A 56,503-nucleotide genomic window follows, 5' to 3' on the forward strand; every position below is an offset into this window, starting at 1 on the left:
TGATATCTCCGTGAGAATGGGAGTCAATATATTTTAAAGGAAGGATCTCCAGCTTATTAAATGCCTGGGTCCTGATATCCTTTACCACCCGGTAGGTAATCAGATTGTTAATATGGCTCATAAGCCACTGGGCTGCCGCTGTTATTGCTATGATGACTCCGATTTGCTTTAAAATCAGCCACATGCCGGCAAAATCAACAGCGCCTGGTCCCACAATGCAGTCAATGGCCCGGCCTGTGAGGATGGGAATGTACAAGGTCAGCAGGACCGTGACAAAGGCACAGGCCAGAGAGGCGGCAACTCCCCATTTATAACGGCCAATGCATCCAAGGATCCGTTTGACAGTGAATCTGTATCTTTTTATGTCCATGTTATTGCACCTCCTCTTTCGACAGCTGGGATAAGCAGATTTCCCGGTAAACCTGGCAGGAAGTTAACAACTCCTTATGGGTTCCCCAGCCTGCCATTTTCCCGTCATCAAGAACCAGGATCCTGTCTGCATTTTTAATGGTGGAAGCTCTCTGGGACACCAGGAATACGGTCATATTCCCGGTACTTTCCTTAATTGCCTTTCTAAGCCTTGCATCGGTAGCAAAGTCCAGGGCTGAAGCGCTGTCATCCATAATGAGGATCTGAGGTTCCTTTACCAAAGCCCTTGCAATGGCAAGTCTCTGCCGCTGCCCGCCGGAAAGGTTCTTTCCTCCCGCCTGGATCATGAGCTCCAGCCCTTGTCCTTTTTCCTCTACAAAATCCTTTGCCTGGGCAATGGAAAGAGCCTCATAAATCTCACTGTCCGTTGCCTTCTTTTTCCCCCACTTCATGTTTTCCCGAAGGCTTCCTTTAAAAAGCACTGCCTTTTGGGGGACAATTCCAACCAGTTCCCGAAGCTGGCCCAAAGGATATTGTCTCACATCAACTCCTCCTACTTTTACGGAACCTTCTGTAACCTCATAAAACCGGGGAATCAGATTTACCAGAGTGGTCTTGCCGGAGCCTGTTCCACCGATGATTCCGATGGTCTCTCCTTCCATGACCTGAAAAGACAAGCCGCTTAATGCCGCATCCTTGGCTCCTGCATAGGTAAAGGTCATATGGTCAAATTCCACTTTAGGCACGCCCTGTTTCTCTTCCACAGCCTTATGAGAGGTTTCTGTAATGGCAGGCTCCTGTTCAAATACAGCGCTTATCCGGCTTGCGCAGGCTAAGGACTTTGAAATCGTAATGATTAAATTTGCCAGTTTTACAAGCTCCACCAGAATCTGGGACATGTAATTTACCAAAGCAATCACTTCACCCTGGGTGATGATGCCGCTCTGGACCTGCCCGGCGCCGGCATTGATAAGAACAATGATCCCTAAGTTGATCATCACATAGGTCAGAGGATTCATTAAAGCTGAAATTTTACCTACAAAAACCTGGAAACGTACTAAAAGGCCATTTTCCTCATCAAACCGGCGTATTTCATCATCCTGTCGGTCAAAGGCACGGATAACACGGACTCCTTCGAGATTCTCCCTGACAGCCAAAAGCACCTGGTCCAATTGCTTCTGCACCTTTTTATACAATGGGATGCTGATCAGCATAATGCCAAATACCACAAAGGAAAGAATGGGGATAAGCACCGCAAAAATAACAGCTGTCCTGATATTGATGGTAAATGCCATGATCATGGCTCCGCATACCACAAACGGAGAACGAAGGAACAGACGGAGGAATAAATTCACCCCTGACTGAACCTGATTGGCATCACTGGTTATACGGGTAATCAGGGTGGCGGTCCCAATGGAATCAATTTCCTGGTACGAGAACTTGTTAATATGGCTAAACAAATCATTTCGCAGAGAAGTTCCAAAGCCTGCCGCTGCTTTTGCCGCAAAATACTGGGCCGTAATAGAACAGGCAAGGCCTATGATGCCAAGCAGCACCAATAATCCGCCCATCTTAAGTATATAAGGCATATTCTGGGACTTGATCCCCACGTCGATCACCTTTGCCATTACAAGAGGCACCAATAATTCAAAGCAGGCTTCCAGAAGCTTAAATAACGGCCCCATGACGCTTTCCAGCTTATAGTCCTTTAAATATCTCAGGAGCTTTTTCATCCTAATATTCCTCCGCTTTTGAAAATTTAATATATTTTTGGAATAATGCATTGTAACATTATACCATTTTGGTATAATAATACAATACTAAATATGAAATAGAGGATATCCCAATGAATCCAATTAATTCAAGGCAGCTTTACTATTTTACTATAATTGCAGAAACCGGAGGCTTTACAGCCGCAGCAAAAAAGCTGGGATTATCCCAGCCGCCTTTAAGCAAGCAGATTTTTCTGCTGGAAGAAGAGCTTGGGGTAAAGCTTTTTGAACGCGGCTCCAGAAAGACTGAGCTGACGGAAGCAGGTGCTTTTTTATATTCCCGGGCCAAAGACATTCTGTCCATGATGGACTCCATTGCGGAAGAACTCCATCATTTCCAGGCTGCTTCCAATGGAATTTTAAAGCTGGGAACCATCTCTTCTTCCGGTAATATGCTCCACGACTTTTTAAAGGCATACTGCGCCACCCATCCAAAGGTACGGTTTGAGGTCACAGAAGGAAATACCTATGAGCTTTTGGAAAAGATGAAAAACGGGATTGTGGAATGCTCCATTATCCGGACTCCATTTAATGCGGAGGGTTTTGAATGCGAATACGGAAAAGAAGAACCTTTAATAGCGGTTGGAACCCCTTCCTTTTTTTCAGGCGTTCCCATGAATAAAATCAGGCTGACAGACCTTTCAGGCAAGCCTTTGATCTATTACCGCCGGTTTGATTCCATCATCTCCCTTGCCTTCCAAAACAGCGGCATAGTGCCCAATGTTTTTTGCCGCAATGATGATGCCAGGACCTGTCTCCAATGGGCAGCCACCGGCCTTGGGATCGCCCTGGTGCCTGAATCCATCAGCAAAGCAGGGGAACATACCGGTCTTGTTTTCAGGGAGATCGACTCTAAGGATACTGTTACCAGAATGGCAGCCGTATATAAAAAAATGGCTATGTTTCAAACATAGCCAAAGAATTTGTTTCGTATTTTGGTGAACTGATGTCCCTTTCCTAATCAAAAAGGCTTAACTGGGTTACCTGGTAATTCTTTTTGTACCCATGAATGATATCTTTCATCCGGTATAATATCCCATACCGCTCACACTCTCTGGAAAATATCTGCCACAGCTTTCTTGCACCTGGCTTGTACATTCATAACTGTTTCCATAACGCCTGATATATTCGGAAACCAGATCCTGCTGGGGAAACTGTTCCCGGAGGCGGTCAAAATACCATTCTCTCTGATTATTCCGCAAAGTTACCCCAAAAGCGGGATAAATAAAGCTGGCTCCGGTATCATGGGCGGCTTTTACAATTGAAAGGATATTTTCCTCGCTATCCTCCAGAAACGGAAGAACCGGCATCAATAATATTCCCGCAAATATCCCGTTCTTCCTTAATGCCTCAATCAAAGCCAGCCGCTCGGAAGGGCGGGATACATTGGGTTCGATCTTCTTCGCCAGATCATCGTCTGTGGTAGTAACCGTCACTTTGCACAGGACAGGGGAATGCTCCATGATTCCTTTAAGAACATCCACATCCCGCTTAAGAAGGGCGCTTTTCGTAGCCACTGCTGCTCCAAAGCCATATGCATCAATAAGCTCAAGGGCATGTCTTGTTAATTCAAGCTCTTTTTCAAAGGGATTGTAGGGATCACTCATGGCTCCTGTCCCTACAATACCGGTTCTCACCTTACGCCTTAAATCGTCCCGGATGATGCGAAGGGCATCCTCCTTGGCCCTCACCGAATCAAAATCCGCAATCCGGTAACAGTCTGAGCGGCTGTCACAATAAATGCAGCCATGGCTGCACCCTTTATAGATATTCATATTATAATCAATACCAAACCACTGGGAGCCTTTTGTTCTGGTCACTATGGTCTTTGCAGGAATATTTTCCATCTGTTTTTCGTTCCTTTCCTCACTTCCATTTTCATACTCACTGGCTTCATTCTAAGATTTATGAACGGATCTGTCAATTATGTACGTGTTTTTACCTATATCTTGATATTTTTTTTGTTCCATGATAATATTCTAATATTAGCGGGGAAAATCATGACAGGAAAAGGAGATATTATGATTCGATTCTTATTGCGCTGCAAACAAATCTATGACAAATACAGCAGGGATGAGATGACCGTATATGCAGCCCAGGCCTCCTTCTTCTCCATCATTGCGGCATTTCCCTTTATGATGCTTTTACTGGCATTGATACAGCTTATCCCATCCATTACGAAAGCCAATCTGCTCCAGCTTATGATCACAATCATCCCAAGCACACTGGAATTGAACAGTTTAATCGTATCTGTTATCGATGACCTTTATACGAATTCTCCGGTAGCAGTCCTATCTGTGACTGCAGTGGCTGCCATATGGTCTGCTTCCAAGGGGATGCTCAGCATTGAGCGGGGCTTGAACCGGGTATTTGGCCAGGAGAAAAAGCGAAACTATATCGTGACCCGGATCATTTGCGCCGGCTATACCATCATTTTTATGGTCATCTGTCTCCTGACCCTTGTTCTGCTGGTCCTTGGAGGCTCCATTCAGAGTTTTATGAACCGCCACTTTCCGCTGCTGGCCGAGATCACCCAGTATGTTCTTACGTTTCGTACCATGCTCGTTTTCATGCTGACGATCTGCTTTGCTGTCCTTTATACCTATGTTCCGGAAAAAAAGCAGCACTTTTTCAGTCAGCTTCCAGGAGCCGCCTTTTGCACATTGGGATGGATCGGTTCTTCCTTTGCGTTTTCTATTTATTTTAATAATTTCGGAAATTACTCTGTCATGTACGGAAGCCTTACCGCCATTGTGCTGTTGATGCTATGGATTTATGCCTGTATCTGCATTCTGTTTTTCGGAGCTGAAATTAATTATTATTATTCCATAAGTTGGAAAGAGCATACCCGCTATTAATCAAAAACCAGGGCTTGCATAATAGCAGCTGCCCTGGTTTTAATATTTGCAGTGTTTATAATTTAGGTAAACAAAGGAGTCGATAAGTATCTGTCCCCGGTATCAGGAAGAACTACAACAATCCTTTTTCCGGCATATTCCGGACGCTTTGCCACTTCCCTGGCAGCCCATACGGCTGCAGAGGAGGAAATCCCCACTAAAATCCCTTCTGTTTGTGCCAGTTCTTTTCCTGTCTCGTAAGCATCTCCATTTTCCACCGGTATAATTTCATCGTAAACATCCGTATTTAGGATTGATGGGACAAACCCTGCTCCGATTCCCTGAATTCCATGTGGCCCCGGCTTTCCTCCCGAAAGAACCGGTGAAGCGGCAGGTTCCACTGCAATTACCTTTATGTCAGGATTTTTACTTTTTTAAGTATTCTCCTGCTCCGGTAATGGTACCTCCGGTTCCCACGCCGGCTATAAAAACATCGATCTTTCCATCAGTATCCTCCCATATCTCAGGGCCGGTGGTTTCATAATGGGCTTTGGAATTGGACGGATTGTCAAACTGTCCCAGAATAACGGAACCGGCTATTTCATCTTGCAGCTCTTTCGCCTTTGCAATGGCGCCTGACATCCCTTTTGCTCCTTCTGTCAATACAATTTCCGCTCCATAGGCCTTTAAAAGATTGCGCCGTTCCACGCTCATGGTCTCCGGCATAGTAAGAATGGCCTTATATCCCCTCATGGCAGCTATGCTTGCGATGCCGATTCCAGTGTTGCCGGAAGTCGGTTCTATGATCGTGGCACCTGGCTTTAAGGCGCCGGACTTTTCCCCAGCCTGAATCATATAAAGGGCCGCCCGGTCCTTTACGCTTCCTGCAGGATTAAAATATTCCAGCTTCCCTATAATGGCAGCTGCCACATGGTGCCGTTTCCCATAATTGGACAATTCCACAAGGGGTGTATGGCCGATCAGTTCAGATGCGCTTTTTTTAATATTTTCCATATTCATCCTCTTTTCAACCGAAAAATATTCTTAAACAGGTTCCCTTTTTATTTAAACCTCACCAGAATCAAGCGGATATTCGCAAACTGGTCCGGCTGAGGCATTATGACAACTCATAAAGGCTGCGATACTTCTCCTTTAAGTACTGAATGAAATAATCCGGAGTAAAATCCTCACCCGTAACATCCTTTAAGATTTCACGGCTGGTTTTCAGCTTTCCAAACTTGTGGACATGTTCCCTTAAATACTCTCTTATAACGTCAAGCTTTCCATTTTTAAGAAGTTCGTCAAAATCCATCTCTTTTCTCATATGGTAATAAAGCTGAGCCCCAAAAGCATTCCCCAGTGCATAAGACGAAAATAACCGATCAGTCCCTGGGACCAGTGAATATCCTGAAGGATCCCCTCTGATGGATTTTCCGGACGCACCCCAAGATATTCCTCATATTTATCCGCCCAGATTTCCGGAAGCTTCTTTAAGTCCACATCTTCTTCTATAATCATTTTCTCTAATTCATAGCGGATCATAATATGAAGATTGTAGGTGAGTTCGTCTGCCTCTGTCCGGATAAAGCTTGGCTCCACCTTATTAATTGCATCCATATACTGTTCTATGGAAATTTCCTTTAATTGTTCAGGATAAAGCTCCTGAAGCTTTTTATAAATAGGAACCCAGAAGGCCTGGCTGCGCCGATGATGTTCTCAAAAAAGCGGGACTGGGATTCGTGCATTCCCATGGATGTCCCCTGCCCCACCGGAGTCTGGGTGATCTCATCACTGATTCCAAGCTCATAAAGTCCATGACCCGCTTCATGAATCACGGAGAACATGGAGTTATCTACCTTCTCCCGATAGCTGGTAGTGATCCTGACATCATGGTTATGGAGATTTGTCGTAAACGGATGGGCGCTTTCTGAAAGAACACCCTTTGTAAAGTCAAAGCCAACATATTCCGCAAGATAATGTGCCATCTCCCTTTGTTTTTCTTCAGAATAACCGCCTGATAAAAAGGAATCATCAATGGTCTTACCATTTTCCTTAATCTCTTTTAAAAGAGGTACAATCTCTTCTTTAAGCCGGCTAAAGAATTCATCCAGGAGCTCCATATTGAACCCTTTTTCAAACTCATCCAATATGATATCATAAAGCTTCTGGCCTTCCTTTTTCCGGTAAGAAGCAAATTTCTTTTTAAAACCGATTACTTTTTCAAGAGTCGGCGCAAAGGAATCAAAATCTTCCTCTTTTTTTGGCCTTTGACCAGATTCTGGCTGCCTCTGCTATAAGCTGGGCATTCTCCCGGTACTCGTTTGACGGAATGCACACCAGTTCTTCTCTGGCTTCCTTCGCTCCCTTGACAATGGCCCGCTTCACATCGGACAGGCTGTTATCTTCCTCGCAGCCGGCAATGGCTTTCCCCATCTCTTCTCCTGTCATAACCTTGTAATATTCCTCAGAGAGCACACCGATCACCCTTGAAGTATAGGAACCGGCACCTTCCGGAGCAAGAGTTTCATTATCCCATTCAAAAAGGACAAGAGAGGTTTGGAGTGCCATCGTCTTTTCCAGTAAAGAGGATAAAATTTCATAAAATTTGCTCATAATCTGTTTCTCCTTTATTTCTGCAAATAATAATCCAGACTTGGGAATGCAAGCATTCTTTCATCTGGCAAATGCTTAAAGATTCAAATACTGCCTGGTATTTATACCGGGTATTCCGCTTAAAATCAGGGACGCTCTGTATGAGTGTCCCCAGGCGGAATAAAAAAATACTTTTATAACTATCACTTACTGGAGCCAAAAATGGAAGCTTCTTTTATATCAAGGGTTTTAAGCCAATTTTTGACTTTTTCCTCCTGATATGCGTTTGCTGAAAAAGCTTCAAGCTCCATGTCAATGGGAATATCCGTTTTCATGGTAGCCAGGGTTTTGGAAAGCAGGGCTGCTTTTTCCCCGCATAATTCCTCATCACTGGTCTTTGTCAATGCCTTATATGGAGAACGGGTGATTCCAAGTTCATTTTTCCAGAAATCCTGAAGCGCTTTTAAGCTCTTTTTATCAGACTCGGCCTCATGAATGGAACGGTATATCTCTTCCACAGTACCATATTCCCTAAGAAGCGGAGGAACCGCGCTGCTTACTCCCTTTACTCCCGGAATATTATCAGAAGGATCTCCCTGGATCCCCTTTAAATCCGTAATCTGCTCCGGCCTTACTCCCTCTTCATATAACACCGTATCAGAGGTATATTCAAAAACCTTTTCAGGAAGGTTGACCTCTTCTTTTTTTACACCGTAAAAAGAATAATATTTTTTATACAGCTCGTCCGCTTTTTCCTGCCGTGACTGAACCATCCACGCCCGGACATTATATTCATCATTTACTAGCTGGAGATAATCGTGATCCTTTGTGAGGAGGATCATGGAAATCTCGTCTCTGAATTTCATGACCAGGCTTCCGGCATAATCATCAGCTTCATACTGTTCACTCAAAAGCACCTGAAAGCCCACGTCTTTTAAGATTTCTTCCATCAGGATAAACTGGCTTTTTAAGGGCTCCGGTGTGGCTCCCCTGGTTCCCTTATAATCCGGGTACAATTCTCTTCGAAATGTATCCCTGGTTCTGTCAAACACAAAGGCAATGTGATCCGGCTGCTGTTTTTTCATCAGAGAGACCACCATCTTAAGCATTCCAAAAATTGCGTTGGTATAAGTGCCGTCCTTTGCATGGAGGATCTTATCATAATGCTTCTGCTTTTCCTCCTCTGACTTTGCAAACATAATCTCCCTTGGTAAAACCGCATAATAGCATGTCGACAGCATAGAGGAACCGTCAACGACTACAAATTTTCTTTCAGACATGTATTTCTCCATTTCTTCAAATATCTTTGCAGAATCAGGTAAAATAATTCTGCAATTCTGTTTCATTTCTCGCACCCAGCGTTTCATAACCTCTTTCCGCTCCTGGGCAGATAATCCCTTCCATAGCTTTTGGACGCGAGGGTCCCCAAAACCGACATATGGTACTCCATTCCGCTCGCATTCATAGGATGACAAGTAGTGATTGAGAGCACTCCATTCCACATAAAATGCATTGATGCTGCGGCTTAAAGAGCTTACTTTTACCATATTCCTTCCTCCCTGATAAATATGTGCTATCCCGATCAGATATTCCATTCCATTATACTCTGATTTTCCATTTATTCATAGTCTAATATTTCGTTTTAAAATATAATTTTCCTCAAAAGACGTTGAACTATGTAGCAAGAGGCTATATAATACAGATATCAAGAATAAAAAGGGAAGGTACTATCAAAAAAATGGAAAAAGAGATCAAATATCCGTATATTTTATTTAAAATTGCCGGTTCCCTCTATTGCATTAACAGTAAATACATATCAACCATTGTGCAGCTGCCCCAATATAGCACAATACCGGCCGCCCCAGCTAATGTGACCGGAATGTTCAAATACCGGAATGAGGTCATACAAATGCTTGATTTACGGGTAACCTTTGGACTAAAACCTATTTCAGATGAGTGCAGGGATTTTGAAGAGATGATTGATGCCAGAAAGCAGGATCACATCAATTGGGTAAAGGAACTGGAGCGTTTCATCAATGAGGGCGGAACCTTCGGCCTGGCAAAGGATCCCCATCAGTGCGCTTTAGGAAAGTGGTATGATGAATTTAAAACTGACAACGTTACCATTACCCGTCATCTCAGTAAAATAGAGGAGCCGCATGCAAGGCTTCATCTGGCTGCCGACGAAGCGGAACGCTGTAAAAAAAGACTGTGAAGGCTGCCAGAGGGAAGAATGCCTCTTTAAGATTTTAAAACAGGTAAAGGAAGAATCCATGCCAACGATCTTAAATCTTCTGGACCAGACAAAGGATTTATTCCGTTCAACGATTTACAAGGAAATGGTTCTTATCCTGGATGGAATGGGATGGGGAATCGTAGTTGACGAGATCGTTGCAGTAGAAGACTTAGATGTCATAGCAGGCAGGGACCAGGATCCCATGGTAAACCATTGCTCCTATATCAGTCAGGTAATGGAAAGTCCAAAAATCGAAGGTCTTATCTTTGAGCTTAACACAAAGTCCTTATTCGCCAGATTAAAAGAACTGGAAACCGCTTTTTAAGCTGTCTTTCCATATTGATCCCTGTGAAAAGAGCCGGAAAAGTTCAACCGCAACTTTTCCGGCTCTCCCAGTGAAAGCCCAGGCACTTCCCTGAACTCACCTTTCAGAAATACTTCTTATTGCCCCACAAATTACTCTTCTTTAAATCCAGATATTCATTGTAGGCCTTTTCCAATATTTGCTTTTCATTTGAAAACTTCAGAAGATGATACGCTTCATGGAACTTGTAATATCCTGAATCAATAAAATATTCTTCCCGCTGTGGTTTACTGTAATAGCTGTCGGCCATCATTAGATACCAGTGCACATCTTTTTCCACCATATCCTGAGGCGTGTTAAAGGAGTACTGGCTCTTACCAATGTATTTGATTATGGACGCACTTACGCCTGTCTCTTCCTTTACTTCCCGGAGAGCCGTCTCTTTATACTCTTCACCCGCTTCTACTGTTCCCTTTGGCAAAACCCAACCTTCATACTTATTTTTGTAATTCTTATATAAAACCAGAATTTTACCTCGAAAAATAACCACACCGCCACAACTCGTTGCTTCAATCATTGCAATTCCTCCAGAGTGAAACCGTAACTTCCTTTGGAAGTCCGGTTTTGGTGTGTCACACAGACTGGCTCTAGTATACCTCTTTTTGGACTCATATGCAAGTGTGTAATCATGGAAAGCAAATATCATTCTTTTTATTGTTTGGAAAAATATAAATCAAAAAGCGCTCTGGCAATGGGTGCTGCCGCCTGTCCGCCGGAGCCGCTTTCTTCTGCAATCACGCTTATAACTACTCTTGGATGCTCTGCCGGAGCAAATCCCACAAACCAGGCATGGGTTTCCTTGCCTTTTTCAAATTCCGCAGATCCGGTCTTTCCGGCTACTGTATAGGCATCGGTCCTAAGGGCAGAGCCGGTTCCCTCTGTTACAACAGAACGCATAAACTCGGTCAATTCAGAGGCCTCCACGGCAGTCATAAGATTCGTGTAGGACTGAGGCATAAACTTCTTAATGACATCTCCCCCTACGTTTTCCACCCTATCAATGAAGTATGGCTTCATAAGGGTACCCCCATTGGCAATGGCCGCCACGATCATTGCATTATGAATGGGCGTTATCTGAGTCTGGCCCTGGCCGATGGAGGTCTGAAGGATCTGCCACGTATCAGCACCGTTTTCCATGGAATAGGAACTTTTACTGCTGGCAATGGGCAGGGCCAGGTCCGAATTAAACAGAAGCTGATCCGCAGTATTCTTTAATCCATTTAAGTCCAGTTGTAAACCAAGATTGGAAAAAGCCCCGTTGCAGGAGTTTGCAAATGCCTGTTCCAGATTTTGATGTCCATGGGCTGTCCCATGGTAACAGCGGATGGTATAATCCCCATTTTTATAAATCCCGTTGCAGTCAAAGGTGTAATCATTATAATTGGACGGATTTTCCCTTATATACTCCAAAGCCGTCACCAGCTTAAAGGTGGAACCAGGAGGATAAAGTCCCTGGGTTGCACGGTTTAATAGCTGTCCTGACGTATTTTCCTCCGCAACCAGATGATTCCAGTCCGCAGCCAGGGTGTTGGGATTGTAATCCGGCTTGGATACCATGGCAAGGATCTTGCCGGTATCCGGCTCCATCACTACCACCGCTCCTTTTCGCTTGCCCAAGGCATCATAAGCTGCTTTCTGTAAGTCCACATCAAGCGTAGAGACAACACTGTCCCCCTGATTCTTTACGGATGACAGTTCATTTACCACCTGCTCCACAAGATTTACGTGGCTGGTCAAGAGATAGAAATTGGCCAGGGCCTCCAGACCGGTCTTTCCATTGGTGGAATATCCCACCACATGGGCAAACAGCGAATCATAGGGATAAACCCTTGTTTCCTTTCCCTCTCCATCCACCTCTGTCCTGGCAAGGACCCTGCCGTCATTGCTGTAGATTTCCCCACGTACCACCCGGTCTGCAAAGCTGTCAAGTCTGGCATTATAGGAATTATTGATCACACTGTCACTCTTCACAAGCAGAAAATAGCCGAAATAAACCGCAAGCCCTACAAAAAGTAGTACGACCCCATAGGTAAGTATCAGGATATGGTGATTTGCTTTTGGATTCGGGTTAGCCTTCATATTTTTCTTCTTCCTCTTCATTGCGTTTGAGTATATAAAGTCCCTGGATGATTCCAAAGATGATAAAGGTGCTTAAAATGGAGCTTCCTCCATAACTGACCAGGGGGAGCGTCACTCCTGTGGAAGGAATGAATTTCGTCACTCCTCCAACGGTTAAAAATACCTGAATAATATAAATAGTTCCAAGGCCAAATGCAATCAGCTTATAGAACACTGCCTGCATCCGGCTGGCAATCATCATGAACTGTAAAAAGCATCCCAGACAGATAAGAAGGACACACAGGGCAAAAATGCCTCCCAGCTCCTCCGAAATCGCTGAAAATATAAAATCCTTTTCTACCACCGGGATCCTTCCTGGCATCCCCCGGTATAGTCCCATGCCAAACAAACCTCCGGTTCCAATGGCAAACAAAGACTGGGTGATCTGGTATCCCTTTCCCGCAATATCTGACCAGGGGTTTAACCACGCCGATACTCTGGTCCTTACATGGCCGAACAGCTCATAGGCCAGCATAGCCGCAAAAGTCCCGCCTCCTGCCCCCGCCAGAAGATAGAGCCATTTTCCTGTTGCCACAAAGAGCATGAAAATATAAGTAACAAAGAAAATGAGGGCGCTTCCAAGATCTCTGGAGGCCACCAGAATAAGAACATGAAGGGCTGCCGCTGCAGTTACAATAAGGATGGTCTTTAACTGGTAGACCGGTAAAACATGGTGGCTATAAAAAAAGACATAGCTGATCTTCACAAATTCCGTGGGCTGGAAAGAATAGCCGCCGATCCCCAGGGAAAGCTGCGCCGTAGCTGCTGGTTCCGGCAATGCATACGATGCCAAGGAGGAGAAGTCCACCGATCCCATAGATCCATGGAATCCGGCTCAGCTGCCATACCCTGTCAATGACAAAGGGGATGATAAAGGTCACCAGGGCCGCAGAGGCCACGATGACAAACTGTTTTATGGCCCGGTCAAAAGAAAGCCTGGTCAGCATAATAAATCCTATGGTAAGGAGCATGCACATATTGTTGACCAGAAGCCTGGATACATTGCGGTAAATAAGCCGGTACAGAAAAAGGTAACAGAAAAAGAATATTACCTGTGCCACGTAAAACACCAGCATCTTTTCATCCTCCGTCTCCAGCCAGATGATCAGATAGGCAAGCAGGTGAATGAGAAACATGGCAAAATTCTGGCGCCCGCAAATTTTCCTTTTCCTGATTTCATCCGGAAAAGAAAAAAAACGAAAATTAAAATATGTGTATAATGTAATCAACAGTATCATCAGATATCTGGAGACATCAATAATCAGATTAATCATATGCCACCTACTCTACGCCGCGTTTGAAATGACCTCTTGTAAATTCTTCAAAGGTCAGCTTTGCTTCTCTCCCATAAAGAAATCCGTCAGAAAAGCTTTGTATCACCGCTTTTGTCTGTGCTTTGTTCTCTGTGGTGAACTGCAGCCGCAGCCTAAGGGGGATAATGCCTTTACCGCATCCTCTAACCCAAGAAGGGACAAGGCCGCCGAATTATAAATGGAATTGTAGCAGAAAGCACAATGGTTTTTTACGGGAAATGATTTTCCCTTCCGGTCCTTTAATGTCAAAACAACCGGTGTCTTATCACACCCCTCCATTCCCTGATGAAGGCACTGGGCAGTCACCATCATGGGAAGACAGCCGTATACTAAAAGCTCTCCAGGAACTCTTAGTTTTCCCAATTCCCGGCTGTTTAATTCTACCGGCCAGGTCAGCTCATCTGCCCCCAGTTCCATCAGCATCTCCTGGGCTGGATTATTCATTCCATACATTCCAAAATCAAAGATCAGGCTTCCCTTGATTCCCTTCTCTTTTAAATAGCCGGTTTCCTCCAGAGAACGGATCAGGAATCCGTCAAATGCAGCAGTTTTCAGTTCCGTTAAATGTTTATCAAAAAACTGTTCCGCCCTGGTTCTGAAAATATGGGGCATGGTAAGCATACATTCCTTGCCGGCCCTGTGGCAGCTTTCTACAGACGCTTTCCACTGTTCCGGCTTAAATTCTGCAGAATCGATATAAATTCTTTTTACATCAGGACTGTTCACCGCTTCTTCAAAGCAATCCGGCCGCTCCAGAGAAACCGTAAGCATTGGACCTTCTGAAGCCGGCTTCCGTCTGCAGGCAGCCTCCCCGGCGGCTTTTGCCGGCTCTGCCTGCCTGTTCTCTTTGTAACCCTTAAGGATCTCATATTCCAAGGCTTCCAGCCCCCGCCTGCGCAGATCATTAAGGGCCTGAACCGGCAAAAATATGTTTCCTTTTATACTAATATCAAGATTTTCAAAATAAAAGGGAGTATTTCCCGTCTTGTCCAGCTGCTTTCTCACCTTTTCCTCTGTTATAGGCTGATTTTGGGCTGTCTGCACGATCTCCCCGATGACGGCAGCATTATGACCGCAGGCACTTAGCAGCAAAGAAGCCTTTTGTCCCTCTTCCAGAAACGCGGTTCCAACCACCGGCTCCCTTACCTGCTTTTCTACAAAATTTTTATCAAGGTAATCGAACAAGGCTGATTGCCCTCCCGAAAAGCCGGTTTCTCTTTCCAGACCACCATATCCCGCCCGTTTTGGCGCGTATAGTATCCATCGGTCTGTCCGCCCCGGTCAAATAAGTCCAGAAGCATTTTCTTATCCTGCCCTTCGACCTGGTAGCCCTTTCTTCCTTTAGCCAGATAAAGGTCCACATACTTTCGGTAAATGCTCACGACTCCTGCTGTGTATCTGGGGCTCTTCATCCTTCCTTCAATTTTCATGGAATAGACTCCGGCTTCTATCAGGTCCGGTATGATATCCAGAGTGCTCAAATCCTTGAGGCTTAAGCAGTAACGGTCATCTCCTCCTGAAAGAACCTGTCCTTCCCGTTTTACCTCGTAGGGCAGGCGGCAGGTTTGGGCACATCTTCCCCTGTTTCCGCTTCGCCCTCCTATGAGGCTGCTGAATAAGCATTGGCCGGAATAGCAGTAGCACAATGCGCCGTGTACAAAGCTTTCGATCTCCACATCCACCTGATCATGGATCTTTGCAATTTCCTTTAAGGACAACTCCCTGGCAGTAACAACCCGGTCCGCCCCCAGATCATTTAAAATCCCGGCTCCATAAGCGCCGGTAATGGTCATCTGCGTGCTGGCATGAATGGGAAGTCCCGGAAAATTCTCCCGGATGAATCGGAAGGTTCCCATGTCCTGTACAATCACCGCATCCAGGCCCTGCCTGTAATATGGAAGAAGATAATCGTAAAGCTCATGCAGCTCCTGCTCCTTCATCAGCGTATTAACAGTCATGTACAGCTTTCGCCCATGAAGATGGACGTAATCAATGGCTTCAAGCAGCTTGTCCTCTTCGGGATTTTCCGCATAAGCCCTTGCTCCAAACCGGCTGCCGCCCATATAGACCGCATCGGCGCCTGCCGCCACCGCTGCCCTCATACTTTCAAACGATCCTGCCGGAGCAAGAATTTCAACTGCTTTCTTCACAAGTTCCTCCTCTTACCCTTTATTGATGAAAGAGAGGATGTCACGGCCCTGCCGCCCAACATCCCCTCCTGACTTATTCTTTCTTATCGGAATCCGCAGATTTCCTGCTTCCGCCAGTTCCAGCTTTGCCGACTCAAGCTTCATCTGAGTGGCCACAAGTTCATGTTTTAAGCTATATATCTCCTTTTCCATCTCCGCCTTCTGCTGCTCCAGTCTGGCAGACTGTTCTCTGGCCTTGAAGTAATCATCCGCCATATTCAGCTGGATCATAATATTCTGATATTCTGCGCTCTGCTTCGTGAACCCTTCCTGATGCTTCAGCGTTATAATCATCTCATTGATGTAGCTGGCCAGGCGGTGAATATAACTTTCCTCTTCTCTTCCGCCCAATGCGTAAATCTTACCATCTATTAAAACTTCTGTACTGCGTTTGGAATCCATGCTGTTTTCTCCCTGTTTCATTTGCTCTTTTTTTTACTATAACATATTTTCCGCAGATAGAAAAGCCCTGCCTGCATACCTTTATGTCCAAAAAGCAGGTCTGAATAATAGGAAATTTCTAAAATTCAGTCAGGTCATGATCCCATGGAGATACCAAGATGTTCATATGCCCGTTCCGTGGCAACGCGCCCTCTGGAGGTTCGGTTTATAAAACCGTTCATCAAAAGATAAGGCTCATAAACATCTTCCAGCGTTCCGGCATCCTCTCCTAAAGAAGCAGCCAGGGTATCCAGTCCTACCGGACCGCCGGAAAATTTCTCAATCATTGTGGTCAGGATCGCCCGGTCATTATAGTCCAGGCCAAACTTATCCACATCCAAAATGTCCAGGGCAAAATCCGCCACTTCTTTTGTAATGATACCGTTGTATTTTACCTGGGCGAAATCCCGCACTCTCTTTAATAAGCGGTTTGCCAGCCTTGGAGTTCCTCTGGAGCGCTTGGCAATCTCTGCCGCCCCTTCTTCCTCGATTTCCACCTGTAAGACCCTGGCGGAACGGCAAACAATGATCTTAAGCTCCTGAGGCGTATAAAATTCCAGCTTCTGCACCACACCGAACCTGTCCCTTAATGGAGCGGTTAAAAGCCCCGCTCTGGTAGTCGCTCCCACCAGAGTGAATTTAGGAAGATCCAGTCTTATGGATCTGGCAGAAGAATCCTTCCCCAGCATGATATCTATGGCAAAATCCTCCATGGCCGGATACAGAACCTCTTCTACCTGACGGTTTAAGCGGTGGATCTCATCCACAAACAGCACATCACCCTCCTGGAGATTGTTCAGTATAGCGGCCATCTCTCCCGGTTTTTCAATTGCAGGTCCTGATGTGACCTTCATATTGACTCCCATTTCATTGGCAATGATCCCTGAAAGAGTAGTCTTTCCCAGACCGGGAGGCCCGTAAAACAAAACATGATCCAGGGATTCCCCCCTGGCTTTGGCGGCATCAATGTATACTTTTAAATTAGTACGTATCTTTTCCTGTCCGATATACTCCTCAAGACACATGGGTCTTAAGTTCGGCTCTATCCTTTTATCTTCTTCCGTTACCTCTGTGGTTATGATTCTACGTTCCATCTCTGTCTTTACCCGTCATTCTATATAAATGCCAAATGCTTTAAGGATGCCTTAAGCACATCTTCCACTGTCATGGACTCCGTCACCTCCACCTGGCGGACTGCCCTGCCCGCCTCGGCTGCGGAATATCCCAGAGCCGCCAGCGCATCCATTGCTTCTCCTGCTATCCCGCCGGATAAAGCAGGTCCATTCACCGGTTCTGCAAACCCGGAAGGGAGAATTTCAGCCATATCAATTTTATCCTTTAAGTCCAATATAATCCTCTGAGCCGTCTTTGCTCCGACCCCCGGCGCTTTGGATATGGACTTGGCATCCCCTGAAACAATGGCCCTTCTTAAATCCTCCGGATCCAGGGCAGAAAGAATTCCCAAAGCTCCTTTGGGACCAATCCCATTCACGCTTATGAGCTGCTTAAACATCTGCAGATCCTGACGGTTTAAGAAACCGTAGAGGCACATGGCATCATCCCTTACCTGAAAATATGTATACAACTTTGTCTCTACGCCGATTCCCGGCAGTTTTTGAAGCACGGATACAGGAACATGTATCTCAAATCCCACGTTCCCGCTTTCTATCACAACGGTATCTTCAAATACTTCAACCAATGGCCCTTTTACGAAAGAAATCACGACCTCTGTCTCCTTTTGACTATTATGCAGGAAATCCCACCTTTGCTATTTATCATAGCATACAGCCTGTTGTTATGCAAGCGGATAGTCGAACAAATATTCTGTTTCCGTTGACGGACCGGCGTCTTTCCGCTATAATGTTGAGGAAGGCAACACCCTGCGGGCATACATTTACACCCGGTAAAGCGGAGTGGGGCCCTGCCCAAAAACATGGACAGTACGAAAGAAAGGGCGGAAGCATTTGTGATCACTTTACAGAAAACCATTGCATTTCATGAGACATATCCCTTTGACCGGATCGGCAGGAAAGAGGATCTGCTGTTCTTTGATATAGAAACCACAGGTTTTTCCGGGACGTATTCTACCCTTTATTTGATCGGATGCGTTTATTACAAAAACGGCTGCTGGAACCTGGTTCAGTGGTTCGCAGACACCCTGGACTCAGAAAAAGAGCTGCTGGAAACCTTTTTTTAAATTTTTAAAAAAAATTTCACTACAGTCATACACTTTAACGGAGACGGTTTTGATATCCCCTATCTTTTGAAGCGCTGCCTTGCCCACGGGATGCCTTATGATTTTTCCGGTGTGAAAAGCCTGGATATTTACAAAAAAATACGCCCTTACCGGGGGCTTCTCGGGCTTCCCTCAATGAAGCAAAAAGCCATTGAGGAATTTTTAAAAGTAGAGCGGAAGGATCTTTATTCCGGCGGACAGCTGATTGAAGTTTACAAGGATTATTTGATCTCTCATGACAAATTTTTATTTGATCTTTTAATATTACATAATGAAGACGATTTAAAGGGAATGCCCCTGATCCTCCCTATATTAAATTACCCGGATTTTTTTTAGAACACAGCTTTCTCCTTGAACATCAGGAAATTTTATGCCAAAAAGATATTTTCGGCCGGGATTTCCGCTCCTTAAGGCTTATCTGCAAAAATGGCTTTGCCATTCCCGTTGGATTTTCCAAATCCAACTCCCTGATTTCCATGGAGGCAGAAGGAGAACACCTGACCGCAACCATTGACCTCTATGAGGGCGAATTAAAATTCTTTTATCCTGATTATAAAAATTACTATTATCTGATTTATGAAGACAAGGCCATTCACAAAAGCGTGGCTGAATACGTGGATAAGGAAGCCCGGACAAAAGCTACGGCCAAGACATGTTACACCCGCAGGCCGGCTGTTATCTTCCCCAGTTTTCCCCCTTGTGGACGCCATGCCTGCAAATGGAATTCAAGGATAAAATCACTTATGTTCCCTATGAACCGGACTTCTTTGAGGAGGGCGAAAAGCTTCACCTTTACATCCGTCACTTGTTTGATACCATGTGCAGATAATTTAGAAGCGTTTTCCACGGTTTCCGACACTTTCCGGAATGCTTTCGGGGCACGTCTTTTATTTGAGCTATATTTTAAATAATGCCGGGAATATGGATGTTTTTAAGGGAAGCCAAATGGCTTCCCTTAATTCGCCTTTTACGGATAATCCCCTCTTTTTAACAAATACCTGATGTAGGCAAATGTCCTTTCTTCCCCTTGGTTTTTTAACATCACAAGAAGCTCCTCTAACAAGCTTCTCGTCTCAGGATCAATGACCATGTAGCGTTTCGCGTGCATGTAATATTCCCAGGGCGATGCGTCGGTGTATTCCTTCCCCTTATACGTCTTCGATGCGGCGATCCGGTCCATCATCATTTCAATGACATATTTTAAGGGCATCTTATGGCCCACCAGTCCCTCCGACATATCAGTGGTAAAGTCGATCCAGTATTCGTAGTGATGCTTGTTGCGGCCTTTATGGTGGAGCCAGGCTCTTGAAAAGCCCTTGTCCTCCCTTTCCGCAGCGTTGGGGCTTCTGGTCCCCTGATAATAAAGAACGCCTGGTATGAATTCTTCCAGACTGTATTTTGATAAATCGTGAAGCAGCCCCTGTTTTATAAGGCCCACACGAAAACAGTTTTTCATGACCCTGATCTTATGTATATTGATCGTGCAAAAATGACCCCATAAATTCATAAATTTCATTGCTTTCACCTTTTTATCCTTGCAAAAGAATCTTTTCTCATTTTACCACAAATTTCTCCGATTTTACCACTTATTTCCCTTTAAATTTATTCTAAAGATTTCTTGATTTTTAAGACGGAAAATGTTTGACACCTTTCCCTTTTTATGCTATTCTTAGGGAGGTTACAGATATCCTGTAACAGTACAACTTTTTATTCATTTTGGAGGTATCATAATGAAAGGTACAGTTAAGTGGTTTAACAACCAAAAGGGTTACGGATTTATTTCCGACGAACAGGGTAACGATGTGTTTGTTCACTACTCAGGTCTTAGCATGGACGGCTTCAAATCCTTAGACGAAGGCGCTGCAGTAGAGTTCGATGTTGTAGACGGAGCTAAGGGGCCACAGGCTACAAACGTTACCAAATTATAATCATTGACTTATCAGTGTACCTTTTTTCAATATATAGGAAGAAGTTATATTGTTTCACATGATTACGATCAGAGCCATCCAATGTCCAATGGATGGCTCTTTTTGATGCCTCTTGTCTTACGATTTCTCGTACATCCTTTTTAAATCTTCTATTGTAAATTCATAATTTTTATTGCAGAAATGACAGTTTACTTCAATGCTCTTTCCTTCGTCGATCATTTCCTGAAGCTCTTTCTTCCCGATGCTGATCAAGGCCTTTTCCACCCTGGCTTTATCACAATTGCAATAAAAGCGGGCAGGAACCTGTTCCATCATCTCCACGCCAAAGTCTCCAAGAATGTGTTCGAGAATCATTTCCGGCGTATCTCCATGATCCAGAAGATCCGTGATGGAGGTGATTTCTCCCAGCTTTTTCTCCAGGCTTCCGATGACCTCCTCAGAGGCTCCCGGCAGGAGCTGGATGATAAAGCCGCCGGCCTGCTTTACGGTGTTGTCCTTATTCATTAAAACGCCCAGTGCCACTGATGACGGCGTCTGCTCTGAAGCAGCATAGTAATAAGTCAGATCCTCAGCAATCTCACCGCCTACCAGTATGGTCTGTCCAACATAAGGCTCCTTTAAGCCGATATCCATAATTACGCTTAATACTCCCTCTCCTACCGCACCGCCTACATCCAGCTTTCCGGCCTGATTAGGAGGAAGCATGACGCCGGGATTATAAACATAGCCTTTTACATTTCCCTTTGAATCTGCAGTTACAGTAAGGCCTTCCATTGGGCCGCTTCCCTGAATCTTTAAAGTCAGTAAATCATCTTCCCCCTTCATCATGACGCCCATCATGCTCCCTGCAGTCAAAAGCCTGCCTAAAGCAGCCGTAGCTACAGGGCTTGTATTATGAGCCTGTCTTGCCTGTTCTACCATTTCTCTGGTAGTTGCCGCGAAGGCGCGGATCTGATGATCCCCTGCTGTGGCTCTGACAATATAATCAGCCATATTATAATTCCTTTCCGCGTTCTCTTGCTATGATATAAATTCTTTCACTGGTATCCTTTGCGGGAGCTTTGGTAAAAGCATCAAAAGCAGCTACAAAATCCATGCCAGCCTCTTTTATCGCCATTTTTACTTCGTCAAGTGAATATGCTCTCTGATAATGATTCTCCGTATATTTCCGGTACAGGTTTTCCTCCTGCCGGATAAACAGAGAAAGATCATATTCATTGATCCTGGTTTCCTTATCATAATAATTATCCCAGATAAAGCTGCATTCCTCGGTCCTCGGCAATGGTGGAATCGCCCATAAGGGTCTCATATTTATATATGGTGTTCAGATCAAATATAAAAATTCCTCCCGGATCCAGATAATTGTTGACCAGGCGGAAAACCTCCGTCATATCCTCATATTCCAGAATATAATTCATGCAGTCACAGATGCTTAAAACGGCCTGCACCGTGCCGTAAAGTTCAAATTCCCTCATATCCTGCATAAGATAAAGAATGTCTTTTCCTGACTTTTCCCGCTTTTCCATGGCTATCTGCAGCATATCTTCGGAGTTGTCCACTCCGATCATATCATATCCCCGGTCCGCAAGAAGCTCTGTAAGGCTTCCCGTTCCGCAGCCCAGGTCAAGAAGCAGGCCATCCTTTATCCCATATTCATTCAGCAGACCGGTTACGTATTCACACCAGTCCTTATATGGAATATTGTCCATAAACCGGTCATAGACCTCTGCAAAGCTAGTGTAGGCTTCCATTCACAATTTCCTCTTTCTTGCCCATGCCCTATGGGCATTTAGGTACACCCGCAGTGTTTCCTCTTATTCTTCAAAAACAAAGCAGGTAACTCATAAAGAGGTACCTGCCTTCCTGTCTCTTTATCCTGCTGCCAGGGCAGCATTTGATTACAGGTTGGATCCGCAGCACTTTTTATACTTCTTGCCGCTGCCGCATGGACATGGATCATTTCTTCCGACCTTTGCTCCCTTAACAATGGTTCCAGAAGCCTTCTGCTTTTTATAAAGCTCTTTTCTCTTCTCTTCCGGCAGTATGGTATCCCACTCCGGAAGATTATACAGCCACTCTGCTTTAGCCTCTACCATATTATAATAAAGCTTTTCCGTATCGATCTCTATTTTTACCACGGTCTGCTCGTCCATAGTCTCAATAGGATTCTCATATCCCTTTAAGCTTTCATTGATTCCATCTAAAAAACCGGTCATTGTCTGGACATCTGTTCCATATCTCTTTGCCAGATCCTCTACTGTTCCCTCAACCACTTCCTCTGGCTTGGAAAGAATATGCTCATAGATTCCTTTTTCTACTTTAAAATACTCGGTCCATAATTCTTCTTTTCCTTTATCATCCAGTCCATCGCCGTATGCCAGGTTTCTCCAATTTTCTAAAATAGCCATGTTCAAACCATCCTTTTGTCTGTTATTCTCATGAAGCAGCGGACCAAGATTATGTGATCTTGATTTTAGCAGCTGCCCATGGAGTCAAATACCGCCCCGTAACCTGCTTCGGGGTATTTGACTTCTGATAGTACTCCAACAAACAGTATATAACATCTTTATATATTTTGCAAAATGTTTTTTTCTTATTTTACAATTCTCTGCCGTCAAATCACGGGAAAGGCTGTTCCTATAGGCATTTATTTCCCTGCTTCCTGTTCCTGCTTAAGCCCAGAAGCTTCATCATTAAGTCCACGCTTCCTACATTGTAGCCGCTGCATCCGTAGACTGCCTTTAATCCGGGATCCGTGACGATCAAAAGAGGAAGCTTTTCCGGATCCACATACATTCTCCTTGCCAGCGGTTCTACCCCATCATCAAAGTTTATGTAACCTACCTTAATCCGGGGTATTACTTCCAAAACCTTGCCGATGGTCCGGTTCTGCAATGACATTTCACTTTGAAGCAGGAAAATGATCTGGCCATCAAGGGCATTTAAGGCATCTTTTTGCTCCAGCATTTCGTTAAGAACATGCTCGGTAGGTTCCTGACCCTCGGACATGATAGCCAGAATATTGGCCTTTCCTTCCATAAGCACCGATGCCGGAACCGTCTGCTCTTTCCCGTTTTCTTTTTTTCACGGTCACATCAAAATCATCCAGCAAGTTGTCAACCAGCATATCTTCCAGACTTCCAGCCCTTAAGCGCATGGTTACAGACTTTTCTTCATCCTTATTTAATTCAAAGACATACTCGCTGGCATTCTGGTTTCCGCTGGGGAGGCGTACAGATGTGATTAGCCGGTAAATACCAGGCTCCAGATCCAGCTTTAATACACCGCCGGAAAATTTTACGCCAGTGTAATCCAGAGACACAAACTGTCCCTCTTTCAGCCTTCCAATGGTCCATGTCTGGTAATAGGTCCACAGGCTGTCTGTTTCCCCATAAAGCACCAGCTTTCCTGATTCTTTGTTCCTGTCTGTTAATATCTCATCAGCCCCTGATACTGATACAAATCTGCCTGTCTCATAAACTTCAGCCTCCAGATTTACCAGGTTCATTCGGGCCGGAATGCCCAGAGTCCGGCAGATGGCGACAAATAATATCTTCCGGCTCAGGGAATTGCCCTGTAAAAGCTTAAGGCTTCCTATGGGAGTGGAACAGATCGTCTTGTAGTCCAGCTTTGGTTCAAAACCAATGTGCTTCTTCACATATTCCCAAACGGTTTCAGGATCCTTACGAAACCTTTCCTTTTCCTGCCCATGGAAAAATTCCTCAATAAAGCCCCGGTAATCCGTCATTTCCTCAAGCAAAATTCTTGGGCAGAGGATATATTTTATATAAATATCCAGATTTCCATTCTCTTCCCATTCCTTACGGTATGTAGAGGCCCATGCAAGATGGCTTTCCAGGATGTCTGCTCTGGCATCCTTATAATCCTTAACGGTCAGACTGTTAAGCATTGCCTTACGGTCCGGATTCTGATCCCTGGAAAGAAATTTATAGATTTCATCAAAGTTACCGGCAGACAACCGGAGGAGTTCTGTTTCCTCCGGATACCGGGAAGCCTCTTCTGCCTTAAAATATCCTGCGATCCTGCTTTCCCGCATCTGGTTAGCCTCATGGATCCGTTTCCGGTTTCTTTCCTTTTGTTCCTTTGTAAGCTTCGCCGGATTCATTGGGTAATCCTTCGGAGCCCTGACGTCCACATCCACCCAGGTATCTCTTACGGATTTATTCTCTTCCTTCTTAAGTACCAGAACCGTTTCCTCCCCATCCTCAGGGGAAATCCACGCTTCACAGCACAGCCCATCCTTCATGGCACGGACATGGATATCCCCAAGGCCAATGGTAATGGATACCCTTCCATTCCTGTCTGTATATAAGTTTACCACGCTGCAATATTCCGCCATATTGAGAATTTCAAAAGAAACCCGTACATTCTCTGCCGGTTTTTTTATTCTTATCAAGAACCTGGATCTTATAAGATTTGGTCAGGGCATAGGTTGGGGTTCCATTATAATAGACCAATAAATCTTCCTGGCCCAGACATTCCGTCTCCGAATCGCCGGAATAGTCAGAAAAGGTTCTGGTGTGTACCAGTAATGCCCTGGAGGAGGCATTGGTAAACCACCCCTTATCCAGCACTTCTTCCGGCTCACAGGCTCCCAGAAAATGCCACCTTCCTTCCACAAACACCTCCACCCATGCATGATTATCATCACAATGAGCCATCTTGGGGTATACACCTGTCTGGCAGGGATGCCCACGCTCCGGAATGCTGTTACGGCAAAGGTGGATTCCTCTCCGCACCTGCCTTTCCGGATTTATACACAGTCACAGGCGATATGGTCCTGTTGTCGGAAGCTTCATAGGTTCCGTTCTCCGCACACCAGTAATTGATTTCCAACACCGCCTCCCTTATTGAAAGCCCTTTGATCCGTTCGATCAGCTTGTCATAAAAAAATCTGCGGCAGTCCTCAATATTCTCCGTATTGATCCTGTAATATAAAATATGATGGAGAAAAATATCTTCCGGAATTTCCTGACACCATTCCATCTGATCATAAACCATGATGGAATGCCTTACAAATCCAAGAAATACAGAAAAGTCATACTCCCCGGCATCCCGTACCGGCATTGTCCCATATAAAAATTTCATGAGCACCTGTTCCCTGGGAGCACAGCTTTCCATGGCTTTCTCGATTTCTCCCTTAAGACCTCCCAAAAAGGGAAGCCTGAGTTCATATTTTTTCTGGGCATATCTCTGCAAATGTTCTGAAAACATCACAAAATTCTCCTTTACGAAATCAAATAATTATTTTCTGACTTAGACGGCCCGGCAGAAGCTACATAATAGTAACTCCTGCAGAATAAAGCTTCCTGGCTGTGGCCTCATCTGGCATGGAGTCTGTAATGATTCCGTCTATGTCATCAAAATGGGCAAATTTATAGGAATCATTAAAATAAAATTTGTCTTTTTCCATTACCAGATATTTGTGCCTGCTGCTGGCTATTGCCGCCTTCTTTGTCAAGCCATCCTCCACGCCTAAGGTGGTAATGGAATTGTCCGTAAGGTCCAGACCGCAGGTTCCGATGAAGGCCCTGTCAAAGCTGTACTGTTTAATGATTTCAATGGCAGCCGCCCCCATAAAGCCGTTTACCGTACGGTACATGATTCCTCCGGTCCCAATGGAAGTGATATCTGGATTAACTGCCAGTGTCTGCATAATATCGATCATGTTCGTAACCACGGTCAACCGTTTGTGGGACCTGGAAAGCTGTTCCGCCACCATGATATTTGTGGTAGAAATATCCAGAAATATGGTTTCATTGCTCCTGATAAGCTCAAAAGCCTTCTGGGCAATTAATTTCTTTTTCTCAATATTCGTATCTCTCCGGTCAATCACATCCCGCTTCAAAGGGTAATCCTGGGATAGTAAGCTCCGCCATAGGTCCGTTTCAGCTTTCCGGCATTTTCCAGATTTTTTAAGTCCTTGCGTATGCAATCCTCCGTCACCTGAAAAAGAGCGCTTAAATCCTTTACCTTTACCAAGCCCTGGTCATGAAGGATCTGCAAAATCCTGTCTAAACGTTCTTCCGTAAACATGCTTTCTCCTCCATCAGCCTTTTTGCCTGACGTATCTGTTCCTCTTCTGTACGGAAAATGTCATATTCCCCGATTCCCGGTATGCCCATATTTACATTTTCTTTCCGGTAGGTCATGCCGCTGTCCACAATCGTCTTTCCTGACATGTGAAAACACCGGGCATCTATCTCATCCATAAGGCTGGCAATGGCATCTACATTGACCCCGCTGCCTACCAAAATATCGATCCGGCCGGCCGCCTGCTCTATCAGTTCCCCTAAAAGCTTCTTTCCTTCCATACAGGTATTCTGCTGTCCGGAGGTCAGTATGGTATCTGCCCCTGCCTCCATGGCCTCTTTTAAGCTTCTGTATGGATCCCGGCATACATCAAAAGCTCTGTGCAGGGTCATGTTTCCCGTTCCCGCCTTTTTCCTGAGCACTTTCAGCCGTTCCATGTCAAGATCCCCGTCCGGTTTTAAAAATCCCACCACAATCCCATCTGCGCCAAGATCCCGAAACATCTGCGCATCCTCTGAGATCATCTGAAATTCATGATCTGTATACAAAAAATCTCCATACCTGGGCCGTATCAGTACGTTGATTGGAACGTCACAGGATTTGCGGATCTGCTTAAACTGACTCACTCCAGGGGTCGTCCCCCCGATCACCAGATTTGCACAGAGCTCCAGCCTGTCGGCTCCTCCCTGTACTGCTGCTTTGGCAGATTCCACAGAATCCACACAGACCTCCAAGATATAGTCTTTCATTATTTTCTCCTAACCATATATTTTTTTGTTGCCAGAATCCTACACTGCCTTATGGCAGGCTGCAAAATGCCCTGGCAAGACTTCTTTCATTTCCGGTGTTTTTTCCCGGCAAAGCTGCTCTGCATGAGGGCAGCGGGAAGCAAACCGGCATCCTTCCTTCAAATTGACAGGATTTGGAAGGCTTCCCTCCAGCATGATCCGGCTGCGGCTCTTTTCCACATCTGGGTCCGGGATGGGAATTGCAGAAAGCAATGCCTGGGTATAGGGATGGAGCGGAGTCTCAAAAAGGCTCTCACTGTCCCCTAACTCCACCATGGCCCCAAGATACATGACACCGATCCGGTCACTGATGTGCTTGACCATGGAAAGATCATGAGCGATGAACAGATAGGTAAGCCCCCTCTTCTCCTGCAGCTCTTTTAACAAGTTAATCACCTGTGCCTGAATGGAAACATCCAGTGCTGAGATTGGTTCGTCACAGATCACAAACTCCGGATTCACTGCCAATGCCCTGGCAATGCCCACCCGCTGACGCTGCCCGCCGGAAAATTCGTGGGGAAAGCGGTCTGCATGCTCTTCGGAAAGTCCTACGGTTTCTAAGAGTTCCAGAACTTTCTTTCTCCGTTCCTCCCCACTTAAGATTCCATGAGCATCAATTCCTTCCGCAACAATATCAATGACCTTCATCCTCGGATTAAGGGATGCATAAGGATCCTGAAAGATCATCTGCATCTTTCTGGTAAATCCATGGCGCTCCGCCGCAGATAAGCTTCTGCTCATCTCCTGTCCATCATATAATATCCTGCCATCCGTTGGCTCATACAGCTGAATTACGGTACGGCCGAAAGTAGACTTCCCGCAGCCGCTTTCCCCTACCAGGCCAAGGTTTCTCCTTTATAAATATCCAGGCTGACATCATCCACTGCTTTTAAAATCTGGTTTTTCCCTACCTGGAAATATTTCTTTAAATGCTTTACCTCTAATAATGGTTTCTTTTCTGCCGACATCATAATTTCCTCCTATTCCCTGAGAGCCTTTGCCCGCTCATCAAGAAGCCAGCAGCGTGCATGGTGGCCTTCACCGCAAAGCATATCCTCCGGCGGATACTGTCTGCAGACCTCCATGGTCGACCTGCATCTGGCTGCAAAGGGGCAGCCTTTTGGCGGATCCATCAGATCTGGCGGCGTCCCCGGAATGGCCGTCAGCTCGCTTCCCTTATGAGAAGCCTTTGGTATGGAAGCCAGCAGCCCCTTTGTATAAGGATGCTCTGTCTGGTAAAACAGCTCCCGCACACCGGCGCTTTCCACCAGCTGACCTCCGTACATGACTGCAACCCGATCCGCAACATTAGCCACAACCCCCAGATTATGGGTGATAATAATAATGGAGGTTTTAATTTTCTTCTGCAGATCCTTCATAAGATCCAGGATCTGTGCCTGTATGGTTACATCCAGAGCCGTAGTCGGCTCATCGGCAATTAAAATCTTAGGATCACAGGCCAAAGCCACCGCGATCACGACTCTTTGCCTCATGCCGCCGGAAAGCTGGTGGGGGTACTGGTCAAACCTTGTATCCGGATTGGAAATCCCAACAAGGGAAATCAACTCAAGAGCCCGTTGCTTCATCTGTGCTTTTGTCATATCCTTCCGATGCTCTTTTAATACCTCCACAATCTGTTTACCAATGGTCATCGTAGGGTTTAAAGAGGTCATAGGGTCCTGGAATATCATGGAAATATCCGACCCCCGTACCGCCTGCATCTGCCGCTCGCTATATTTTGCAAGGTCCCTGCCTTCTAAGAGAATACTGCCTCCAACGATTTTTCCGTTTTTCGGAAGCAGGCCCATAATGCTTTTTACGGAAATGGATTTGCCGGAGCCGGATTCTCCAACGATTGCCAAAGTCTCCTGCTCATCCAGATAAAAACTTACCCCGCGCACTGCCTGGACTACCCCATGCTGTGTTTTTATATGTACCTGTAACTGATTGACTTCCAATAATCTGCTCACGACGATTCACCTACTTTCTCATTCTTGGATCCAGAGCATCCCGCAGGCCGTCTCCAAGAATGCTGAAGCATACCATAATCAGGACGATCACGATTGCCGGGAAAATCAACACATGAGGGAAATTACGAAGCACCTGGTATCCGTTGTTAATTAAAACTCCCAAAGATGCTTTTGGTTCCTGCATACCAATGCCGATAAAGCTTAAAAATGCTTCCGTAAATATGGCAGATGGAATGGTAAACATAGCATTGATGACAATGACTCCTACCGTATTAGGGATCAAATGCTTCCATATGATTCCGGCAGTACTGGTTCCCAGCACTCGGGCCGCAAGAACAAACTCCTGATTTTTAAGCTTTAAAATGGATCCGCGGACCAGACGGGCCATATTCACCCATCCTGTAATGGAAAGAGCCACTACAATCGTCCAGATGCCTGCCGGCATAACCATCATCAAAAGAATGACAATGATCAGATGGGGGATTCCCACCAGCACTTCAATGATCCGCTGCATAACGGCATCCACTCTCCCGCCGGCCAAAGCGGAAACCGCTCCATAGGTCACTCCCAGCGTCAAATCCAAAAGAGCTGCAACAAAGGCGATGAGCAGGGATATGCGGGTCCCCATCCACGTTCTGACCCAGAGGTCCCGGCCGAACTGATCGGTTCCGAAGAGATGTACCAGGGAGGGCGTCTGATAAATGATATCATAATTCGTTTCTTTATAAGAATATCTTGAAAATACCGGCGCCAGTATTGCAAGGAGCCCGATTGCAATCAACGTAAACAAGCAGACGACCGCCGCCTTATTTTTCTTCAAACGAAGCCAGCCATCCTGAAGGGCTGTTAAATTGGGCCGGGCAATATGTTCTTTCTCCGATTCATCACATTTGCCTTTACAAATAATTCATCCATTCTTAACCCTCCCCTCCGGCTGCCAGACGAATCCTGGGATCAATCAGAGAATACGCGATATCAACGATCAGCACCACAAAAATATAAAAAGCGCTGTAAAAGATCGTGATTCCCATGATCGTGGAATAGTCATTGGCCTTTATACTGTCTACAAATAAGCTGCCGATTCCCGGGATGGTGTAAATATTCTCTACTGCCAGAGAGCCTGTCAGAAGATTTACAACAATGGGCCCCAGAATCGTCACCACAGGGATGATCGAATTCCTTACGGCATGGCGCATGAGCACCTTCATCGGGCTAAGTCCCTTGGCTTTGGCTGTGACGATGTAATCCTGCTCCAGCACCTCCAGCATCTCTGTCCTGATAAACCGGGCGATCATGGCCGTGGCGGAAAAGGACAGGGCAATGGACGGAAGAACTGAGCATTTCCAGTCGGTCCAGAAACCAACTGGCAGGATTCCCCATTTTAAGGCCACATAATACTGCAGCAGGGCCGCAGCCACAAAATTAGGAACAGAGACTCCAAGGACAGCCACGATCATGGTGAAATAGTCGATTCCGCTGTTATGCCTCCACGCTGCAATAATTCCCAATGTCAGTCCAACTGCCAGCCCGATCAACACCGCCTGAAGGCCGATTAAAGCAGAGGGGCCGATTCTGCCTCCGATTACGGCAGATACCTTCTGTCCAGTGTAAGTAAAGGATGTTCCAAAATCTCCATGCAGGATATTTCCCATATACTTTATGTATTGCCGGGGCACGGACTCATTCAGCCCATACTGCTCTAAAATGGCCTGCTGCTGCTGAACAGACATCATATTAAAGCGTTCCGAGTCAAAGGGAGAGCCTGGCAGCTTCTTCATCAGAAAAAAAAGTAGCTGTTACAATGACCCATAATGTCAGCGCCAGATATATCAGTCGCTTGCAGATATATTTTATCATGCTGTGTCCTCCTTTGCATTCATATTCTCCTGAGATTTTAAAAAGAGCCGCCCTTCCCTTTTCCAATTTTAAAAGGGAAGGGCGGCTCTTCTCATTTTCCGCATTCCGTTGGTCAGGGCACCTCCCTGTATGCTGCGGCTTACTTAAAATAAGCGTATTTAAATTCCACATCCGGCCCGAAAGGATGATTGACCAATCCTTTCACATTGGATTTTGTAAGGGTTGCAGAACCTCTATGGTACAAAGGTGCAACGATCACATCCTCGTCAACCAGAAGATTCTCCGCCTGAAGCAGCATATCCAGACGCTTGGCGTCATCGGTTTCAACTCTTGCGTCATTAATCAGCTTATTATATTCTTCATTTTGATAGGAGCCGCGGTATGGAGTACCGTTGGTCCATAAATCAAGGTATGTCATGGCATCGTCATAATCAGCTCCCCATGCGTAGATGCAAACATGTAATTATCGTTATCCATCAATTCATTTCTTGCCTGAACCGTCTTGGTATCGATTACAATATCAATGCCTAAATTCTTATTTAATTCACTCTGTATATAGGTTGCAACCGCTTTTGTCACAGAATCATCTCTTACCAGCAAGGTCAGGGTCGGTGTCTGTCCCAATTCTTTACAGCCCTCTTCCCAGTATTTCTTAGCCTGTTCCGGGTTGAATTGGCAAATATTTCCGTTTAAATCACGGAAACTCTTGCTTTCGTCTCCATACATGCCTTCTGCAACCAGACCCTCGCTGGGAGCAGAGCCATCTGCAAGAATTGCCTTAACCAGGGTCTCACGGTCAATTGCCATGGAAACAGCCCTGCGGATATTTTTGTTTGCCATAACCGGATTGCTTAAGGAGAACTGCAGATATTCGGTTCTGAACTCGCTCTTAGAACTGAATTCCGGATCATTCTGATAAGCGGCTACGTTGGAAGAATCAAGAGCTACCTGGCTCAGTTCATTGGCCAGATAAGCGTTAAGGGCTGCGGATGCATCCTTCATTACCCTTACCTGAGCATTTTCAACCTTTACATTTGCAGCATCCCAATACTTATCATTCTTTTTTTAAGGTAGCGCCTACTGCCGGATCATAACTGGTGATAACATATGGGCCGCAGTAAATCATATTCTCCGCACTTAAACCATACTGGTCGCCCTTTGAGGTAACATATTCCTCGTTTAATGGGAAGAACTGGCAAAGGACAGTTAAACGGGCAAAATAAGGGGTAGGTGCTTTTAAAGTCACCTGGAAGGTCTTGTCATCAAGGGCCTTTACTCCCACTTCTTCTGCACCGGCCTTTCCTTCATTATACTCGGCGCCGTTTACAATATAGTCTGTCATGATGAAGCTGTAGCCATTGGTGGCTTCCGCACTCATCTGCTTTAACCAGGCAAATACAAAATCATTTGCTGTCAAAGGAGTTCCGTCGCTCCATTGCAGGCCGTCTCTCAAATGAAAGGTGTATGTAAGTTTATCATCGGAAACATCATAGCTTTCCGACAGTGCAGGCTGCGCCTCATGATTCTCATCCAGGCGAAGCAGACCTTCAAATGCATTATTGTTTACCTTTGATGACTGGTTGTCGGAAGCCGCCCACTGTACCAGGGTTTTGATCTCGGCATTTGCATATACGCTAAGCACCTGATCGCCGGCTGCCGAATCCGCCTTTTTGTCAGAAGCGGCTTCACTCGATTCCGCACTTTGGGAAGATCCTCCGGTAGTGGGGCTGCCAGTGGATCCGGTAAAACCACAACCTGCCAGGGTTCCAATAACAAGACAGGCTACAGTGCCTAAAGTTAATACTCTTTTTTTCATTTTTCCCTCTCCTTTTGATATTGTTTTTTTTCTTGTTCTGTCTCAATTCATCGGCATTTCGCCCATGAAATTATTTGAATTATACATAATTTTATTACTTATGTCAATATTTTTTTATTATTTCATCCCGTTTTGGATTGTTTTAATTTTTTTGTTGAAATTAGTCCATGTCCCAAAAGCCATTTCAGCAAGAACTTCCTGAATACAGCAATTTGTTTTTTTCTCCGGAAAAATCCAGAAATGATACACAGTAGGCCCCATCTTCCTCTTCCGCCCTCACCGCACGGTTGTATATCTCCAATGCTTTCTCTACGGTGATCTCAACGTCATGATAATAATATAAGGTGGCTTGCGTATGTGAAACTACCCGCTCTATTAACAGCCTTGCATCCTGGTTTTCAAACAATATTTCATTTAAGTTGTTTCTTGTGATCATCATACGCCAGTCTCCTTTCGCAATAGAACAAATGTTCGCTTGATGATTAAAAATTAAAACCACATCATAGTGGTTCCAAATAAAATCACATGTCTCCGATTCCGGATGTTCATGCCGGTTTATAAAACACTGTATTCCGGCTGCCTGGTTAATACTGCATCAATATCTTAAAGGTCAGGAAGGTGTGGCTTTCGTCCGCCATCCTATTCATATTATAACATAGGCAGGACGAAAATGCAAACATATGTTCTTTTTGGTCAAGCGGATATTCACAATCCGCTTCGCTACTTGAATCGGTTAAATTTTCCAGCATTTCTCTAACTGTCATCCTCTTACCTGCCTCCTGCTCCCATTTGGCCACAAAAATGAGAGAAGGCAGATAAGCATAAGTTTATGGAACCTCTCTCACTAAAAGGGAAGGAAAAGTAAATTCCTCTTGACAATCAGGTCTACTATTAGTAAACTTTAAACAAGGTTTACTAATAGTAGCGCAATGGGAGGATTGTCATATGATTGATTATAGATTGGCGGAAACGGAATCGAGATTCGCCGACTTAATTTGGGAAAATGAGCCGATTAACTCAACCGAGCTTGTCCGGCTGTCGAAGGAAGTTATGCAGTGGAAAAAAATCCACCACCTACACCATCCTAAAGCGTTTGTGCGACAGGGGAATTTTCAAAAACGAGGGCGCAGTCGTTACATCGGCTATAAGCCGTGATGAGTTTTTCGCGGGTCAGAGCCGCCGCTATATTGAGGATACATTCGGCGGTAGTCTGCCACGTTTTCTCACGTTGTTCATTGGCGGAAAAAAAGTTATCCGACAAGCAGGCGGAGGAACTTGTGCGCCTGATTAACGAGCACAGGGGGGACTAAGGTATGGAAAGGATTTTTATGTCTGTCCTCAATATGAGCCTGACGGCAAGTTTTGTTATCGCTACAATTATTTTAGCACGGTTACCACTCAAAAAAAGCACCGAAGATTTTCTCTTATGCGCTGTGGGCGGTGGCGGGGTTTCGCCTCGTGTTCCCATTTACGTTGGAGGGCGTGTTTAGTTTGCTCCCATTCAACTCCACACCTATCCCGCAGGGCATCGCAATGCAAGCCGTTCCGCGCATTGACAGCGGAATAACAGTCATCGACAATGCCGTAAGCGCCGCATTGCCCGCCGCCACTCCCGTCACAAGCATAAATCCATTGCAGATATGGATTTTTATCGGTACTTGCATTTGGCTTTTCGGCATTGCAGTTATGCTTAGTTACAGTTTTGTATCAATCGTTGTGTTAAAACACAGACTTCGCGGCGCAACGCTTATCGAAGGCAATCTATATGAAGCCGACAACCTCAAAACACCGTTTGTAATCGGGCTTTTCAAACCGAAGATTTACATTCCGGAAGGACTGACCGACGAGGAATATCGCTATATCGTCCTACATGAGCGGACCCACATCAGACGTCACGATCACGCTGTTAAGATGTTCGCGTACCTTGTGCTCTGCCTGCATTGGTTTAATCCGCTGGTATGGGCAGCGTTTGTTCTGATGGGTGCGGACATGGAAATGTCCTGCGATGAATGCGTGATACGCAAACTTGGCGGGGAGATTAAAAACGCTTATTCGTTGTCACTCGTCCGTGTGGCGGCGGGGCGTAAAATCTTGAACGGAAATCCTCTTGCGTTCGGGGAGGGCGGTATGAAAGGGAGGATAATGAACGTGCTGAATTTCAAAAAACCGTCGAGGATGATTATTACGTTTGCCATTGTGCTTGTGACGGTGTTGACCGCTGGGTTCGCGGTGAATCGCACTACGAATGGAAGCATTTTAGATACGATAAGACCAATGTCTATGAACAATATCGCTAAAAAGCCACACTTTGCCGGAACGGTAACCGAAGTGTTTGATAATGCCATCCTTGTGATCGTCGATGAGGGCGAGGATGTGCGCAGGAGCAGCGACTTGATGAATGTTTCTCTCAATGTGGAATTAAAAGATAGCATGAACCATTTTAATGTCAATGATAAAGTTATTGTCTATTATAACGGTGAAATCGCGGAGTCCTATCCGGCGCAGATAAATACCGTTTACGCGATTGTTTTGACAAGCCCTGATATGAATGTAAACTTGGATGACTTAAAGGCGCTTTTCGCAATGCGGACGCCTTATGTTGGCGATAACAGCGCGGTCGGAAAAATTGTGTATGCCCTGCCAAGGCTTGACAGCAAGTATACACAACAATTTTTTTCAATTGGTGACGATTACGGAACTGGCCGGGCGCCGCATACACTCACTATTTACTATGAACCTAACGATGCGGAAACGACCGATATAAAGAATATAACGGTTACGCCAAAGAACGCCGCACTATTATTCGTGCTAATCGATAACCTTGAGGAAGTGAATATTGCTTTTCGTGAAACGCCGAGTGTCGGGGAACTCGACAAGGCGGAATACACTTCCCGAGCAACATACAGTCGGGAAAATATTACCGAATATCTGAAAGACATAGGGCTTGGTTGGGAGGATTTTCAGAACAACTGGAACCGTTCAATTGAAAAGATGTTCGCATCGGTTGATGATAACGAACAACTCAATTTGACGGTTAATGAAACCACACAAACACCTTCTGCTTCTGAAAGCGCCTCAAATTTTACAGACTTAGGTACTAAACCGGACATAGTAACGGAACCGAATATTGTTGACGGGAGCGTTATCAGAATTGTTGATTTTGAAATAGGAGATAGTTGCTCTTTGCATATCGAAGTTCTTGCTCCTACAGGTAAAATGATTGAAAATAGCGGCGCAACAAAATATGAAGTGGTCAGAAACACGAAATTATTGCTCCCTGCTGACGTTTTGGTGAGTTACATTGATTATGAAAGCGGCACCGGCACAAACGGCAAAAAGCTTATCAGCTACTTGAATCAAGGTGGCAGTTACTTCCCAGAACCGACAATTGCTAAGTTAATTGTCCATACTGATGAAAGCGGCAATAATATAACAGAACTGACAGAGGTTTATGAGCCGTAATAATAACTGTAATTTGAAAGCAAATTGATTATGTGGAGGATACAACATGATAAAATTTGATGCCAAAAGCGTGGAATACTGCGCAAAATATCGGCTGTAACTGACAGGCGGATCCCCTTTGTAAATCAATGGACCTATTAGGGAATATAGGTAGTGCGTAACTGCGTTCCGTACCGGATTCCTAGTTAAATCTTAATGTGGCTCTATTGGCTTGACACACCTAGACTATCTATGTATAATATCCAATATACCTAGACTATCCTGGTATAAAAAATAAAGGCACTGAAAAAAAGGAGGCAATTATATGGACAAACGCTATATGGCCCTCGGAACTTCTATGCTGGTGCTGAAGCTTCTGAAAGAGCAAAACATGTACGGATACCAGATAATACGTATACTGGAACAGCAAAGCCAGAATGTATTTCAGCTTCAGGAAGGCACACTCTACCCAATTTTGCACACCCTGGAACAGCAGGGAGCTGTCACCAGTTATCATGAGACTGCAGACAACGGACGCATCCGCAAGTACTACGCAATTACCTCTCATGGCCAGAAGATATTAGAAGAAAAATCAAAAGAATGGAAAGTTTACCAGGCTGCCGTCAACCAGGTGATGGGAGGTGCTCTATTTGAATAAAAACACATCTGATTCTGCAGTTTCCCATTTTCTGGAAGAGGTAACTGAACAGATTTCCTATCAACCGTTACGCCCTTCTATCCGCCAGGAACTGGAATCCCATATTCAAGACCGTATTGAGGAATACGAGTCACAAGGGTTCTCCCCTGCCGATGCAGAGCACCAGGCTCTTTGCGGCATGGGGGATGCAATTACCATTGGCACTGAGCTGAATGAAGCCCACAAGATTCAAAAATCCCCTAGACTTACCTTCATCACCGCTTTGCTGCTTCTGGCAGGCTTTGTTTTCTCCTGCTTCTTGCGATGGGCACCTGAGCAGATGTCAAATGGCTTTCTTTACTATATTCCAGGAGGGATTCTTCTTATATTTACAGTATTAAAGGGGTATCCCTTCTTAATCCGGCACAGAAAGATACTGGCATTATTTATATACCTGCTGTATATGGCTCAAATAGTGATATTTGTCTTGTCGCACTTTTGCAGGAGACGGTTGGGGAATGTCGGCACTGCCTATTTTGCTACATTACTTTTAGTTCCAGTGATTACAGTGCTGCTGTATTGTTCCCGCCATAATAGAAAGAAATTCCTGGCAGCCGCTCTTAGGTGTGCCGGAGTATGGATGTTTATCATGTATACATCCGGCCCGTATCATATCAGTGATACTGCAGCAGCCATTTTTCTTCTGAGTACACTTGGAACCGTGTTTTTTATGATTCACCGCGGGATTCTTTCCGGCAAGAAAAAATATCTTTATTCCGGCACACTGGCATTACTTGCCCTTCTCGGAAGTCCGCTTTTTTTTAACAACTTCCGGCCGTGAAAAAATAGATGCTTTTCTATCTCCACAATCCGCGGTTTACACCACCTGGAATGATACATACAATGGGATATTGATTCAGGAACTGCTTTCAAGAACGCCTCTTACTCACGGTCTTGAACTCTCCCCGGAAGAAATGATGGATTACGGTACCGGTGCATGGTATTTTGCTTCCCGTGATCCACGGCAAATTGGCATAGACGCCACAGATATTCATACCGACAAGCAACATCAGGAATTTCAGGATAAAGTGGAGGCGATAGAAAATCAAGGAGGCAATCCGAGATATATCCATTACCAGGCAGATGATGTGACCCTCTGGGATATTCTTCCTCAGCACTATCATAATAATTACTTGATTGCTGTATGTATCTTCCTGTTTGGATGGCTTCCGGGACTGGCGCTGATAGGAGCCCTCGGCCTGTTTTATTGGATCCTTTTTTTTATGTATTACACGGATACATGGGAATCTGGCTTCATCTCTTGCTTTTTGCTGTGGTCAATGCTTGCTATGGCAGGGAGTATTTTACCTGTTGGGAAATTTCGGTCATCAATATGCAGCCTTTCCCAATCTTCCTTTGATTTCAGAGGGACGGTTAAGTATCATCTGTAATATGTTGCTTCTTGGTCTGATTTTCTCAGCCTATCGCTATGACCATGTAATAGATGAACCCGCCCGCCAAGTTAGTGCTGAAGAGATTAAGCTTCCTCAAGCCAACAAAAAAATTAATTGATCAGACTTATTTCAAAATAGACAAAAACGGGAAAGTTACATACTCTAAAAAGCCATTTGACCAAACTGATTAATTCTAATTTTGTAAATCAATCTTAATACCCGGCCTACTATCATTTTCAAATAACCTGTTATACACTTATGTTAAAAAATTTGGAGGTTCCCTATGGTTTCTCCCTCCGGCCCTGATCCGGCCAGTTAGGCCGGAAGGTCATGCACCCCTAAATGTCATATATGTATTTGATGAATCGTTGTTTAAGCCATATCTCTCACCGCTTTTCTAATATTATGATAATAAATAATCAAAAGCAATCCTTGGATCACCATTCGCTACATAAATAATCCCACATTTTTTTAAAACCATTTTTTTAAAATAGCTGCCTGCATAGGCTTGTTGTCTGCATGAGTATCTATTCTAAGATAGTCCATTTTGCTTTTACAAAATTCAAGGCAAGCCTTTGATACCCCTTTTACCTGTCCACTACCGGCAAGTCTGTGAATGGCGCCATATGGCATATCACAATGCCAGTTTCCTTGTTCAATCGTATGGTAAGTAGGTTCTTCCCCAATGAAAAATGCGAAAGTACCGACAATAATCTCTTTTTCAGTACAAACGTAACAATTCCCGTTTATAATATCTCTTTCCAATACATCTACATTTGGATAGGTCGGACTCCACTGAGTCGGATTTCCATTATCTATCATGAACTTACGGGCATATTCATAAATTTTCATAATTGCCATCACATCTTCTTTAACTGCTCTTCTAATTTCCATTTTATCTTATAACCAGCCTTTCATCTTACTTATTATTTTCATATCCTTTTAGATATCCTGCTGCCTTTTCAATTTCTCACAAGCAATATTTGAGTTTTCATGACAATTTTAAAAATGATTATTAACTAAATTACTGATCATCAGCAGTCCATAATTACCACATATAAGCTTATTTTACGCGAAGTTGTTGTTTGCTCTGTTCGACAAACCAATCATCAACTGCTTGCTTACTAAAATATAATCGGTCGTTAAGCTGAACATAAGGGAATCCTGGCCAATCTCCGTTCAAAATACTATTTTGCAAATCAGACCGAAGTTCATTATCCATTTTGTCATAGTTATCGCCATAACCTTCGCTATGGCTTTCATCATAAGTCGGATATATACCTAAATATTGCTTCAAATCATCGATTTCCATAAGGTCAGGATAAGTATAGCTATCCGATATACTACCGCTAAAATTGCCCAGCATAGGGCGTTCAGCAATAACGTTTGCAAAAATCAATGTACCAATAATAAATCCGGCTACTGCAATTATTGTACATAACATCAAAGGAAAGCTATTTTTCAAGTCCCAGTTCTTGTCTGACTTCATTTAAACCTCCTAAATATTGAATTTGATTGTAATTTAATAAAATCAATCATTCATCAACAACTACTGCAATTTCTCCGACATGGTTAAAGTAAAATTTATTGATTATATCATTTTCTTGCAAAACTCTTCCAGAATAATCATTATAATTATCTAAAACTTAACACGCCTCTTCACACCACAATATTTTAGTTTCAACCGGATACTTTACTTGCCTTTCCACTTTAATCACCCTCCCTTTTTATAATAAATCCTTAAACTCTGCAATCGCCAACGCTATCTGTTTAGCAGTTCTCTTATTTTTTTTAATGCCCTCCCAATACTTATCCTATTCCAAAATTCATCATTAAATGCTGCCAATTCATCTTCGACATTTCAGTACGGAATCAAGAAAAAAACAACCGTTGATATATTTTTCCAAACACTACACCAGAAGAATATCCACTATAATCTGCCATAATTCTTTCCTCCATTTTATCACATCACTTATCATATATAAATGACATTCTCTCTTTTCCAGCCTCAATGTTTTTCTTTTCTAAACAGGCATATCTTTCTGTGATTCGAATATTAACACGATCATTGGAGTTATTGCCGGGGTATTTGCTGCTGGTTTAATTTTAATGATTGCACAGTATGCCAAATAGGAAAGAGAGGATAATTTTATGGAACAGATTATGAACTGTGTAAAACCGGAACTTATTTTGGTTGCAGTGGTATTATACTTTTTAAGGCATGGAATTAAGCAGAGCCAGGCGATCAAAGATACGTGCAGTCCGCTGGTTAATGGGGCGGCAGGCATTGTTTTGTACGGTAATCCGTCCTGACAACGAGTTGCTGCCAGGCAAGGCAAAAGGTAGCCATGGCGGTATTTATGACCATTACTCAGGGCGTATTAGTTGCAGATCTGAGTACATACGTGAACCAACTTATCAAGCAGACTGGAAAAACTGAATAATTCGAAATAGGAATTCCCGCACCGGTTTCACAACTTTTGGACCTGGTTGATCTTGGGCTTTTTCCTTTAATGGAGGAACGCAATTTGACAGCAGTTAAGGACATGATAGATAAATCAAAGACGTGGACAAGATATCTTCAAAAGAAAATTAATGCCAATCTTGACGATTTCACGGCCAATGCCGGCAGCAATAACTATACCTGCATTGCCAGGAATTATAAAATACATACCGGATACAGTTTCCAGGCGCAGAGTGGTGTGCCATGTTTGTATATTTAATTTACATTTTTACATAATTATGGTACGGTAATGAAAAAGAAGGTGCATCTTAACAAAAAGAATTCAACTAGAAGGATATCATCCCAATGGTTATTTGAGAATAAAAGTATAAAATAAATTGCAAAATCATCACAGAGTAAAAGGAATAGATAAGAAAATGAAGAAAAAAAGTATTTATCTTTGCTTCCATTGTTTCATTTTTTTTAATACTAATTTATAGCGGCAATATCAATTACAAAGATAATAATGATATAATCCCCCAAAGGTCTGAAAGCACATTAGTTTTAAATGATTTTAGTGGTGTAACCATGACGGTAGAAAGTGTAGTTGATACAAAGATTACAGTGTGTATTAATTATTCTGCTGATGATCCAGCCATATTTGGTGAAGATTATATCCTTGAAGTAAAAGATGGTCAAAAATGGTATCCTTTACCGGTTAAGGACAATATTATGTTTACTTCTATGGGGTATGGATTAAAAAAAGGAAGCAGTTTCCCGTGGTCTACTGATTTTGAGATATTATATGGTAAATTATCTGCCGGCCAATATCGAATAATAAAAGGGATTAGAATCGAACCACAACAGGAAACGCCTAAAGAATATTTTATTAGTGCTGAGTTTTCAATTTAATAGGTACTTATAGCCGACTTATACGGCTCTATTGCTTCTTGTTTCTTTTTTTTAGCTCTTCTTGTAATTTCTTTATTGGCGATTTTCGAACTTCTCTTGCCACAGTAATACTCTCCTATTGGCAACAGCTTTGTAGCAAAAGATGATGACAAAAATGAGAGAAGCCAGATAAACATAAGTTTATGGGACTTCTCTCACTAAAAAGGGGAGGATAAGTATTCACTCATCTTTGGTATAATCCTATTATGACCTTATCCAGAGGTTTTATACACATAAAACAAAGATTTTTTTCTTATACTGTCTCCCCATAATGTTTTTCCATTTTCTCTTTTAATTCTTTTAAATAAATCCTGTTAAGAGAAAGCATTGTTTCTTCTTTTTTTCCCGGCTCCTTTTTTTATTTTCTCCTCCAGGGCCTCGGTCTCTTTTTGATATTTGCAGATCTGGTCTCTCAGCATGGAACGGCTTGGTTTCTTCATCAGGGCCGGTAAATCAAGAGTTCTTATAAGAAAACGGGTCACTGCTTTCTCTGTATTTTCCTCGCTCTCATAGATTCTGCTAAAAAAATCACAGATTCCGTGATAAATACTATGGTGCTGCCTGATATTTTCTCCGGCTCTGCCGCAAACTGTAAAGCTTCCATCCCTTATTATGAAACAGACTGCATCTGCTTCCTCCTTATCCAGGCTGAATTTATTTTTTTTCAATTCCGTCCTGTTCCAGCCCCTCGTAAATGATATCAAAAATATACCATTTGAATCCGCTGATTTCAGCCGCTTTTTCAAGCTCTTCCAATCCGCTCTTTTTCGTTTCTTCCATTCCTTCTCCTCTTTCCTGTATCCTGTCATTTTTCATTGCCTTTCCTGAAAGCTGAAATAAACCAGCAGGCCAAACCAGCATCAGATCAGGGCAGGGCTAAAAGCCGGCTCTTTCATTATATCGAATGTTTTCAATATCCTCAATCATAAAATTAAAACGGACTGCAATACGCCCCGTTTTTAATAGAAAAAGAAATATCCATTGATCTGCTGTCTTTTTCAGGCGGATATTCCCAATCCATACCCCTGCTTGATTCGGTTAAATATTCGTAAGCCTTTCAAACAGCGAGTTAATATCGATCTGTCCATATCCCCAGATATTATTGGGATAAGTATTCGCGATAGTGCGCCGCGCTCCGCGTATAAGCAGACGGTTCACATCGTTTCCGGTTATATTGGTATAATTTCCCCTTGAAACGGCCCACTCAAAAACCATGGCAACAACACCCGCCGCCTGGGCTGCCGCAGATCCGCTTCCTGTTATGCTTCCATACTGGTTTCCCGGAACCGCACAGGTAATCTCATAACCCGGTGCTGCTATCTCCGGTTTAACGAATCCGGTTCTTGTATATCCTCTTCCTGATTCAGGCAGTACAGTGTCATTATACTGGTTATAAGCGGTAACCGTCAGAGGATTCGTTGAATTTCCAGGAGAAGTTACGGTAGTGTCCGGATTGGCATTTATAAAAAAAGGTCTCTTCCGAGATCTGGTCTCCTGACGGCAGCCAGGTATGAAAGGAAAATGGTCCATTATCAAGGTTTTGAACCCGAATGTTCCAGATTCCGGGAAGGGGGTCCTGAAAACGTATCAATACCAGCTGATCTCCGCTCTCCTCTTCAAAAATATAATTATTGATCCACACAACGCTCGGGTTAAATACGAAGGCAAATCTTCTGCATTCCCCCAGAGCCGGAAAAACCTGCCCTGTTGTTTCTCTGTTTGGAGCGATTATCTCTATGGCCAGCCTTGCCGGGGCAAACGGCCATATCTCAACGGAAAACAGTTTGTCATTTTCTCCAACCCTTAATTCAAAATTATTCACGAAGGGTTCCGCAGTAGTGCTGTTAAAGTAATGCCTGCGTTTGTTGGCTTCATTGCCTGCACTTATGGTTATTCCATTATGGGGCTGCTGTACCAGGTAATTGGTAAAAAAACTGGTTGCTCCCCGTCCGTCATGGCTTGACTGGTTTGTTCCCATTGCAATGCATATGGCAATGGGCCGGTTCAGCCTTCGAGCAACGGTAGTCACATAACTGATCCCAATGATCACATCCGACTCCTGATAGCATATTGCGTTTTCAGGAGTAAAAATATTTTTTCAGATTGTTCTTTGCCGGCTTCAGCTTTACAACCAGCAGATCGGATTCCGGGACAACACCGCTGAATGACTGCTCCAGGCTGGGTTTGCCCGCCGCCACACTTGCGATTGCAGTTCCGTGACCATTGGTATCCACAGAAGGAACTATGGATAAGGGATTTTCCGACTTAAGTGCAACATTGATATGCTCCCTGGTATATTCGGTGCCATACGTATATCCCTCCGGCGGCGCGCCCTCTTGTATGGTCTGATCCCATATGGAAAGAATACGGGTCGTTCCGTCATTATATAAAAATGCCTGATGCTGGTAATCAATCCCGGTATCTATGACTGCAACAATCACTCCCCGCCCAAATAAAGCTAAATAAGGGTTTCTCTGCACCGTTCCGATACCGGATCTTTCAAGGCTGACAGTGGAGCTGAGGGTAAATAGGGAAGGAAATGCATTATAAGGATACTTTCCCAAGTCACAGGGATTCGCTGAATCAACAGGGATATGAGCCAAAGAATTCCTTAAATGCATGGGAGTTATATTATCTCCGGTATCATATGTGGGAATCATAACATTACTGATAATCAAATCATAATAATTATCATCCAATATTTTTTGCATAATAAGGCCTCCCTGTCTACACTACTGGCGCATATGATATATTTTATGCAACCGGGCTCCTATTATGAGCATAAGAAAAGGGAGCCTGCACACGTTTCTGTGAATTATAATCGGCTAGAACCCAAACATCGGCAGCAAATGCCGCCTGCTTACAGACAACACTCATATCGGAAGCAATGCTGCATAAAATATATCATATGCTCTAAGCGATCTTATCAGGGAGATTTAATTATGGAAAAAATACTGGATAATAATTATTACGACTTGATTATAAGTAATTTATTAGTTCCTTCCTATGGTGTGGGCGATGATATTACATTGCTCAATGACAGGTTTTCCCTGCTGCATATATTCAAAAATAATATGCAGCCATGCGATCTCGGCCTAAATCCTTACCACGTTTTTCCATCCCTTTATACCCCTACTTCTACTATTACCCCTGCAGCCCCGGGGATGGATGTCGCCACGTCCCAAATGGATTACAACTTTTATGGACAGGGAATGATTATCGGCATCGTGGACACTGGTATTGATTACCAGCATCCGGCATTTCTGAATAATGATAAAACAACCCGGATCTTTTCCATATGGGATCAGACACAGCAGGATGGAACACCTCCTAAGGATTTTACCTTTGGTACGGAATATACAAAAGCTTCCATAAATGACGCACTGCACAATGAAAATCCTCTTTCCGTTGTTCCTTCAACCGATGCAGTTGGCCACGGCACAGCCATTGCAAGCATCATTGCAGGCTCTCCCAGCACTGACAATTCCTTTAGCGGCGTTGTTCCAAATGCAGAGCTGGCTGTCGTAAAATTAAAAGAAGCTAAGCCGAATCTTAAAATGATATTTTCTGTTTCGGAAGACAAACTATGTTTCCAGGAATCAGACATAGTTCTTGGAGTACGTTACTTAGTTTCCATAGGCCAGCGATTGAAACGTCCTATGATCATATGTATTGCTTTGGGCAGCAGTCAGGGCAGTCATGATGGCCGGGGTGTTTTGAGCACCTACTTAGAGACTCTTGTTCAGCATCCTGATCTGAATGTTTGTATATCTGCAGGAAATGAGGCAAACAACGGCAGGCACTATTTTAACAAAACTATTTCCGCACCCTACTTTAATGATTTCCAGTTAAATATTTCAGGAAGTGACAAGCAGTTCTTTATGGAACTCTGGGCACATATTCCCGGAAGGCTTTCTATTGAAATTTCCGCACCAAACCGGGAAACAATCCCATTTATTAATCCTACTTTCAGCCAATGCCAAAAGTTTGTTTTTCAGAGCAGCCAGAGCATTGTCTGGGTAAATAATATGGTCTTTGAACGGGAAAGCGGCGACCAGCTGATTTTATTACGGTTTGAGAACCCCCTTCCCGGGATCTGGTACTTCCGCGTCCAAAGCACGGAAAATGAACCTTTTTCTTTTAATTCCTGGCTGCCCAGCGGAGACTTGATATCAACCGGAACCTTTTTTTTAAATTCCAATCCGGATACAACCATAACCTCTCCCGGGAATTCCAGACGTACCTTGACCGTTGCTGCTTATAATCAGCTGACCTCCAATATCCTGGATGAATCAGGAAGAGGTTTCACAAGAAGCGGCTTTATTAAACCTGATATTGCGGCCCCTGGCTATCAGATTCCCTGTGCGCTTCCTGAAAATCAATATGGAACCTTAACAGGCACCGGCGCTTCTGCTGCCATTGCAGCGGGTGCATCTGCCATTATTTTTGAATGGTCTCAGGGCATGGGAAACTTCACTTATATTACAGGCGAACAGGTCAACCGCATAATTATAAGAGGAGCGTTTCGTAATCCTGCCTACAGCTATCCCAACAATATATGGGGATTTGGGCAATTGGAGGTGAACCATGTATTAGACCGCATTTCCATGCTCTTATAGCTTACAGCACCGGATTTCTATCTCTTTAATCTTCCTGGACTGTTTCCGGCTGTATATCCAGCTGGCTTGTACAATTGGGGCAGCGGGTGGCATTTATATTGATCCGGGTAAAACAATATGGACACTCCTTGTCCGCAGGAGCAGCCGGCTCTGCCTGCTGCTTCTTTCCGCGCAGGGAATTAATTACCTTTATCATCATGAAAATAACAGAAGCCATGATTAAAAAAGTTAATAACAGCTGTAACAAAGGAACCATATGCAAATACCGGCCCCAGAGCCTGTGCGGCCTGAAGCGTGGAAACATCTGCGCCTTGCGGAGCAGCAAACAAAAGCACGAATTTATTGGTGAAGTCTACTCCTCCGGTAATCACTCCGATCAGAGGAGATATGATATCCTTTACCAGGGAATTGACAATTGCCTGGAAAGCAGCACCGATAATAACACCAACTGCAAGGTCCACCACATTCCCGCGCAAAACAAATTCTTTAAACTCAGCTATAATACCTTTTTTATTTCCCATTGACATTCATCCTCTCTTACAGATTTATGAAACCTGTTGGTAAACTTTGGAATTATATTATCATAAGACAGTGGATTTCGCAATTATAGTTGAACTGCCAATTAAAAAGCGGGTCCGGAATACCGGATACCCGCTCATCCTACTATCAGCCTTGCCTATCTTTTGGTACCTCTGCAGCATGGATCATTGCATCCATCTCTGAAACCGGCACAATATGCCTCTCTTTTTGCTTCTGCACAAGGATCCACGTTACTTTTGTTACAGCATCTATTATCACAGGATTTATTGTCACAGCAATTATTGCGGTTGCAGCCACAAGACCAAGAATTAGAACATCCCATATCATACACCTCATCTCATAATTATACCTTATTGTATGGGCTAAACAGACAAGATGTGAATCACAAATATAAATAACTTTTTCGTAAAAACCTGTTTGAAAAAAAGCTCAGGTACAACCCCGTATTTCTCAATTATAAGTCGCTGATAAGATTGATTTTACGGCATTTTCGATTTCCTCATAACCGGTACACCTGCAAAGATTGGATTGCAGCCATTCTTCTATAATATGATCATCTGCATCGGGCTTGTACATGGCCAGAGCATGGCAGACCATAAGAAATCCAGAGGTACAGTAACCGCATTGAAATCCCCAGTTTCTTATAAATGCATCTTGTATGGGAGCGTTTTCTAACCCCTCCACTGTGGTTATCTTATGACCGACTGCCTCTGCCGCCAGCATCAGGCAGGCTTTGACAGGCATGTCATCAACCAATACCGTGCAGGCACCGCAATCTCCGTTCTCACAGCCGCTTTTGGCTCCTGTTAAAGATAATTCTTCCCGAAGGACATGAAGCAGCGTGTAGGATGGCTTAACCATAACGGATTTATCTTCACCATTTACATTAAGAACAATTATACTGTTTCCTGATAAATGCATACAATCCCTCAATTCCTGAAAGGATCATCCGATCTTTTCAAAATTAATAAACATTTCCTGAAGCATATTTTCCAATACGAATTCTCTATACTCCCTGCTTCCTGATAAATCACTTTTACAATCACTGTGGACTAAATTTATGACTTTTTTTAATTTTCTGTTCCACGCTGTATGATTTATGGTTTATGATCTTTTCTGATAAAATGACAGGATTATGGCCATATCCGGTAATCGCCGCTTTTATGGCCTTCTTATTTTTTTTAATGCCGCCATGGTAATCAATGGATAATCTATTTTCTCCTGTCTGGTTCTTTTTACATGATTGTAAGGTAAATTCAAATCACTTTCTTCAATCAATATGGATACCAGAAATTCTCCTTCTTTTAGCTGCAGTTTTCCATTGAACACCTTTGAAAATGGTAATTCGGCCAATCCTCTCCTTGTCATTACCTGCAAGGAACAATCACTTATCATCAGCGGTAAGGCTGCCTCCCGGTACTTGATGGTGCCGGCCAGATTGCCGCCTACGGTAATTTTCCCCTGAATCGTGTGATCTGCAATTCTTTTTATGGTTTTGGACAACAGGGGATATGCATTACATTCCGCAATGCTTGTAAGGGTCTGTGCTGCTCCAATCCTGAATTTCCCGCCGCTCACCTCAAGCTGGCTGCATTCCGGTATTCCTTTTAAATCAATGACCGAATCAAATTTTATACTATTTACCCTGGCCATACTGATAATTTCCGTACCGCCCCCATAATAAACAGGCTTTTTGTTATTTGAGAGCAAGTCATGATAGCAGCCGAATGCTTCCTCCATGCTTTCCGGTTTGTAGTAATCAAAATCAAAAGGAATCATAGTTTAGACCTTTCCCTCCATATGAATTCAGGCGTAATGGGAAGCCGGTTTACATCGATTTTAGCCGCCAAAGAGATGGCATTAGCCAAAGCGGCAGATATTCCAATAATACCGTGCTCTGCAATGCCCCTGGCTCCATAGGGCGCATCGATCTGTGGTGTCTCTACAAAATCAACCAGATATTCCGGATTTTCTCCATAACGGATCATTTTATAGGTGCGAAAGCTTGTATCTTCTACAATCCCCTCTTCATTGCAGACAAAATCCTCACTGGTACCAAGTCCAAGCCCCATGCACATGCCGCCCATGACCACCCCTCTTGCAGTCTTGGGATTTATGACCTTGCCGGCATCAATCACAGTAGCCGCTTTTAGCAGCCGGTAGGTATGCTGTCTGGTATCATATTCAATTTCAACAGCCTGGGCACCTACCGTCCAGCTCCGTCCGGGCGTCCCCCGTCCCGTCGCCTCATTGAGGGGTGTAAGACGATTCATGACGTAGCTGCCCCGTCCAATAACCGGCCCTTTAAGGGAATTGCCATTGGGAAATTTGTAGCCTTTTACCAGATCCTTAAACATGATATAAAGCTCTGGATCATGCTTTACAAAAATCATCTTATTCTCAAAATCCAGTTCTTCAGCAGGACAGCGCAGGGCAATTGACGCCAGATCCAGAAGCTGGGATATGGCATCATCAGCCGCATTCAATACGGCCCGTCCTACCATGTAAGTTGTCATGCTGGCAACGGTTTTCCATAAATACGGGGTTGTCTGGGTATTTACATCAAGCTTTACATAAACGTCATTGACACTGATTCTCATTTTTTTCAGCCAGTATCTGCGCTGCCGTTGTTTTCATCCCCGGCCCTATCTCAGCCGCACCGCAATCCAGGTTCACGCTCCCATCAGAATTAAAGGTTAATACCGCGCTTGCACCTGCATCGGTAGGGGTATCCGAAGTCTTGATCAGACAGCTGATTCCTTTTGCCCTGACCAAACCATTCTCTCCTGCTATGCAGGCACCTTCTTTCCAGTTAATGATCGTTTTTAACCTCTCAAGGCATTCTGCCGCATTCCCTGTGTTGCTGGCGGTGACTTTGACAAGGGTTGGAGTTAAATCGCCGGCCTGAACCAGGTTTAAACGCCTTAACTGGAAAGGATCCATCCCTATTTCGTATGCCAGCTTATCCATCATTCTTTCCAGGCAAAAGGTACGTCCCTCATGTCCGAAACCGCGGAAAGAGGTTATATAAGGATGGTTTGTGTATACGCTGTAGCAGTCACATTGGAGATTTGGTATCCGATATGGCCCGGCGCAATCAACTGCGATTGCTTTTGTTATCTTGGGAGAAATATCAGAGTATGCCCCCGTATCTATCTGGAATGTCATTTCAGCCGCCATGATCTGTCCGCTCTTTTTCGCTCCCAGCCTTATGGTTCCTTCCAGCCCCAAATGACATGGAGAGGTGACCATATCTTCCTCTCTCGTATTGGCCAGGTTGACCCATTTTCCTTTTACATGCATTGCCGCGATCACTGCCAGAATCTCTGGCTGCACACACGATTTTCCTCCGAATGCACCGCCGACCAGGGGAACCTGGACTACAATCTTTCCTTCCGGAATATTAAAATACTTGCTGAGCAGCTCCTTGACCTCATATGGAGATTGAGATGATGTCTTGATCATTACACTGTCATCCGGCTTGATCATGCAGTGAACTGCCCTCGTTTCCATGGCAGCGTGATCAGACTGAGGCAGGGAAAAGCTGCCCTCTGCAACAATTTCGCTTTCCAGCCAGCCTTTCTGCATATCGCCTTTTCTGATTTTCTGATGATGGCAGATATTGGTTCCTTTTACGGGGTAGACCTCTTCAGTTGCTTTTGTATATGACATGAGAGCTTCATGTATTATAACAGGGTTCCTTTTAAAAGCTTCTTTCACAGAATTTACAACCGGCAGGGGCTTATACTCTACCAGTATCTTTCCCGCTGCAGCCTTTGCCTGCATTTCATCATCTGCGACAACAATGGCAACCGGTTCACCGTAGTAACGGACCTTTTCTCTGGCTAAAGGAGGCCTGTCCTGAAGCATGGTTCCGCACAACACCTGATAGTCTTTTGCCGTGATGACCGCTTTTACTCCCGGCATTGCAGATGCTTTACTGGTATCTATGGATACGATCTGGGCATGAGCATGGACACTTGTTAATAATCTGCATAAAGCATAGGAGAATCCGTGAAATCATTTGTGTATTTAGCCGCGCCTGTTACTTTATCTTTTGCCTCTTTTCTTACTGTATTTTTCCCCAGCTGGGTTTCCATTGGCCACCTCCTAAAAATATTCTATCTGCTGATTAATACGTGATCACCATTTTTTTAGCTGTACCACATCGGCTCGAAGTGCTTTCCCCAAATCAGTCAGACATATTTCACGCTCCTCTGAATCTGGTATATAAAGAGTCAAAGGATCGCCTGATATGATTCTTTCTTTGTTATCTGTTATATAAACTAATATCTCCGGACTACTCTGCCCCATTGATATCCCCTCCAATATTAATATCCATAATTGTATTGATTTTCCTGCTGTTTTCCAGTACGGGCGTTTTCTTAATTACATCTATTATAGCATCAGGATCACGAATAATTGGTACAAAAGCCAATAGCAGCTTTCCTGTTTTGTAATTTTTTCTGGTAAAACTGTACCGCTTCACGCCAAAGGTCCTGGTAGCTTCAAAAAGCATGGCCTGCCTCTGTCCATAATTCTCAATCGTGATTCTGAATTTATCGTTTTTCGGCTCTATGACAATACCGATTCCCTCTTTTAAAAATAATTCTCTTATTCTCCCGGTTCCCAGCACATTGGTAACATACATGCCATCCACAAGCAGATCCGAATGGTCTATGGTTATTTTTCCTTCTTTTATATTGCAGATATCACCGATGCATTTGCCTTTTGTCATTCTTGTCAGGAAATAAATCATACAAATGCCGCTGACTGCAGCAACCATTAAGTTTATAACCAGATTTTCCACAGATAAAATACTTAAAATCAGTACAACAAACAGGGAGGTAAGCATAGATAAATAATTTCTGGATTCATAGGTTTTGGCAATGCCGTCAATATAAGCGGCCCCTCGTTTTGAATATTCTGTTTTTTCCAGATCCTCAAGACTGTCTTTTTCTGTTTTTCTCACTTCCCGGAAATGCTGGATGGCTAAGGCAATAAAAGTAACTGCCGTGAATTCTTTGTCCAACAGAGCCGGTATCGCAACAGAGCCCAAAGCAGAAGCCAGCATTCCTATTACTATGTTAATAAAAACACCGGTAGGATAACTGGGGTTTTGACGGGTATCAATGCGAAGGGTAACGAAACGCGCAATCGTTCCCATTGCTATACCGCACAAGATGATAACAAGATCATGAAATGCTATTGTTTTCTCCATAATTTTATAATGGCATCACTTGTGAAACCATAATTCTCCAATCTTAATTTTAAATTATTATCTCCTTTTCATGCCACAATATGCAGAAAACAGAAGTACTATAAGAATCCTTTCATTAAAAAAACCAGGAGCGGCTTTGAAATGGAAATTCAAAGCTGCTCCTGGCACTTCTTATTTTAATGCATTCTATTTTAAATGAGACTGTTTTACAATGGTTTCCACCGTAATATTCATCTTTTTCTTCCGGACTTCATCCTTTAGAAGAATCAGGCAAAGAAGATCGATCGTATAAAGAGTCGCCAACTGACTGTTTACAAATCTTTCCTGATCAACGAACAATGGATTTACTACGGGAAAACAAAAATCAGCGCACTGTGCGATCGTGCTGTCAGTAAAGCTGGTCAGGCAGATAAGCTTTGCTCCATTTTGTTTCGCCGCCCTGACAGCATTGACAACCTCCGCAGTTTCACCGGATATGGAAATAGCGATTACCAGATCTCCGGGGCCCAAAATCGAGCTGTAAATCACCATTAAATGAGAATCGGTCACACTTTGCACATGAAATCCCATACGGGATAAACGGAGCATGGTCTCACAGGCAGTCAGCCCCGAGGATCCCACTCCGAAAATATAGATATTGCCTGCCGTGGCGATCTGGTCTGCCAGATACTCCAATGCCTTCTTATCTATCATCTGATTGGAATGTTCGATCACGGTCTTGTAAAAATCATAAACCTGAGTCACAAGATCATCCGAATGGGCAATCTTGTTTCCTGCCCCTGCGCTTCCAAGCTGGATTTTCAGCTCTGCAAAAGATTTTCCTCCAACTTTTTTTACAGAAACGTGTGATTGTGCCGTCAGATACTCCCACAGTAGCTGCCAGAACAGAGATATTCATATTCCGGATATTATTGCCTTCCTTCAAAATGTAATCCGCGATACTTCGTTCTTTATCTGTAAACGTATTATATTTTTTTTGAATTGATGAAAGAATGTCCATATTGATACCTCTTGTGCTTTCGTCTTAAATTTGTGAAAATTGAACCCATATTTTATAAAGTGTTCTTATTATATCACTTTTTAGTAAAAACGAAAAGATTTCAGAGGAAACAGAAGGAAGGCGTAAATTTATTTATTAACCTTTGATACTGCCTCGGCAAATCCACGGGTAATGCATTGAGGGCGTGTGATGGCCGTTCCTACTACTACTGCGTAGGCTCCTAATTCAATGGCCCTTGCAGCCTGTTCCGGTGTGTTGAAATTTCCTTCTGCAATAACAGGATGGGTACATTTCGCAATCAAAGACTTTAGTACCTTAAATTTATCCAGTCCTTGGGACTGAGGCGTATATCCCAGCAGGGTCAGACCCACAAAGTCAAAACCAATTTCGTCTGCGCGCAGCCCCTCTTCTTCTGTTGAAATGTCTGCCATAAATTTTTGGTGAGGATATTTCTCATGAAGCTTATACAGAAAATCCACATCCTGATTTTTGGTGGCATCCACTGCCACTACATCAACACCGGTCCGGACCAGCGCGTCCACCTCTGCAAATGTGGGGGTGATATAAGGCTTGCCTTCCTCATATACTTTTTTGATAATTCCGATAATCGGAAGATCCACATTTTTCTTGATTTCTTCAATATCTTCCACGCTGTTTGCACGAATACCGACTGCGCCTCCCTCTTTTGCTGCCAGAGCCATACGCCCCATAATGAATGAACTGTGCAGGGGTTCCTCCGGAAGCGCCTGACAGGATACAATCAAACCTCTATTCATAAGTATCACATCTCCCTATTCTTCGCCGATTATGTCGTTTATTTTTGATTTTATCAGATCTGCCTTAGCTCCAAATATTGCCTGAATGCCGCCTTTTACCTCCAGTACGGACGCAGCGCCTTCCCGCTTAATGGCTTCTTTATCAACCTTGCTGATATCCTTTACTGCCACACGCAGGCGGGTAATACAAGCATCACAATCTTCAATATTTTCCTTGCCGCCTAACGCTGCAAGCACGCGAAGAGCTGTTTCTGCAATTGTACCCTTTGTTTCCACATTTACCTCATCATCTTCTCCTTCCTCGCGGCCTGGAGTCGGGATATTAAACTTTGTGATCAGGAAACGGAATAATACATAATATAGAATCGCCCAGAATACTCCCACCACCACTACATAGATCCAGTGAGTTTTGGCATTGCCCTGCAGGACTCCAAATAAGGTAAAGTCAATGATTCCGCCGGAAAAAGTGTTTCCGATGCGAACGCTTAAAAGATCGGCAATCGCAAAGGAGAGGCCATCCAAAAATGCATGAATCACATACAGCCATGGAGCTACAAACAGAAACATGAATTCAATGGGTTCCGTAATACCTGTTAAAAATGATGTCAGAGCCGCTGAAAAGAATAAACCGAATACCAATTTACGCCGTTTTTGAGGAACACAGTGATACATTGCAAGACATGCAGCCGGTAAACCGAAAATCATCGTATCAAAACGGCCTGCAAAAAAATCGCGTACCCTCGGTGTACATTCCTGTAAAATTAGGATCAGCCAGCTGGGCAAAGAAAATTTTCTGAGCACCTGCAATTTCCTGTCCCCCTACAGTAGCAACTCCGCCTAATTCCGTATACCAGAACATGGGATAAATCATATGATGCAGGCCTACCGCTCCGCAAAGCCTCATCAAAAATCCATACAGGAATGTTCCAAAAACTCCCATGCTTGCAATGGCCTGGCCGCTGGAAACCAATAATGACTGAAACGGAGGCCAGATCAGGAAGAATATTGCGCCCACAAAAATTGCCGCAAATGAGGATATGATCGGTATAAAACGGGAACCTCCGAAAAATCCCAGAAACGGTGGCAGCTGTATATTGCGGTACCGGTTATGGAAATAGGTAACCATACAGCCAATAATAATAGAGCCTACAACACCGGTATCAATTGTGTTGCCCTCCGGCTTAAAGACTGACAGCAATGCACCGATGGACGCATTCATGACCAGAAAAGCAACCGCAGCTGCCAGGCCTGCCGTTCCTTTGTCCTTTTTTGCAAGCCCCACAGCCAGACCAATACACATGATAAGTGACAGATTCCCAAACACCACTTCTCCCGCTTTACTCATAACAGTAAATAATGCCTGCAGAGCAAAGATGTTCAAAAATGGATAAGCTGCAATCGTGTTTGGATTGGACATTGCCCCGCCGATCCCTAACAAAAGACCTGCTGCAGGAAGAATGGCGATTGGTAACATAAATGCCTTACCTAATTTTTGAAGCTGCTTAAACATAAATATATACCTCCTCCTAAGGCGCATATTGTACAACTGCTGTTTCAATATGCCATTTTTTTTGGTTACTTTTATTATATTTGATAAAATTATTTTAGTCAATCTTTTTTTTAATAATAATTATTTTAATCAAGCTTTAATTGTAATTTGAATAGTATTTTCTTTGAGAAGAACAAACTAACTGTTTTCCAGACAGCCAGTGTATGTGCAGACAAGCCTTTTCAGGCACTTGAGACAACAAAAAACGAATATATGTTCTTTTGCAGCTGCTTTTTTTTACCGGGGCCAACGCCCCGGCTGATAGTAAGCATATGAATTTGTGTAAATCTATTGTTTGATTTTACCTTCTTTATAGTGTTTACGGCACAATGAAATGTATTTATCATTTGCCCCCATTAATATTTGCTGCCCTTGTCTGACTACGTTCCCATCTTTATCAATTCTTGCATTCATGTTTGCACTGTTACCACACCAGCAAACTGTTTTTAGTTCCTCAATTTCATCTGCCAGTTCCATCAAGCGTTTGGAACCTGGAAAAAGATGGGATGTAAAGTCCGTTCTAAGACCGTAACAGAAAACTGAAACATCGCATTCATCAACAATATTAGAAAGTTGTTCTATATCATTTTCTGAAAGAAATTGTACTTCATCTACAATGATTGCATCCAATTCTTTGATTGAATTATAATCGTAACCCTTGAACTCAGACCATAAAATGCAATCTGCTTCCAGCCCGATCCTTGATCTGATTTTCGTTTTTTTCATCCCTGGTTTCTGCATCAGGCTTTATTAATAAAACGTTTTTCCCCTTTTCTAAGAAATTATATCTTGTCATGAGTGCGTTAGCTGTTTTAGAACTCCCCATTGCGCCATATCTAAAAAAATAATTTAGCCATTCTTTTCTCCTCTGTTATAAATATAATATGTCCATGTTTCATGTTTATTTAACATGAAATCATGAAGACTATAATAAAATAAATAAATCATTTTTACAATAGCCATAAGTGTAAATTAGCTGGTCGAGCATTTCG

General features: G+C 43.8%; 64 protein-coding genes and 9 pseudogenes (1 of these 73 running past the window's edge). 16 read left to right on the top strand and 57 right to left on the bottom strand.

Annotated features, from left to right (window positions below; translation table 11 throughout):
• Together JCM10519_RS02250 and JCM10519_RS02255 are read right to left on the bottom strand one after the other, a co-directional pair.
• Positions 1-370 carry the 5' portion of an ABC transporter transmembrane domain-containing protein gene (locus tag JCM10519_RS02250; RefSeq protein WP_054737803.1) on the bottom strand. It extends 1,376 nt beyond the left edge of the window, so 370 of the gene's 1,746 nt are visible here — the first part of the coding sequence; the start codon lies at positions 368-370; the stop codon falls past the left edge of the window.
• Position 371: 1 nt separating this feature from the next.
• Complete coding sequence (locus tag JCM10519_RS02255; RefSeq protein WP_054737804.1) at positions 372-2,102, bottom strand: ABC transporter transmembrane domain-containing protein; 1,731 nt, start codon at positions 2,100-2,102, stop codon at positions 372-374.
• A gap of 113 nt (positions 2,103-2,215) precedes the next feature.
• Here JCM10519_RS02255 and JCM10519_RS02260 point away from each other — a divergent pair, with 113 nt between their 5' ends.
• Positions 2,216-3,055 carry a LysR family transcriptional regulator gene (locus JCM10519_RS02260; protein ID WP_347842859.1) on the top strand — a complete coding sequence of 280 codons (840 nt, stop codon included), beginning with the start codon at positions 2,216-2,218 and terminating at the stop codon, positions 3,053-3,055.
• 43 nt (positions 3,056-3,098) lie between these two features.
• Here the strand turns inward: JCM10519_RS02260 and JCM10519_RS02265 are convergent.
• A pseudogene (locus JCM10519_RS02265) lies at positions 3,099-3,988 on the bottom strand (radical SAM protein).
• 153 nt (positions 3,989-4,141) lie between these two features.
• On the opposite strand from JCM10519_RS02265, the gene JCM10519_RS02270 reads away from it, so the two are divergent.
• A complete protein-coding gene (locus JCM10519_RS02270) occupies positions 4,142-4,999 on the top strand; it encodes a YihY/virulence factor BrkB family protein (RefSeq protein ID WP_347842860.1) in 858 nt (285 codons plus the stop codon).
• A gap of 62 nt (positions 5,000-5,061) precedes the next feature.
• Here JCM10519_RS02270 and cysK read toward each other — a convergent pair.
• The 6 genes and pseudogenes from cysK to JCM10519_RS02290 all read right to left on the bottom strand — a co-directional run bounded on the left by cysK (position 5,062) and on the right by JCM10519_RS02290 (position 9,117).
• Positions 5,062-5,992, bottom strand: a pseudogene (cysK, locus tag JCM10519_RS02275) (cysteine synthase A).
• 103 nt (positions 5,993-6,095) lie between these two features.
• Positions 6,096-6,302, bottom strand: coding sequence for a hypothetical protein (locus JCM10519_RS25555; RefSeq protein WP_347842861.1), 207 nt, complete (start codon positions 6,300-6,302; stop codon positions 6,096-6,098).
• Positions 6,299-6,658, bottom strand: a complete 360-nt coding sequence (locus JCM10519_RS25560) for a hypothetical protein (protein ID WP_347842937.1) — start codon at positions 6,656-6,658, stop codon at positions 6,299-6,301. Before JCM10519_RS25560 ends, JCM10519_RS25555 begins: the two co-directional genes overlap by 4 nt.
• Entirely contained in the window at positions 6,619-7,191 is a 573-nt protein-coding gene (locus JCM10519_RS25565; protein WP_347842938.1) for a hypothetical protein, read from the bottom strand. The genes JCM10519_RS25560 and JCM10519_RS25565 overlap by 40 nt, the downstream gene beginning before the upstream one ends.
• A gap of 28 nt (positions 7,192-7,219) precedes the next feature.
• The gene (locus JCM10519_RS25570) at positions 7,220-7,591 is read right to left on the bottom strand and encodes a hypothetical protein (RefSeq protein ID WP_347842862.1); all 372 of its coding nucleotides are present in this window, start codon (positions 7,589-7,591) and stop codon (positions 7,220-7,222) included.
• Between the two features lie 182 nt (positions 7,592-7,773).
• Positions 7,774-9,117: a 5'-3' exonuclease H3TH domain-containing protein gene (locus tag JCM10519_RS02290; RefSeq protein ID WP_347842863.1), complete on the bottom strand. Its 1,344-nt coding sequence runs from the start codon at positions 9,115-9,117 to the stop codon at positions 7,774-7,776.
• Between the two features lie 191 nt (positions 9,118-9,308).
• Here JCM10519_RS02290 and JCM10519_RS25575 point away from each other — a divergent pair, with 191 nt between their 5' ends.
• Together JCM10519_RS25575 and JCM10519_RS25580 are read left to right on the top strand one after the other, a co-directional pair.
• A complete protein-coding gene (locus JCM10519_RS25575) occupies positions 9,309-9,785 on the top strand; it encodes a CZB domain-containing protein (RefSeq protein ID WP_347842864.1) in 477 nt (158 codons plus the stop codon).
• Between the two features lie 58 nt (positions 9,786-9,843).
• Positions 9,844-10,131: a hypothetical protein gene (locus JCM10519_RS25580; protein WP_347842865.1), complete on the top strand. Its 288-nt coding sequence runs from the start codon at positions 9,844-9,846 to the stop codon at positions 10,129-10,131.
• A 103-nt stretch (positions 10,132-10,234) separates the two neighbouring features.
• On the opposite strand, the gene JCM10519_RS02300 is transcribed toward JCM10519_RS25580, so the two are convergent.
• The 8 genes and pseudogenes from JCM10519_RS02300 to ruvA all read right to left on the bottom strand — a co-directional run bounded on the left by JCM10519_RS02300 (position 10,235) and on the right by ruvA (position 17,954).
• On the bottom strand, positions 10,235-10,687 hold the full coding sequence (locus tag JCM10519_RS02300; protein ID WP_002603763.1) for an NUDIX hydrolase: 453 nt from the start codon (positions 10,685-10,687) through the stop codon (positions 10,235-10,237).
• A gap of 134 nt (positions 10,688-10,821) precedes the next feature.
• Positions 10,822-12,249, bottom strand: a complete 1,428-nt coding sequence (locus JCM10519_RS02305) for a penicillin-binding transpeptidase domain-containing protein (RefSeq protein WP_347842866.1) — start codon at positions 12,247-12,249, stop codon at positions 10,822-10,824.
• Positions 12,239-13,562 (bottom strand): annotated as a pseudogene (locus tag JCM10519_RS02310) (FtsW/RodA/SpoVE family cell cycle protein). The gene JCM10519_RS02305 and the pseudogene JCM10519_RS02310 overlap by 11 nt, the downstream one beginning before the upstream one ends.
• A gap of 102 nt (positions 13,563-13,664) precedes the next feature.
• A complete protein-coding gene (locus JCM10519_RS25585) occupies positions 13,665-14,786 on the bottom strand; it encodes a DUF3656 domain-containing protein (RefSeq protein WP_347842867.1) in 1,122 nt (373 codons plus the stop codon).
• Entirely contained in the window at positions 14,756-15,751 is a 996-nt protein-coding gene (locus JCM10519_RS25590) for a peptidase U32 family protein (protein ID WP_347842868.1), read from the bottom strand. Before JCM10519_RS25590 ends, JCM10519_RS25585 begins: the two co-directional genes overlap by 31 nt.
• A gap of 12 nt (positions 15,752-15,763) precedes the next feature.
• A complete protein-coding gene (locus JCM10519_RS02320; RefSeq protein WP_054737850.1) occupies positions 15,764-16,192 on the bottom strand; it encodes a cell division protein ZapA in 429 nt (142 codons plus the stop codon).
• 134 nt (positions 16,193-16,326) lie between these two features.
• Positions 16,327-17,325 (bottom strand): Holliday junction branch migration DNA helicase RuvB, encoded by a 999-nt coding sequence (gene ruvB, locus JCM10519_RS02325; protein WP_054737807.1) that lies wholly within the window; start codon positions 17,323-17,325, stop codon positions 16,327-16,329.
• 20 nt (positions 17,326-17,345) lie between these two features.
• Complete coding sequence (ruvA, locus tag JCM10519_RS02330) at positions 17,346-17,954, bottom strand: Holliday junction branch migration protein RuvA (RefSeq protein WP_054737808.1); 609 nt, start codon at positions 17,952-17,954, stop codon at positions 17,346-17,348.
• Between the two features lie 243 nt (positions 17,955-18,197).
• Between ruvA and JCM10519_RS25595 the strand changes: the two are divergent.
• Together JCM10519_RS25595 and JCM10519_RS25600 are read left to right on the top strand one after the other, a co-directional pair.
• A pseudogene (locus JCM10519_RS25595) lies at positions 18,198-18,803 on the top strand (ribonuclease H-like domain-containing protein).
• Positions 18,804-18,943: 140 nt separating this feature from the next.
• Positions 18,944-19,378 carry a hypothetical protein gene (locus JCM10519_RS25600; protein ID WP_347842869.1) on the top strand — a complete coding sequence of 145 codons (435 nt, stop codon included), beginning with the start codon at positions 18,944-18,946 and terminating at the stop codon, positions 19,376-19,378.
• A gap of 56 nt (positions 19,379-19,434) precedes the next feature.
• Here the strand turns inward: JCM10519_RS25600 and JCM10519_RS02340 are convergent, their stop codons facing one another.
• On the bottom strand, positions 19,435-19,983 hold the full coding sequence (locus JCM10519_RS02340; protein WP_054737851.1) for a DUF5662 family protein: 549 nt from the start codon (positions 19,981-19,983) through the stop codon (positions 19,435-19,437).
• A gap of 214 nt (positions 19,984-20,197) precedes the next feature.
• Between JCM10519_RS02340 and JCM10519_RS02345 the strand changes: the two genes are divergently transcribed.
• Entirely contained in the window at positions 20,198-20,395 is a 198-nt protein-coding gene (locus JCM10519_RS02345; RefSeq protein ID WP_025233342.1) for a cold shock domain-containing protein, read from the top strand.
• A gap of 117 nt (positions 20,396-20,512) precedes the next feature.
• Here the strand turns inward: JCM10519_RS02345 and hslO are convergent, their stop codons facing one another.
• The 20 genes and pseudogenes from hslO to JCM10519_RS02410 form a co-directional block, all read right to left on the bottom strand.
• A complete protein-coding gene (gene hslO / locus JCM10519_RS02350) occupies positions 20,513-21,388 on the bottom strand; it encodes an Hsp33 family molecular chaperone HslO (RefSeq protein ID WP_054737809.1) in 876 nt (291 codons plus the stop codon).
• A gap of 1 nt (position 21,389) precedes the next feature.
• Positions 21,390-21,677 (bottom strand): hypothetical protein, encoded by a 288-nt coding sequence (locus tag JCM10519_RS25605; protein WP_347842870.1) that lies wholly within the window; start codon positions 21,675-21,677, stop codon positions 21,390-21,392.
• Complete coding sequence (locus tag JCM10519_RS02355) at positions 21,640-22,146, bottom strand: class I SAM-dependent methyltransferase (protein ID WP_347842871.1); 507 nt, start codon at positions 22,144-22,146, stop codon at positions 21,640-21,642. Before JCM10519_RS02355 ends, JCM10519_RS25605 begins: the two co-directional genes overlap by 38 nt.
• A gap of 147 nt (positions 22,147-22,293) precedes the next feature.
• A complete protein-coding gene (locus JCM10519_RS02360; protein ID WP_054737810.1) occupies positions 22,294-22,803 on the bottom strand; it encodes an SEC-C metal-binding domain-containing protein in 510 nt (169 codons plus the stop codon).
• Between the two features lie 229 nt (positions 22,804-23,032).
• Complete coding sequence (locus tag JCM10519_RS25610; RefSeq protein ID WP_347842872.1) at positions 23,033-23,362, bottom strand: hypothetical protein; 330 nt, start codon at positions 23,360-23,362, stop codon at positions 23,033-23,035.
• Positions 23,363-23,366: 4 nt separating this feature from the next.
• On the bottom strand, positions 23,367-24,737 hold the full coding sequence (locus JCM10519_RS25615) for a hypothetical protein (protein WP_347842873.1): 1,371 nt from the start codon (positions 24,735-24,737) through the stop codon (positions 23,367-23,369).
• Positions 24,738-24,836: 99 nt separating this feature from the next.
• Positions 24,837-25,112, bottom strand: a complete 276-nt coding sequence (locus JCM10519_RS25620; protein ID WP_347842874.1) for a hypothetical protein — start codon at positions 25,110-25,112, stop codon at positions 24,837-24,839.
• Between the two features lie 14 nt (positions 25,113-25,126).
• Complete coding sequence (locus tag JCM10519_RS25625; protein WP_347842875.1) at positions 25,127-25,633, bottom strand: hypothetical protein; 507 nt, start codon at positions 25,631-25,633, stop codon at positions 25,127-25,129.
• A gap of 58 nt (positions 25,634-25,691) precedes the next feature.
• A complete protein-coding gene (locus tag JCM10519_RS02370) occupies positions 25,692-26,264 on the bottom strand; it encodes a DeoR/GlpR family DNA-binding transcription regulator (protein WP_347842876.1) in 573 nt (190 codons plus the stop codon).
• On the bottom strand, positions 26,261-26,452 hold the full coding sequence (locus JCM10519_RS25630; protein ID WP_347842877.1) for a DeoR family transcriptional regulator: 192 nt from the start codon (positions 26,450-26,452) through the stop codon (positions 26,261-26,263). The genes JCM10519_RS02370 and JCM10519_RS25630 overlap by 4 nt, the downstream gene beginning before the upstream one ends.
• The gene (locus JCM10519_RS02375) at positions 26,431-27,198 is read right to left on the bottom strand and encodes a copper homeostasis protein CutC (RefSeq protein WP_054737811.1); all 768 of its coding nucleotides are present in this window, start codon (positions 27,196-27,198) and stop codon (positions 26,431-26,433) included. Before JCM10519_RS02375 ends, JCM10519_RS25630 begins: the two co-directional genes overlap by 22 nt.
• Positions 27,199-27,237: 39 nt before the next feature.
• Positions 27,238-28,205 (bottom strand): annotated as a pseudogene (locus tag JCM10519_RS02380) (oligopeptide/dipeptide ABC transporter ATP-binding protein).
• Between the two features lie 12 nt (positions 28,206-28,217).
• Positions 28,218-29,207 carry an oligopeptide/dipeptide ABC transporter ATP-binding protein gene (locus JCM10519_RS02385; protein ID WP_054737812.1) on the bottom strand — a complete coding sequence of 330 codons (990 nt, stop codon included), beginning with the start codon at positions 29,205-29,207 and terminating at the stop codon, positions 28,218-28,220.
• Positions 29,208-29,217: 10 nt separating this feature from the next.
• Entirely contained in the window at positions 29,218-30,114 is an 897-nt protein-coding gene (locus tag JCM10519_RS02390; protein ID WP_054737813.1) for an ABC transporter permease subunit, read from the bottom strand.
• Positions 30,115-30,124: 10 nt separating this feature from the next.
• Positions 30,125-30,985, bottom strand: coding sequence for an ABC transporter permease (locus JCM10519_RS02395; RefSeq protein ID WP_347842878.1), 861 nt, complete (start codon positions 30,983-30,985; stop codon positions 30,125-30,127).
• Between the two features lie 218 nt (positions 30,986-31,203).
• Positions 31,204-31,482, bottom strand: a complete 279-nt coding sequence (locus JCM10519_RS25635; protein WP_347842879.1) for a hypothetical protein — start codon at positions 31,480-31,482, stop codon at positions 31,204-31,206.
• Positions 31,479-32,069 (bottom strand): annotated as a pseudogene (locus JCM10519_RS25640) (ABC transporter substrate-binding protein); the annotation flags it as partial. The gene JCM10519_RS25635 and the pseudogene JCM10519_RS25640, both read right to left, overlap by 4 nt.
• A gap of 49 nt (positions 32,070-32,118) precedes the next feature.
• Complete coding sequence (locus tag JCM10519_RS25645; RefSeq protein WP_347842880.1) at positions 32,119-32,880, bottom strand: ABC transporter substrate-binding protein; 762 nt, start codon at positions 32,878-32,880, stop codon at positions 32,119-32,121.
• Between the two features lie 184 nt (positions 32,881-33,064).
• Complete coding sequence (locus JCM10519_RS02405; protein ID WP_054737814.1) at positions 33,065-33,319, bottom strand: hypothetical protein; 255 nt, start codon at positions 33,317-33,319, stop codon at positions 33,065-33,067.
• 145 nt (positions 33,320-33,464) lie between these two features.
• Positions 33,465-33,644, bottom strand: a complete 180-nt coding sequence (locus JCM10519_RS02410) for a hypothetical protein (protein ID WP_054737815.1) — start codon at positions 33,642-33,644, stop codon at positions 33,465-33,467.
• Positions 33,645-33,825: 181 nt separating this feature from the next.
• Between JCM10519_RS02410 and JCM10519_RS02415 the strand changes: the two are divergent.
• From JCM10519_RS02415 to JCM10519_RS25660, 5 genes and pseudogenes are all read left to right on the top strand, one after another.
• Positions 33,826-34,190, top strand: a pseudogene (locus JCM10519_RS02415) (BlaI/MecI/CopY family transcriptional regulator).
• A 148-nt stretch (positions 34,191-34,338) separates the two neighbouring features.
• Complete coding sequence (locus tag JCM10519_RS25650; RefSeq protein ID WP_347842939.1) at positions 34,339-36,342, top strand: M56 family metallopeptidase; 2,004 nt, start codon at positions 34,339-34,341, stop codon at positions 36,340-36,342.
• Positions 36,343-36,646: 304 nt separating this feature from the next.
• Entirely contained in the window at positions 36,647-36,979 is a 333-nt protein-coding gene (locus tag JCM10519_RS02425) for a helix-turn-helix transcriptional regulator (RefSeq protein ID WP_054737816.1), read from the top strand.
• Entirely contained in the window at positions 36,972-37,799 is an 828-nt protein-coding gene (locus JCM10519_RS25655; RefSeq protein WP_347842881.1) for a permease prefix domain 1-containing protein, read from the top strand. Before JCM10519_RS02425 ends, JCM10519_RS25655 begins: the two co-directional genes overlap by 8 nt.
• A 530-nt stretch (positions 37,800-38,329) precedes the next feature.
• Entirely contained in the window at positions 38,330-38,530 is a 201-nt protein-coding gene (locus tag JCM10519_RS25660; RefSeq protein ID WP_347842882.1) for a hypothetical protein, read from the top strand.
• 353 nt (positions 38,531-38,883) lie between these two features.
• Here the strand turns inward: JCM10519_RS25660 and JCM10519_RS02435 are convergent, their stop codons facing one another.
• Together JCM10519_RS02435 and JCM10519_RS02440 are read right to left on the bottom strand one after the other, a co-directional pair.
• Positions 38,884-39,306, bottom strand: a complete 423-nt coding sequence (locus JCM10519_RS02435; protein WP_347842883.1) for an N-acetyltransferase — start codon at positions 39,304-39,306, stop codon at positions 38,884-38,886.
• Between the two features lie 169 nt (positions 39,307-39,475).
• The gene (locus tag JCM10519_RS02440) at positions 39,476-39,901 is read right to left on the bottom strand and encodes a hypothetical protein (protein ID WP_054737817.1); all 426 of its coding nucleotides are present in this window, start codon (positions 39,899-39,901) and stop codon (positions 39,476-39,478) included.
• 662 nt (positions 39,902-40,563) lie between these two features.
• Between JCM10519_RS02440 and JCM10519_RS25665 the strand changes: the two genes are divergently transcribed.
• The 3 genes from JCM10519_RS25665 (at position 40,564) to JCM10519_RS02455 (ending at position 41,767) form a co-directional block, all read left to right on the top strand.
• Positions 40,564-40,725 carry a hypothetical protein gene (locus tag JCM10519_RS25665; RefSeq protein ID WP_347842884.1) on the top strand — a complete coding sequence of 54 codons (162 nt, stop codon included), beginning with the start codon at positions 40,564-40,566 and terminating at the stop codon, positions 40,723-40,725.
• Between the two features lie 215 nt (positions 40,726-40,940).
• Positions 40,941-41,135, top strand: a complete 195-nt coding sequence (locus tag JCM10519_RS02450; protein ID WP_347842885.1) for a hypothetical protein — start codon at positions 40,941-40,943, stop codon at positions 41,133-41,135.
• Positions 41,136-41,443: 308 nt separating this feature from the next.
• Complete coding sequence (locus JCM10519_RS02455; protein WP_054737819.1) at positions 41,444-41,767, top strand: immunoglobulin-like domain-containing protein; 324 nt, start codon at positions 41,444-41,446, stop codon at positions 41,765-41,767.
• A gap of 353 nt (positions 41,768-42,120) precedes the next feature.
• Here JCM10519_RS02455 and JCM10519_RS02460 read toward each other — a convergent pair whose 3' ends face one another.
• The 5 genes from JCM10519_RS02460 to JCM10519_RS25680 form a co-directional block, all read right to left on the bottom strand.
• A complete protein-coding gene (locus tag JCM10519_RS02460) occupies positions 42,121-42,474 on the bottom strand; it encodes a hypothetical protein (protein ID WP_054737820.1) in 354 nt (117 codons plus the stop codon).
• Complete coding sequence (locus tag JCM10519_RS02465) at positions 42,461-42,622, bottom strand: hypothetical protein (RefSeq protein ID WP_347842886.1); 162 nt, start codon at positions 42,620-42,622, stop codon at positions 42,461-42,463. Before JCM10519_RS02465 ends, JCM10519_RS02460 begins: the two co-directional genes overlap by 14 nt.
• A 222-nt stretch (positions 42,623-42,844) precedes the next feature.
• A complete protein-coding gene (locus JCM10519_RS25670) occupies positions 42,845-43,270 on the bottom strand; it encodes a S8 family serine peptidase (RefSeq protein WP_347842940.1) in 426 nt (141 codons plus the stop codon).
• Entirely contained in the window at positions 43,197-43,856 is a 660-nt protein-coding gene (locus JCM10519_RS25675; protein ID WP_347842887.1) for a hypothetical protein, read from the bottom strand. The genes JCM10519_RS25670 and JCM10519_RS25675 overlap by 74 nt, the downstream gene beginning before the upstream one ends.
• 28 nt (positions 43,857-43,884) lie before the next feature.
• Positions 43,885-44,517, bottom strand: a complete 633-nt coding sequence (locus JCM10519_RS25680; protein ID WP_347842888.1) for a S8 family serine peptidase — start codon at positions 44,515-44,517, stop codon at positions 43,885-43,887.
• Positions 44,518-44,748: 231 nt separating this feature from the next.
• Between JCM10519_RS25680 and JCM10519_RS02475 the strand changes: the two genes are divergently transcribed.
• Positions 44,749-46,425, top strand: a complete 1,677-nt coding sequence (locus JCM10519_RS02475; RefSeq protein ID WP_054737822.1) for a S8 family serine peptidase — start codon at positions 44,749-44,751, stop codon at positions 46,423-46,425.
• Between the two features lie 25 nt (positions 46,426-46,450).
• Here JCM10519_RS02475 and JCM10519_RS25685 read toward each other — a convergent pair whose 3' ends face one another.
• From JCM10519_RS25685 to JCM10519_RS02530, 12 genes and pseudogenes are all read right to left on the bottom strand, one after another.
• Complete coding sequence (locus JCM10519_RS25685) at positions 46,451-46,681, bottom strand: MscL family protein (RefSeq protein WP_347842889.1); 231 nt, start codon at positions 46,679-46,681, stop codon at positions 46,451-46,453.
• Positions 46,605-46,946, bottom strand: coding sequence for a large conductance mechanosensitive channel protein MscL (gene mscL, locus JCM10519_RS02480; protein ID WP_347842890.1), 342 nt, complete (start codon positions 46,944-46,946; stop codon positions 46,605-46,607). The genes JCM10519_RS25685 and mscL overlap by 77 nt, the downstream gene beginning before the upstream one ends.
• Positions 46,947-47,091: 145 nt before the next feature.
• The gene (locus tag JCM10519_RS02485; protein ID WP_054737823.1) at positions 47,092-47,292 is read right to left on the bottom strand and encodes a hypothetical protein; all 201 of its coding nucleotides are present in this window, start codon (positions 47,290-47,292) and stop codon (positions 47,092-47,094) included.
• A 123-nt stretch (positions 47,293-47,415) separates the two neighbouring features.
• Entirely contained in the window at positions 47,416-47,886 is a 471-nt protein-coding gene (locus JCM10519_RS02490; RefSeq protein WP_054737824.1) for a 2Fe-2S iron-sulfur cluster-binding protein, read from the bottom strand.
• 240 nt (positions 47,887-48,126) lie between these two features.
• Positions 48,127-48,744 carry an FAD binding domain-containing protein gene (locus JCM10519_RS02495; RefSeq protein ID WP_347842891.1) on the bottom strand — a complete coding sequence of 206 codons (618 nt, stop codon included), beginning with the start codon at positions 48,742-48,744 and terminating at the stop codon, positions 48,127-48,129.
• Positions 48,741-51,065: pseudogene (locus JCM10519_RS02500) on the bottom strand (xanthine dehydrogenase family protein molybdopterin-binding subunit). Before JCM10519_RS02500 ends, JCM10519_RS02495 begins: the two are co-directional and overlap by 4 nt.
• Before the next feature lie 43 nt (positions 51,066-51,108).
• Positions 51,109-51,279, bottom strand: a complete 171-nt coding sequence (locus JCM10519_RS25690; RefSeq protein ID WP_347842892.1) for a hypothetical protein — start codon at positions 51,277-51,279, stop codon at positions 51,109-51,111.
• The gene (locus tag JCM10519_RS02505; RefSeq protein WP_347842893.1) at positions 51,266-52,186 is read right to left on the bottom strand and encodes a YIEGIA family protein; all 921 of its coding nucleotides are present in this window, start codon (positions 52,184-52,186) and stop codon (positions 51,266-51,268) included. The genes JCM10519_RS25690 and JCM10519_RS02505 overlap by 14 nt, the downstream gene beginning before the upstream one ends.
• 186 nt (positions 52,187-52,372) lie before the next feature.
• Positions 52,373-52,930, bottom strand: coding sequence for an SIS domain-containing protein (locus JCM10519_RS02510; RefSeq protein WP_054737826.1), 558 nt, complete (start codon positions 52,928-52,930; stop codon positions 52,373-52,375).
• A gap of 384 nt (positions 52,931-53,314) precedes the next feature.
• The gene (locus JCM10519_RS02520; RefSeq protein WP_054737828.1) at positions 53,315-53,962 is read right to left on the bottom strand and encodes a putative N-acetylmannosamine-6-phosphate 2-epimerase; all 648 of its coding nucleotides are present in this window, start codon (positions 53,960-53,962) and stop codon (positions 53,315-53,317) included.
• Between the two features lie 15 nt (positions 53,963-53,977).
• Positions 53,978-55,472: pseudogene (locus JCM10519_RS02525) on the bottom strand (PTS transporter subunit EIIC).
• Positions 55,473-55,799: 327 nt separating this feature from the next.
• On the bottom strand, positions 55,800-56,237 hold the full coding sequence (locus JCM10519_RS02530) for a thymidine kinase (RefSeq protein ID WP_347842894.1): 438 nt from the start codon (positions 56,235-56,237) through the stop codon (positions 55,800-55,802).
• Positions 56,238-56,503 lie beyond the last annotated feature (266 nt).

This window comes from Clostridium sp. NkU-1 (genome assembly GCA_001312405.1).

Bases quoted from the DNA above. Each gene is read 5' to 3' on its own strand.
- JCM10519_RS02255 (WP_054737804.1), bottom strand. From the start codon at position 2,102: ATGAAAAAGCTCCTGAGATATTTAAAGGACTATAAGCTGGAAAGCGTC.
- JCM10519_RS02260 (WP_347842859.1), top strand. From the start codon at position 2,216: ATGAATCCAATTAATTCAAGGCAGCTTTACTATTTTACTATAATTGCA.
- JCM10519_RS02270 (WP_347842860.1), top strand. From the start codon at position 4,142: ATGACAGGAAAAGGAGATATTATGATTCGATTCTTATTGCGCTGCAAA.
- JCM10519_RS25555 (WP_347842861.1), bottom strand. From the start codon at position 6,302: ATGAGAAAAGAGATGGATTTTGACGAACTTCTTAAAAATGGAAAGCTT.
- JCM10519_RS25570 (WP_347842862.1), bottom strand. From the start codon at position 7,591: ATGAGCAAATTTTATGAAATTTTATCCTCTTTACTGGAAAAGACGATG.
- JCM10519_RS02290 (WP_347842863.1), bottom strand. From the start codon at position 9,117: ATGGTAAAAGTAAGCTCTTTAAGCCGCAGCATCAATGCATTTTATGTG.
- JCM10519_RS25575 (WP_347842864.1), top strand. From the start codon at position 9,309: ATGGAAAAAGAGATCAAATATCCGTATATTTTATTTAAAATTGCCGGT.
- JCM10519_RS25580 (WP_347842865.1), top strand. From the start codon at position 9,844: ATGCCAACGATCTTAAATCTTCTGGACCAGACAAAGGATTTATTCCGT.
- JCM10519_RS02300 (WP_002603763.1), bottom strand. From the start codon at position 10,687: ATGATTGAAGCAACGAGTTGTGGCGGTGTGGTTATTTTTCGAGGTAAA.
- JCM10519_RS02305 (WP_347842866.1), bottom strand. From the start codon at position 12,249: ATGAAGGCTAACCCGAATCCAAAAGCAAATCACCATATCCTGATACTT.
- JCM10519_RS02320 (WP_054737850.1), bottom strand. From the start codon at position 16,192: ATGGATTCCAAACGCAGTACAGAAGTTTTAATAGATGGTAAGATTTAC.
- ruvB (WP_054737807.1), bottom strand. From the start codon at position 17,325: ATGGAACGTAGAATCATAACCACAGAGGTAACGGAAGAAGATAAAAGG.
- JCM10519_RS25600 (WP_347842869.1), top strand. From the start codon at position 18,944: ATGGAGGCAGAAGGAGAACACCTGACCGCAACCATTGACCTCTATGAG.
- JCM10519_RS02340 (WP_054737851.1), bottom strand. From the start codon at position 19,983: ATGAAATTTATGAATTTATGGGGTCATTTTTGCACGATCAATATACAT.
- JCM10519_RS02345 (WP_025233342.1), top strand. From the start codon at position 20,198: ATGAAAGGTACAGTTAAGTGGTTTAACAACCAAAAGGGTTACGGATTT.
- hslO (WP_054737809.1), bottom strand. From the start codon at position 21,388: ATGGCTGATTATATTGTCAGAGCCACAGCAGGGGATCATCAGATCCGC.
- JCM10519_RS02355 (WP_347842871.1), bottom strand. From the start codon at position 22,146: ATGGAAGCCTACACTAGCTTTGCAGAGGTCTATGACCGGTTTATGGAC.
- JCM10519_RS02360 (WP_054737810.1), bottom strand. From the start codon at position 22,803: ATGGCTATTTTAGAAAATTGGAGAAACCTGGCATACGGCGATGGACTG.
- JCM10519_RS25610 (WP_347842872.1), bottom strand. From the start codon at position 23,362: ATGCTGGAGCAAAAAGATGCCTTAAATGCCCTTGATGGCCAGATCATT.
- JCM10519_RS25630 (WP_347842877.1), bottom strand. From the start codon at position 26,452: ATGTTTACGGAAGAACGTTTAGACAGGATTTTGCAGATCCTTCATGAC.
- JCM10519_RS02375 (WP_054737811.1), bottom strand. From the start codon at position 27,198: ATGAAAGACTATATCTTGGAGGTCTGTGTGGATTCTGTGGAATCTGCC.
- JCM10519_RS02395 (WP_347842878.1), bottom strand. From the start codon at position 30,985: ATGAAGAAGCTGCCAGGCTCTCCCTTTGACTCGGAACGCTTTAATATG.
- JCM10519_RS25635 (WP_347842879.1), bottom strand. From the start codon at position 31,482: ATGACATACCTTGATTTATGGACCAACGGTACTCCATACCGCGGCTCC.
- JCM10519_RS25645 (WP_347842880.1), bottom strand. From the start codon at position 32,880: ATGAAAAAAAGAGTATTAACTTTAGGCACTGTAGCCTGTCTTGTTATT.
- JCM10519_RS02405 (WP_054737814.1), bottom strand. From the start codon at position 33,319: ATGATGATCACAAGAAACAACTTAAATGAAATATTGTTTGAAAACCAG.
- JCM10519_RS02410 (WP_054737815.1), bottom strand. From the start codon at position 33,644: ATGACAGTTAGAGAAATGCTGGAAAATTTAACCGATTCAAGTAGCGAA.
- JCM10519_RS02425 (WP_054737816.1), top strand. From the start codon at position 36,647: ATGGACAAACGCTATATGGCCCTCGGAACTTCTATGCTGGTGCTGAAG.
- JCM10519_RS02435 (WP_347842883.1), bottom strand. From the start codon at position 39,306: ATGGAAATTAGAAGAGCAGTTAAAGAAGATGTGATGGCAATTATGAAA.
- JCM10519_RS02440 (WP_054737817.1), bottom strand. From the start codon at position 39,901: ATGAAGTCAGACAAGAACTGGGACTTGAAAAATAGCTTTCCTTTGATG.
- JCM10519_RS25665 (WP_347842884.1), top strand. From the start codon at position 40,564: ATGGAACAGATTATGAACTGTGTAAAACCGGAACTTATTTTGGTTGCA.
- JCM10519_RS02455 (WP_054737819.1), top strand. From the start codon at position 41,444: ATGACGGTAGAAAGTGTAGTTGATACAAAGATTACAGTGTGTATTAAT.
- JCM10519_RS02465 (WP_347842886.1), bottom strand. From the start codon at position 42,622: ATGAAAAATGACAGGATACAGGAAAGAGGAGAAGGAATGGAAGAAACG.
- JCM10519_RS25680 (WP_347842888.1), bottom strand. From the start codon at position 44,517: ATGCAAAAAATATTGGATGATAATTATTATGATTTGATTATCAGTAAT.
- JCM10519_RS02475 (WP_054737822.1), top strand. From the start codon at position 44,749: ATGGAAAAAATACTGGATAATAATTATTACGACTTGATTATAAGTAAT.
- JCM10519_RS25685 (WP_347842889.1), bottom strand. From the start codon at position 46,681: ATGGTTCCTTTGTTACAGCTGTTATTAACTTTTTTAATCATGGCTTCT.
- mscL (WP_347842890.1), bottom strand. From the start codon at position 46,946: ATGGGAAATAAAAAAGGTATTATAGCTGAGTTTAAAGAATTTGTTTTG.
- JCM10519_RS02485 (WP_054737823.1), bottom strand. From the start codon at position 47,292: ATGATATGGGATGTTCTAATTCTTGGTCTTGTGGCTGCAACCGCAATA.
- JCM10519_RS02490 (WP_054737824.1), bottom strand. From the start codon at position 47,886: ATGCATTTATCAGGAAACAGTATAATTGTTCTTAATGTAAATGGTGAA.
- JCM10519_RS02495 (WP_347842891.1), bottom strand. From the start codon at position 48,744: ATGATTCCTTTTGATTTTGATTACTACAAACCGGAAAGCATGGAGGAA.
- JCM10519_RS25690 (WP_347842892.1), bottom strand. From the start codon at position 51,279: ATGGGGCAGAGTAGTCCGGAGATATTAGTTTATATAACAGATAACAAA.
- JCM10519_RS02505 (WP_347842893.1), bottom strand. From the start codon at position 52,186: ATGGAGAAAACAATAGCATTTCATGATCTTGTTATCATCTTGTGCGGT.
- JCM10519_RS02520 (WP_054737828.1), bottom strand. From the start codon at position 53,962: ATGAATAGAGGTTTGATTGTATCCTGTCAGGCGCTTCCGGAGGAACCC.
- JCM10519_RS02530 (WP_347842894.1), bottom strand. From the start codon at position 56,237: ATGAAAAAAACGAAAATCAGATCAAGGATCGGGCTGGAAGCAGATTGC.